At 65.9% G+C, this 54,577-nt stretch carries 59 protein-coding genes (2 of these 59 only partly in view); 29 read left to right on the forward strand and 30 right to left on the reverse strand.

Features of this window, described 5'->3' with window-relative positions:
- Positions 1-337 carry the 3' portion of a glycine zipper family protein gene (locus BKX93_RS13995; RefSeq protein WP_070980281.1) on the forward strand. It extends 125 nt beyond the left edge of the window, so 337 of the gene's 462 nt are visible here — the last part of the coding sequence; the start codon falls outside the window, past its left edge; the stop codon is at positions 335-337.
- 185 nt (positions 338-522) lie between these two features.
- Positions 523-717, forward strand: a complete 195-nt coding sequence (locus tag BKX93_RS14000) for a hypothetical protein (RefSeq protein WP_070980283.1) — start codon at positions 523-525, stop codon at positions 715-717.
- Positions 718-758: 41 nt separating this feature from the next.
- Here the strand turns inward: BKX93_RS14000 and BKX93_RS14005 are convergent, their stop codons facing one another.
- The 6 genes from BKX93_RS14005 to BKX93_RS25385 form a co-directional block, all read right to left on the reverse strand.
- On the reverse strand, positions 759-1,313 hold the full coding sequence (locus tag BKX93_RS14005; RefSeq protein WP_052717661.1) for a DMT family transporter: 555 nt from the start codon (positions 1,311-1,313) through the stop codon (positions 759-761).
- 48 nt (positions 1,314-1,361) lie between these two features.
- The gene (locus tag BKX93_RS14010; RefSeq protein ID WP_046158500.1) at positions 1,362-1,751 is read right to left on the reverse strand and encodes a YkgJ family cysteine cluster protein; all 390 of its coding nucleotides are present in this window, start codon (positions 1,749-1,751) and stop codon (positions 1,362-1,364) included.
- Positions 1,752-1,822: 71 nt separating this feature from the next.
- Positions 1,823-2,356 carry a P-loop NTPase family protein gene (locus tag BKX93_RS14015; protein ID WP_070980285.1) on the reverse strand — a complete coding sequence of 178 codons (534 nt, stop codon included), beginning with the start codon at positions 2,354-2,356 and terminating at the stop codon, positions 1,823-1,825.
- Positions 2,353-2,706, reverse strand: coding sequence for a nuclear transport factor 2 family protein (locus BKX93_RS14020; RefSeq protein ID WP_046168485.1), 354 nt, complete (start codon positions 2,704-2,706; stop codon positions 2,353-2,355). Before BKX93_RS14020 ends, BKX93_RS14015 begins: the two co-directional genes overlap by 4 nt.
- 25 nt (positions 2,707-2,731) lie before the next feature.
- Entirely contained in the window at positions 2,732-3,022 is a 291-nt protein-coding gene (locus BKX93_RS14025; RefSeq protein ID WP_046158497.1) for a putative quinol monooxygenase, read from the reverse strand.
- 97 nt (positions 3,023-3,119) lie between these two features.
- Positions 3,120-3,257, reverse strand: a complete 138-nt coding sequence (locus BKX93_RS25385; RefSeq protein ID WP_160298967.1) for an NUDIX hydrolase — start codon at positions 3,255-3,257, stop codon at positions 3,120-3,122.
- Positions 3,258-3,395: 138 nt separating this feature from the next.
- Between BKX93_RS25385 and BKX93_RS14030 the strand changes: the two genes are divergently transcribed.
- Positions 3,396-3,719, forward strand: coding sequence for a DUF6506 family protein (locus BKX93_RS14030; protein ID WP_070980287.1), 324 nt, complete (start codon positions 3,396-3,398; stop codon positions 3,717-3,719).
- On the opposite strand, the gene BKX93_RS14035 is transcribed toward BKX93_RS14030, so the two are convergent.
- Both BKX93_RS14035 and BKX93_RS14040 read right to left on the reverse strand, forming a co-directional pair.
- Positions 3,656-4,453 (reverse strand): helix-turn-helix domain-containing protein, encoded by a 798-nt coding sequence (locus BKX93_RS14035; RefSeq protein ID WP_070980289.1) that lies wholly within the window; start codon positions 4,451-4,453, stop codon positions 3,656-3,658. The genes BKX93_RS14030 and BKX93_RS14035 overlap by 64 nt on opposite strands.
- A 71-nt stretch (positions 4,454-4,524) precedes the next feature.
- Positions 4,525-5,709, reverse strand: coding sequence for an alkaline phosphatase family protein (locus BKX93_RS14040; RefSeq protein WP_070980290.1), 1,185 nt, complete (start codon positions 5,707-5,709; stop codon positions 4,525-4,527).
- Between the two features lie 187 nt (positions 5,710-5,896).
- Here BKX93_RS14040 and BKX93_RS14045 point away from each other — a divergent pair, with 187 nt between their 5' ends.
- The gene (locus tag BKX93_RS14045; RefSeq protein ID WP_070980292.1) at positions 5,897-6,214 is read left to right on the forward strand and encodes a glycine zipper domain-containing protein; all 318 of its coding nucleotides are present in this window, start codon (positions 5,897-5,899) and stop codon (positions 6,212-6,214) included.
- A 57-nt stretch (positions 6,215-6,271) separates the two neighbouring features.
- Here the strand turns inward: BKX93_RS14045 and BKX93_RS14050 are convergent, their stop codons facing one another.
- On the reverse strand, positions 6,272-6,487 hold the full coding sequence (locus tag BKX93_RS14050; RefSeq protein ID WP_070980294.1) for a DUF3079 domain-containing protein: 216 nt from the start codon (positions 6,485-6,487) through the stop codon (positions 6,272-6,274).
- 50 nt (positions 6,488-6,537) lie between these two features.
- A complete protein-coding gene (locus tag BKX93_RS14055; protein WP_052717393.1) occupies positions 6,538-7,560 on the reverse strand; it encodes an MBL fold metallo-hydrolase in 1,023 nt (340 codons plus the stop codon).
- A gap of 83 nt (positions 7,561-7,643) precedes the next feature.
- Between BKX93_RS14055 and BKX93_RS14060 the strand changes: the two genes are divergently transcribed.
- Positions 7,644-8,561 carry a LysR family transcriptional regulator gene (locus BKX93_RS14060; protein WP_070980296.1) on the forward strand — a complete coding sequence of 306 codons (918 nt, stop codon included), beginning with the start codon at positions 7,644-7,646 and terminating at the stop codon, positions 8,559-8,561.
- A gap of 13 nt (positions 8,562-8,574) precedes the next feature.
- Here the strand turns inward: BKX93_RS14060 and BKX93_RS14065 are convergent, their stop codons facing one another.
- Together BKX93_RS14065 and BKX93_RS14070 are read right to left on the reverse strand one after the other, a co-directional pair.
- Entirely contained in the window at positions 8,575-8,973 is a 399-nt protein-coding gene (locus BKX93_RS14065) for an MAPEG family protein (protein WP_070980297.1), read from the reverse strand.
- Positions 8,974-9,027: 54 nt separating this feature from the next.
- The gene (locus BKX93_RS14070; protein ID WP_070980299.1) at positions 9,028-9,387 is read right to left on the reverse strand and encodes a winged helix-turn-helix transcriptional regulator; all 360 of its coding nucleotides are present in this window, start codon (positions 9,385-9,387) and stop codon (positions 9,028-9,030) included.
- Positions 9,388-9,491: 104 nt separating this feature from the next.
- On the opposite strand from BKX93_RS14070, the gene BKX93_RS14075 reads away from it, so the two are divergent.
- The gene (locus BKX93_RS14075; protein ID WP_070980301.1) at positions 9,492-10,262 is read left to right on the forward strand and encodes an SDR family NAD(P)-dependent oxidoreductase; all 771 of its coding nucleotides are present in this window, start codon (positions 9,492-9,494) and stop codon (positions 10,260-10,262) included.
- A 55-nt stretch (positions 10,263-10,317) separates the two neighbouring features.
- On the opposite strand, the gene BKX93_RS14080 is transcribed toward BKX93_RS14075, so the two are convergent.
- The 3 genes from BKX93_RS14080 to BKX93_RS14090 form a co-directional block, all read right to left on the reverse strand.
- A complete protein-coding gene (locus tag BKX93_RS14080) occupies positions 10,318-10,536 on the reverse strand; it encodes a DUF7661 family protein (protein WP_046155990.1) in 219 nt (72 codons plus the stop codon).
- A 217-nt stretch (positions 10,537-10,753) separates the two neighbouring features.
- Positions 10,754-11,293, reverse strand: coding sequence for a GNAT family N-acetyltransferase (locus BKX93_RS26005; protein WP_083340561.1), 540 nt, complete (start codon positions 11,291-11,293; stop codon positions 10,754-10,756).
- Between the two features lie 137 nt (positions 11,294-11,430).
- The gene (locus BKX93_RS14090) at positions 11,431-13,404 is read right to left on the reverse strand and encodes a peptidase U32 family protein (RefSeq protein ID WP_046155991.1); all 1,974 of its coding nucleotides are present in this window, start codon (positions 13,402-13,404) and stop codon (positions 11,431-11,433) included.
- Positions 13,405-13,614: 210 nt separating this feature from the next.
- Here BKX93_RS14090 and BKX93_RS14095 point away from each other — a divergent pair, with 210 nt between their 5' ends.
- The 11 genes from BKX93_RS14095 (at position 13,615) to BKX93_RS14145 (ending at position 28,929) form a co-directional block, all read left to right on the forward strand.
- A complete protein-coding gene (locus tag BKX93_RS14095; RefSeq protein WP_070980303.1) occupies positions 13,615-15,312 on the forward strand; it encodes a methyl-accepting chemotaxis protein in 1,698 nt (565 codons plus the stop codon).
- A gap of 598 nt (positions 15,313-15,910) precedes the next feature.
- Positions 15,911-17,302, forward strand: a complete 1,392-nt coding sequence (locus BKX93_RS14100) for an OprD family outer membrane porin (RefSeq protein WP_046155993.1) — start codon at positions 15,911-15,913, stop codon at positions 17,300-17,302.
- Positions 17,303-17,383: 81 nt separating this feature from the next.
- Positions 17,384-18,631, forward strand: coding sequence for an ABC transporter substrate-binding protein (locus tag BKX93_RS14105; protein ID WP_046155994.1), 1,248 nt, complete (start codon positions 17,384-17,386; stop codon positions 18,629-18,631).
- A gap of 74 nt (positions 18,632-18,705) precedes the next feature.
- Complete coding sequence (locus BKX93_RS14110; RefSeq protein WP_070980305.1) at positions 18,706-19,575, forward strand: carbohydrate ABC transporter permease; 870 nt, start codon at positions 18,706-18,708, stop codon at positions 19,573-19,575.
- Positions 19,576-19,584: 9 nt separating this feature from the next.
- Positions 19,585-20,445, forward strand: a complete 861-nt coding sequence (locus BKX93_RS14115) for a carbohydrate ABC transporter permease (protein ID WP_070980307.1) — start codon at positions 19,585-19,587, stop codon at positions 20,443-20,445.
- On the forward strand, positions 20,442-21,959 hold the full coding sequence (gene nagZ / locus BKX93_RS14120) for a beta-N-acetylhexosaminidase (RefSeq protein ID WP_070980308.1): 1,518 nt from the start codon (positions 20,442-20,444) through the stop codon (positions 21,957-21,959). The genes BKX93_RS14115 and nagZ overlap by 4 nt, the downstream gene beginning before the upstream one ends.
- 1 nt (position 21,960) lies before the next feature.
- Positions 21,961-23,085 carry an ABC transporter ATP-binding protein gene (locus BKX93_RS14125; protein WP_070980310.1) on the forward strand — a complete coding sequence of 375 codons (1,125 nt, stop codon included), beginning with the start codon at positions 21,961-21,963 and terminating at the stop codon, positions 23,083-23,085.
- A 79-nt stretch (positions 23,086-23,164) separates the two neighbouring features.
- Positions 23,165-24,091 carry a glycosyltransferase gene (locus BKX93_RS14130; protein ID WP_070980312.1) on the forward strand — a complete coding sequence of 309 codons (927 nt, stop codon included), beginning with the start codon at positions 23,165-23,167 and terminating at the stop codon, positions 24,089-24,091.
- Complete coding sequence (locus BKX93_RS14135; RefSeq protein ID WP_070980314.1) at positions 24,085-25,992, forward strand: Gfo/Idh/MocA family protein; 1,908 nt, start codon at positions 24,085-24,087, stop codon at positions 25,990-25,992. The genes BKX93_RS14130 and BKX93_RS14135 overlap by 7 nt, the downstream gene beginning before the upstream one ends.
- Before the next feature lie 13 nt (positions 25,993-26,005).
- Entirely contained in the window at positions 26,006-27,175 is a 1,170-nt protein-coding gene (locus BKX93_RS14140; RefSeq protein ID WP_070980316.1) for a sugar efflux transporter, read from the forward strand.
- A 131-nt stretch (positions 27,176-27,306) separates the two neighbouring features.
- Positions 27,307-28,929 (forward strand): methyl-accepting chemotaxis protein, encoded by a 1,623-nt coding sequence (locus tag BKX93_RS14145; protein WP_070980317.1) that lies wholly within the window; start codon positions 27,307-27,309, stop codon positions 28,927-28,929.
- Positions 28,930-28,970: 41 nt separating this feature from the next.
- Here the strand turns inward: BKX93_RS14145 and BKX93_RS14150 are convergent, their stop codons facing one another.
- The 5 genes from BKX93_RS14150 to glpK all read right to left on the reverse strand — a co-directional run bounded on the left by BKX93_RS14150 (position 28,971) and on the right by glpK (position 35,310).
- A complete protein-coding gene (locus tag BKX93_RS14150; protein WP_144410162.1) occupies positions 28,971-29,627 on the reverse strand; it encodes a B3/B4 domain-containing protein in 657 nt (218 codons plus the stop codon).
- A 144-nt stretch (positions 29,628-29,771) separates the two neighbouring features.
- Positions 29,772-31,283: a glycerol-3-phosphate dehydrogenase gene (gene glpD, locus BKX93_RS14155; protein ID WP_070980319.1), complete on the reverse strand. Its 1,512-nt coding sequence runs from the start codon at positions 31,281-31,283 to the stop codon at positions 29,772-29,774.
- A gap of 170 nt (positions 31,284-31,453) precedes the next feature.
- Positions 31,454-32,797, reverse strand: a complete 1,344-nt coding sequence (gene glpT / locus BKX93_RS14160; RefSeq protein WP_046156002.1) for a glycerol-3-phosphate transporter — start codon at positions 32,795-32,797, stop codon at positions 31,454-31,456.
- Positions 32,798-32,991: 194 nt separating this feature from the next.
- Positions 32,992-33,699 carry an MIP/aquaporin family protein gene (locus tag BKX93_RS14165; RefSeq protein ID WP_021474963.1) on the reverse strand — a complete coding sequence of 236 codons (708 nt, stop codon included), beginning with the start codon at positions 33,697-33,699 and terminating at the stop codon, positions 32,992-32,994.
- Between the two features lie 108 nt (positions 33,700-33,807).
- The gene (gene glpK / locus BKX93_RS14170; RefSeq protein WP_070980321.1) at positions 33,808-35,310 is read right to left on the reverse strand and encodes a glycerol kinase GlpK; all 1,503 of its coding nucleotides are present in this window, start codon (positions 35,308-35,310) and stop codon (positions 33,808-33,810) included.
- A gap of 63 nt (positions 35,311-35,373) precedes the next feature.
- Here glpK and BKX93_RS24760 point away from each other — a divergent pair, with 63 nt between their 5' ends.
- The 3 genes from BKX93_RS24760 (at position 35,374) to BKX93_RS14180 (ending at position 38,340) form a co-directional block, all read left to right on the forward strand.
- The gene (locus BKX93_RS24760) at positions 35,374-35,730 is read left to right on the forward strand and encodes a hypothetical protein (RefSeq protein WP_145929322.1); all 357 of its coding nucleotides are present in this window, start codon (positions 35,374-35,376) and stop codon (positions 35,728-35,730) included.
- Positions 35,731-36,056: 326 nt separating this feature from the next.
- On the forward strand, positions 36,057-37,463 hold the full coding sequence (pyk, locus tag BKX93_RS14175) for a pyruvate kinase (protein WP_021474961.1): 1,407 nt from the start codon (positions 36,057-36,059) through the stop codon (positions 37,461-37,463).
- Between the two features lie 109 nt (positions 37,464-37,572).
- Positions 37,573-38,340: a substrate-binding periplasmic protein gene (locus BKX93_RS14180; protein WP_046156004.1), complete on the forward strand. Its 768-nt coding sequence runs from the start codon at positions 37,573-37,575 to the stop codon at positions 38,338-38,340.
- Positions 38,341-38,346: 6 nt separating this feature from the next.
- On the opposite strand, the gene BKX93_RS14185 is transcribed toward BKX93_RS14180, so the two are convergent.
- Together BKX93_RS14185 and BKX93_RS14190 are read right to left on the reverse strand one after the other, a co-directional pair.
- A complete protein-coding gene (locus BKX93_RS14185; protein ID WP_046156005.1) occupies positions 38,347-38,754 on the reverse strand; it encodes an ester cyclase in 408 nt (135 codons plus the stop codon).
- A gap of 189 nt (positions 38,755-38,943) precedes the next feature.
- A complete protein-coding gene (locus BKX93_RS14190) occupies positions 38,944-39,315 on the reverse strand; it encodes a VOC family protein (RefSeq protein WP_070980323.1) in 372 nt (123 codons plus the stop codon).
- A 130-nt stretch (positions 39,316-39,445) separates the two neighbouring features.
- On the opposite strand from BKX93_RS14190, the gene BKX93_RS14195 reads away from it, so the two are divergent.
- The gene (locus BKX93_RS14195; RefSeq protein ID WP_070980325.1) at positions 39,446-40,654 is read left to right on the forward strand and encodes a winged helix-turn-helix domain-containing protein; all 1,209 of its coding nucleotides are present in this window, start codon (positions 39,446-39,448) and stop codon (positions 40,652-40,654) included.
- Positions 40,655-40,710: 56 nt separating this feature from the next.
- On the opposite strand, the gene BKX93_RS14200 is transcribed toward BKX93_RS14195, so the two are convergent.
- Positions 40,711-41,070 (reverse strand): EthD family reductase, encoded by a 360-nt coding sequence (locus BKX93_RS14200; protein WP_021474956.1) that lies wholly within the window; start codon positions 41,068-41,070, stop codon positions 40,711-40,713.
- A gap of 151 nt (positions 41,071-41,221) precedes the next feature.
- On the opposite strand from BKX93_RS14200, the gene BKX93_RS14205 reads away from it, so the two are divergent.
- The 3 genes from BKX93_RS14205 to BKX93_RS14215 all read left to right on the forward strand — a co-directional run bounded on the left by BKX93_RS14205 (position 41,222) and on the right by BKX93_RS14215 (position 43,375).
- Positions 41,222-41,515 (forward strand): hypothetical protein, encoded by a 294-nt coding sequence (locus BKX93_RS14205; RefSeq protein WP_046166980.1) that lies wholly within the window; start codon positions 41,222-41,224, stop codon positions 41,513-41,515.
- A gap of 98 nt (positions 41,516-41,613) precedes the next feature.
- Positions 41,614-42,183 (forward strand): PTS sugar transporter subunit IIA, encoded by a 570-nt coding sequence (locus tag BKX93_RS14210; RefSeq protein ID WP_052729164.1) that lies wholly within the window; start codon positions 41,614-41,616, stop codon positions 42,181-42,183.
- A 67-nt stretch (positions 42,184-42,250) separates the two neighbouring features.
- Entirely contained in the window at positions 42,251-43,375 is a 1,125-nt protein-coding gene (locus BKX93_RS14215; RefSeq protein WP_052717387.1) for a GGDEF domain-containing protein, read from the forward strand.
- Here BKX93_RS14215 and BKX93_RS14220 read toward each other — a convergent pair.
- The 4 genes from BKX93_RS14220 to thiC all read right to left on the reverse strand — a co-directional run bounded on the left by BKX93_RS14220 (position 43,372) and on the right by thiC (position 48,098).
- Positions 43,372-44,511 carry a GGDEF domain-containing protein gene (locus tag BKX93_RS14220; RefSeq protein ID WP_070980327.1) on the reverse strand — a complete coding sequence of 380 codons (1,140 nt, stop codon included), beginning with the start codon at positions 44,509-44,511 and terminating at the stop codon, positions 43,372-43,374. The two genes, BKX93_RS14215 and BKX93_RS14220, sit on opposite strands and share 4 nt — an antisense overlap.
- 542 nt (positions 44,512-45,053) lie before the next feature.
- Positions 45,054-45,293 carry a DUF2789 domain-containing protein gene (locus BKX93_RS14230; protein WP_070980330.1) on the reverse strand — a complete coding sequence of 80 codons (240 nt, stop codon included), beginning with the start codon at positions 45,291-45,293 and terminating at the stop codon, positions 45,054-45,056.
- A 103-nt stretch (positions 45,294-45,396) separates the two neighbouring features.
- Positions 45,397-46,125 (reverse strand): sporulation protein, encoded by a 729-nt coding sequence (locus tag BKX93_RS14235; protein WP_070980331.1) that lies wholly within the window; start codon positions 46,123-46,125, stop codon positions 45,397-45,399.
- Between the two features lie 98 nt (positions 46,126-46,223).
- Positions 46,224-48,098, reverse strand: a complete 1,875-nt coding sequence (thiC, locus tag BKX93_RS14240) for a phosphomethylpyrimidine synthase ThiC (RefSeq protein WP_412133470.1) — start codon at positions 48,096-48,098, stop codon at positions 46,224-46,226.
- Between the two features lie 570 nt (positions 48,099-48,668).
- Here thiC and BKX93_RS14245 point away from each other — a divergent pair.
- From BKX93_RS14245 to aac(6'), 5 genes are all read left to right on the forward strand, one after another.
- Positions 48,669-49,328 carry a protein-L-isoaspartate O-methyltransferase family protein gene (locus tag BKX93_RS14245; RefSeq protein WP_046156013.1) on the forward strand — a complete coding sequence of 220 codons (660 nt, stop codon included), beginning with the start codon at positions 48,669-48,671 and terminating at the stop codon, positions 49,326-49,328.
- Between the two features lie 2 nt (positions 49,329-49,330).
- Entirely contained in the window at positions 49,331-49,657 is a 327-nt protein-coding gene (locus BKX93_RS14250; RefSeq protein WP_046156014.1) for a rhodanese-like domain-containing protein, read from the forward strand.
- Positions 49,658-49,778: 121 nt separating this feature from the next.
- Positions 49,779-50,504 (forward strand): uracil-DNA glycosylase, encoded by a 726-nt coding sequence (locus BKX93_RS14255; protein ID WP_046156015.1) that lies wholly within the window; start codon positions 49,779-49,781, stop codon positions 50,502-50,504.
- A 77-nt stretch (positions 50,505-50,581) separates the two neighbouring features.
- The gene (locus BKX93_RS14260; RefSeq protein WP_186009425.1) at positions 50,582-51,892 is read left to right on the forward strand and encodes a hemolysin family protein; all 1,311 of its coding nucleotides are present in this window, start codon (positions 50,582-50,584) and stop codon (positions 51,890-51,892) included.
- Complete coding sequence (aac(6'), locus tag BKX93_RS14265) at positions 51,889-52,329, forward strand: aminoglycoside 6'-N-acetyltransferase (protein WP_070980335.1); 441 nt, start codon at positions 51,889-51,891, stop codon at positions 52,327-52,329. Before BKX93_RS14260 ends, aac(6') begins: the two co-directional genes overlap by 4 nt.
- A 6-nt stretch (positions 52,330-52,335) precedes the next feature.
- Here the strand turns inward: aac(6') and BKX93_RS14270 are convergent, their stop codons facing one another.
- The 3 genes from BKX93_RS14270 to BKX93_RS14280 form a co-directional block, all read right to left on the reverse strand.
- On the reverse strand, positions 52,336-53,331 hold the full coding sequence (locus BKX93_RS14270; protein ID WP_070980337.1) for a S66 family peptidase: 996 nt from the start codon (positions 53,329-53,331) through the stop codon (positions 52,336-52,338).
- 37 nt (positions 53,332-53,368) lie between these two features.
- On the reverse strand, positions 53,369-53,815 hold the full coding sequence (locus tag BKX93_RS14275) for a GNAT family N-acetyltransferase (RefSeq protein ID WP_070980339.1): 447 nt from the start codon (positions 53,813-53,815) through the stop codon (positions 53,369-53,371).
- Positions 53,816-53,924: 109 nt separating this feature from the next.
- Positions 53,925-54,577 carry the 3' portion of a glycosyltransferase family 2 protein gene (locus BKX93_RS14280; protein WP_046166973.1) on the reverse strand. The gene runs 106 nt beyond the window's last position, so 653 of the gene's 759 nt are visible here — the last part of the coding sequence; the start codon falls outside the window, past its right edge — the gene reads right to left on this strand; the stop codon is at positions 53,925-53,927.

The raw sequence follows: 54,577 nt of genomic DNA on the forward strand, positions 1-54,577 counted from the left end.
AGAGCAGCAATGCCGGGCCTACGCCGCCGGCAACAGCGGCGCGGCGGCCGCCGACGCGTCCAACGCCACGCTGGCCGGCAATATGGCGCTGGGCACCGTGGTGGGCGCCGCGGCCGGCGCGCTGATAGGCGGCAACCACCAAGGCGCCGGCGTCGGCGCCGGCATGGGGCTGCTGGCCGGCACCGCGGTGGGCGGCTCCAACGGCGCTTATGCCGGCTACGATGCGCAAACCCGCTACAACATCGCCTACCAGCAATGCATGTACGCGAAGGGCAACCAGCTGCCAGGCCAATACCCGGCGCGGCGCGCCTACTTGCCGCCGCCTCCGCCCTATTGAGAGCCATGCCATCCAGGCAAAATCACTCAACCAACAAACCATTTAACATATTGAAACAAAAAGGGAATTGCCAGCAACATCTTCGGTCGAATTGGCATTAATAATGAAAGTACGCCCAATACATTTCCGGGGCCGCAACAGGAAAACCGAGGGCGATCCGTTCAACAACATCAAAGGATTCCGCCATGCTCAGACTGCTCATGACCTCGCTGGCGTTATTGCTGGCCAGCGCCTTCGCCAGCGCCCAGGACGCCAATGTCCGCCCCTTCGACAATCCCGCCGTGCCGCCCAGCGTGCCGCTGTCGCTGCAGGACATGAACCCGGTCCCGCCGGCGCCGGTCCAGGCGCCGGCTCCGCAAGCGCCGTCCACCCAGCAGTAAACACCCCGCGATCCCGCCGGCCCGCCCGGCGGGATCGCATTTCAGCGGCCGAACCAGCGGTCGCCAAAATTCACCAGCAGCACGCCCGCCACCACCAGCGCCGCGCCAGTCAGCTTGGCCGCGCTCAACTCGCGCAAGGGCATCATCAGCCAGCCAAAACGGTCGAAGCACAACGAAGTGAACACCTGTCCCGCGATGATCAGGGAAACCATGGTCGCCACGCCCAGGCGCGGCGCCAGCAAGGTGGTGCCGAACACGAAACCCGCGCCCAACACTCCGCCCAGCAACATCCACCATTCGACGCGAGCCAGCGCCGCCAGATTTTGCCAACGCTGGCCAGTCGCCAGCGACAATAGCGCCAGCGTCAGGCAGCCGGTGCCGAACGACACCAGCGCCGCCAGCAAGGTGCTGTTGCCCAGCAACAGGCGCAACTGGTTGTTGACCGCCGCCTGCAGCGGCACCACCACCCCGACCAGAAAGGCCAGCAAGGGAAAAATCGCCTGCATCGCCGCGCTCCTCGATAACGATAGGCCGCCGCCGCCCGTGGCGGGGCCGATGCCATGCCGCTGTTCCACGTGGAACGCGGTCCAGTCCATGCCCGCTGCGCGACGCCGGCAGCAGGGCGACCGGCTATGATAAATGAATTACTTCTGACGCGGACGGCTGTCGCGGGTATAGGCGCAAAAACCTGGCTTGGGGCCGATCTTGGGGTGATTGCGGCAGGTGTTGGGGCGGCGCTCGTAAATGGTGCAGCGCCGGGTCTGCGCATCCAGATACAGGCAGTCGCCGTTGGCGCGCTGCGCCAGCGTGAACAGGCTGTTCTTGAAATTGAAATGCTGGATCACCCGCTGCTTTTCCAGCCGCTTGGCGATGTTCTTGATCGGCTCTTCCAGCTCGAACTCGTCCACCACGCCGATGCGCACCAGATCCGGCAGCTTCACTTCCACCGGCATCGTGCAACAGGACGCCATGCAGTCGCCGCACAGGCCGTTCTTGTACTTGATCCAGGTTTCCAGGCGGTTGATGTCGGCCACGGCTAGTCCTTAACACATTGAATACGCGAAACTTTCCCTTGCGGGAAAGCGCGCATTCTACGGACGATGGCTCACGCCGGCAAGATGCCCGCCAACAGCCGCCTGGCCTCGGCCGGGCTGCGCGGCGCCAGCCAAGCCGCTCCGGAGTGGGCATCCCGCAAGTCCGACAGCGCCAGGCGGCGTCGGCCGTAGCCGCGCCACATCCACAGCAGCAGCGAGTCTCGCGAAAACAGCGCGCCGCGCAGCGTCTCGCGGTTGCCGTGCGCCAGCGCCTCCCGCCGCCAGGCCCGGCGCAGGCTGCGCCGGACGATGCGCCAGGCCAGTAGCGCGCGGGGATAGTCCAGCCAGATCACCAGCTCGGCGCGCGGCAGCAAGCGTTCCAGCGCCGACGCGTAGCTGCCTTCCACCACCCAGCGCGGCAGAGCCGCCAGCGCCGCCACATCGGAGGAGAACGCGTCGCGCCGCGTCCAGCCCGGCCCCCAGAACAAGGCGTCCAGCTCGGCCAGCGGCGCGCCCGAGGCGGCGGCCAGCCTGGCCGCCAGCGTGCTCTTGCCGGCGCCGCTGCCGCCTACGATCAACACCCGGCCGGGCAATGAAGCGGTCATTGGTAATGCGCCGCCGCGCGCCGGATCCTGCCGGCCTCGTCCAGCCACAGCACTTCGGCCGCCAGGCCGCGCGCGCCGCGGTAATGTATGGTCAGCGAATCGGTTCCGGTCAGCGTGGCCAGATGCTCGAAACGCAGGTCCGGCAGCCGCCGCAGCGCCTCGGCCCAGTAGGCGGCCACCGCCGGCTTGCCCTGCAGCCGGCCGGACGCTTCGCCGGCCATCTCGGCGATGTACGGCGAGCTCATTTCGAAATCGTCGCGGTAATGGGCCAGGATGCGCGCCAGATCATGGCTGTTCCAGGCGTCTATCCATTCCCGCGCCAGTGCCTCGGCGAATGGCTTGTCCAGCATCGGCGTGACCTTTTCAGACGCGGGCCTAAGCGCCCAGCAGCGTGGATGGATGGGCTGCGCGCCTGGTTCGCGGCAGCACCTCGGGCAGATAGATGGTCTGGATCGCGTCCAGCTTGCCGTGCGCCTCCCAGCGCGCGCGGCTTTCCCAATGCTCGACCAGCACGAACACCTTGGGATCGGCCTCGGAATGGTAGGCCTCCCACAACAGGCAGCCAGGCTCCGCCAGGCACCGCGGACGCATCCGCGCCAGCGCGGCGGCGATGGCCGGCACATCGGCCTCCGTTATCGCCTCCAGGGTCACAATCAGGGGAAACATCGTCTTCTCCATTGCGATCAATCAATCTGGCCAAATCTCGGCTGCGAGATCGAACACTCAGGCAAGAGGCTTCGACCAACAGCCCCCTCCGCCCATCTTAATAGAACGCCATCCGCCGCAGACCGACATAGCGCGGCGCCACCCAGAAATCGTAGGCGCCCGGCTTGCAATGCCGGACCATCAGAATCCTGTCCTCATGCTCGACGATTACGCCTGCCGCGATCCCATGTTTCATCGCGCCTCAAAAACCAATCAGCATAACATCGACAAAATCGCATAGGAATATTCAGGTCCGCCGCCGCACGTTTTTCCAAGATCGCCGGGCGAGGCGCCGCTTAAGCTCCGGCTTCCACACCCCGCAAAGGAAACCGCCATGGCCCTGAAAGCCGCCTTCATCTTCATCGCCCCCCACGGCGACCCACAACGCCATCGCGCCATCACCGCTACGCCGGAAGTGGAGGTCATCACCCTCGCCGTCTCCAGCTACCGCCAGGCCGGCGAAGTCGCCCGCGGATTGGCTGAGCAAGGCTGCGCCGCCATCGAGCTGTGCGGCGGCTTCGGCCATCAGGGCGTCGCCATCGTCGCCGCCGCGGTCGGCGAACTGGCCGCGGTCGGCGCGGTGCGCTTCGATCCTCACCCCTTGCTCGGCCACCGCTCCGGCGACAAGCTGGCCCGAGCGCCGGCCAGCGGAGAATAAAACAGGGACAGCGCCGGATCGCGCAGCAAGCGCGCCGGCGGCTGCCCGCCGAAGGCCAGCGCGTCGCGGTGCAGATGGGATTGGTCGCAATAGCCATGCTCCCAGGCCAGCCCGGCCAGGGCCGGCCGCGGCTGGAACGCCGCGTCGCGGAAAAACCTCTCGAACCGGCACAGCCGGTGAAACAGCTTGGCGGTCACGCCCTGGCTGGCATGGAAACGGCGAGACAGGCCGAACCGGTCCACACCCGCCTCCGCCGCGTGCGTACCCAACTGGAAGCCGGCGCTGTCGGCGAATATCCGCCGCGCCAGGCGCCGCATCCGCTCCAGCTCGGGCTCCGCCCGCAGCCGTCCGCGCAGGAAACGGCCGGCCAGCTCGCATTGCGCGTCGAAATCGGCCCGTTCGATTCCCGCCCACAAACCGTCCGCCGCCGGCCACGCGCGCGCCGGCGGCGTGACGCGGTCCACCAGCTGCGACAAGGGAAGCGAACAGAATTGCGGCAGCGCGCCGGCGTGGAAACGGACCACGAATACCGGCAGCGCCGGCCGCGCGATCCGCAGCATGCGCCGGCGGGGACACAGCAAGCCCGCCGAGCCATCCGCGCCCAGCCACAGCTCCGCGCCGGTGCCCGGCAATAGCGTCAGCACCGCGGGATCATCCGGCCCGAAACAATAGCGGCGGTAACTGTGTATCCATGGCTCCAGCCCTGGATCGGGCCTGCGTTGTTTCGACTGCATCGGCGATATCCAGAAAAAAAGCGGCCATTCTGCGGCGGCTACGGCCAGCCCCGCTTGTAAAAATGTGATGCTCAGGCCCGGTAGACGATCAGCGGAATCGCCTGCTCGTCCGGATGGACGCCGGCGTGCACGCCGGCGAGGCGCAGCGTCTCCTCCCCCGGCAGCGTGTCGCGCAGATTCCAGCCGGGCTTGGCGATCAGCGCCACATCGCCGCAACGGCGAGCCAGGTCCGGATGCGCCGAACCCGGGCCAAACACGCCGGATGTCCGCAGCTCGCGGCTTTCCACCACCCAACAGGCATGGCCCAGCCGCTCCCGCGCCAGTTCGATGAAGCGCGCGGCGCAGCCCGGTTTCAGATGGCAGTAAGCCAGCCGAGTCTCGCCGGACAGAGGCCGCGCCAGCAAGCCGTACAGTTCCAGGTCGGCGTCCACGTCCAGCCATTGCGCGTCCGGCGCGGCGACGAAACCGTGATCGGCGATCGCGACGATCGCCGCGCCGCAACGTTCGGCCTCGCCCAGCAGCGCGGCGAAAGCGGCGTCGATTTCCGCCAGCAGCACCCGCGCCGCATCGGAATCCGGCCCCTGCTCATGCATCAGCGTGTCCAGCTGCGGCAGATACAGGTAGTGGAAGGCCGGCTGCGGGTCCGCCAGCCGCCGCGCCAGCCGGGCGAAACCGTCGGCCATTCCCCCGCGGTAGGCGACGCGCTCCGCGCCGCCGGCGTGGTGGCGGCTGCATGGGGAATAGGCGATGAAATCCGGCAGATAAAGGAACGCCCGCCGCGCCAGGCGGTCGAACAGCGGCCGCGCGCGGTACAGGGTGGCCGCGCGCCGCGACTCCTGCCCGCCGGCATCCGCCGGGTGGCGGGCGTACAGGGGCAAGGGCGCGATGATTTCCTCGCCATGCAGCTGATGCCAGCCAATCAGGCCGTGCTCGGCCGGCGAGCGGCCGGTCAGCGCCGTGGCGACGGCCGCCGCGGTGGTCGGCGGAAACACGCTGCTGATCGTCGCCCGTTGCAATGCGCGCAGGCGGCTGTTCGGCCCCAGCCGCCGCAACTGGGCGTCGCCCAGCCCGTCGATCAGGATCAGGCAGACATGGCGGTGGCCGCCGATGCCGGCCAGCGCGCCGGATGCCAGCGGCGCATGGCCCAAGTCGGGTCCGCCCAATTCCAGGCTAAGCGTCTGCATCAGATTGAGCAGCCCGCCGCCCTGGTAGTCCGGCCATGCCGCGCCGGGGCACAAGGAAGCCAGATCGGCCATCGCAGCCCTCCCGGGAAAGGTAAGAAACCCCATTCTCGGCAGCGCGCGGCGTCGCGTCAACGCGTTGCGGCAACAATTCGACAATTGTCATTAACATAGAATTTACATTCCATAACAATCTGATACAGTTGGCCTCCGCCCAAACCAGTATGCTGCAAGCCATCAATTTTTTACCGGAGATAGCCGCATGAAGCGCGCATTTGTCATCATTTCGCTGAGTTTGGCCGGACTGGCCGCGACTGCTCAAGCGGACACATCCACCATCGTCGGCGGCGCGTTGGGCGGCGCCGCCGGCGCGGCGGTGGGCGAGGCCGTGGGCGGCCGCAACGGCGCCATCATCGGCGGCGCGGTGGGTGGCGGCGCCGGCGCGGCCATCGGCCACGACTACGGCCGCAAGCCGGAACCGCGCGAAGAGCGCAGCTACCGCAAGCGCCAGCACCGTCATCATCACCATGGCCGCGGCAATTTCTGCCCTCCGGGCCAGGCGAAGAAAGGCCGCTGCTAAGCGCGCCGCTGCAAAGAAAACGGGACGCCAGGCGTCCCGTTTTTCATTGTTCTCCCGCTATCCTTCCCGGCCAGCTCCGGCATCATCCGCGCCGGGATCCGGCTCGAACCAGTCGTCGCCGAAAATCTCCGCCGGATGCTGGGTGCGGCTGCTGCCGTTGCCGCAAGCCATGTCCGAAGCCGGGCAATACTTGTCGCAACCCCAGCAAATGCGCTCGGGATGGCCGGGATGGAGGGGAAACTTCTTGGCGGTGCCGGGGACGGAGGATCGCATGGTGTCATTGTGCGGCCGCTCCCATCCATCGGCATTGATCTGGAATAAGGCTAGCGCGCCGACACAATCGCCGGCTTCAAGCCCGCCAGACTGTAAGGCGCGGGCTGCCAGGCGTAGCCGGCGCCGTCGCGGCGGACATAGCCCAGGCCAGGGAAGCGGATATGGGCGGCGCCCACCAGCCAGCCTTGGCGGGCGGCCTCGTCCATGCGCGCCAGGCGCTGCTTGGCGGCGGCGGCGGCGTCCACGTCGAAGCGTATGGTCACGCCAGGCTTGGCGAACTGCACGTCCTGCGCGTGGATCAGATCTCCCCACAGCACCATCTTCTTGCCTTCGCTCTGCACCTCGTACAGCGTGTGCCCCGGCGTATGGCCGGCGCCCGAAACCGCGCGGATGCCGGGCAGCAGCTCCGTCTCGCCGTCGAACGGCTTGAGCCGGCCAGCCTCGATGTAGGGCCGCAGCGCCGCCTCGGAATCGGCGAAGGAGTGGCGCTCTTCCTTGGCCACCTTGCCGGCGTTGGCCGGATTCAGCCAGAAATCCACGTCCCGCTGGCTCACCCGGATGTCGGCGGCGGGAAACATCCGCTTGCCTTGCCGCGTCAAGCCGCCGGAATGGTCGGCATGGATGTGGGTCAGCAATACCGTGTCGATGTCTTCCGGCCGGTAGCCGGCCGCCCGGATGCTGTCCAACAGCTGGCCGCCGGCCTGGCCGAACAGGTCGCCGGCCCCGGTGTCCACCAGCGCCAGATGGCTGCCGGTGTGGATCAGGAAGGCGTTGATCGAGGTTTCCGCTTGCGTGCCCAGGTGGGCCTGCGCCAGCCGGCGCGCGGTGTCGGCCGGCGGATTATGCAGCAACTGGTCCAGCGGAACGGCCACCGTGCCGTCGGACAGCGCGGTCACTTCAAAAGAACCCAGCATCATCCGGTAGAATCCCGGCGCCTGGACGCGCGCCTGCGCCGGCGGGGACAGCTCGGCCGCCAGGGTCGGCGCGGCGGCGGCGCCGGCCAGGGCGATGGCCAGCGGCAGCAGGCGGATGGCGCGGGCGGCGGCATGGTATGGTGTGGACATGAAGCGCATGGGGTATTCCTTTCCGGGCGGGGAGTTCAAGTGTCCCGATGATGCGGCGCCCGGCCATGCCATTCAAATCGATTGGAATGATGATGAGTATCAGGGAAAAAGATTTCCGCGGCGTGGACCTGAACCTGCTGGTCACGCTCGCCGTGCTGCTGCGCGAGCGCAGCGTGTCGCGCGCCGCCGCCTGCCTGCATCTGGGCCAGCCGGCGGTCAGCGGCGCGCTGGCCCGGCTGCGGGAGCTGTTCGGCGACGAATTGCTGGTGCGGGTGCCGCAGGGCATGGCGCCCACCGCCCGGGCGCTGGCCTTGCAGGCCGAGCTGACGCCCTTATTGGAACAGCTGCAAACGCTGCTGTTCGCCGCGCCCGCGTTCGAGCCGGCTTCCGCCACCCGCGCGTTTTCGCTGGGCATGAGCGACTGGGTGGAAATCTGGCTGGCGCCCAAGCTGCTGCCGCGGCTGCGCGCGCTGGCGCCGAAGCTGCGCGTCGCGCTGGAAACCACCGACCCGTTCACCGGCAGCGCGATGCTGGAGCAGGGCCGGATGGAGCTGGGCGTATCGGTGTTCGCTCCCGGCCCGGCCTGGCAGCAGACCCGGCCGCTGCGCTCGATGGGCTTCGCCGTCGTTTACGATCCCAAGCAGCTGCCGCTGTCCGCGCCGCTGAGCCTGGACGACTACCTCGCCTACGAACACGCGCTGGTCAGCTACCGCGGCGCGCGCCAGGGCGCCGCCGACCGGGCGCTGGCCGAGCAGGGCCTGTCGCGGGTGGTCAGCCACACCGCCTCCCGCTTCGCCTCGCTGCCGCCGCTGCTGAAAGCCCTGCCCCTGCTGGCCACCGTGCCGGCAGCGCTGGCCGAGGAATGGGCCGCCAGCCACGGCCTGCGCGCCAGCCCGCCGCCGCTGGATCTGCCGCCGTTCACCGTCTCGCTGATCCGCCATGCCGCCAGCGGCGGCGACCCCGGGCTGGACTGGCTGGAGGCGCAGATCCTGGAAATCGCCGGACGCTGAAAACTCCCCCCCGCTACAACGCCACCGCCAGCCAGCCCCACATCGCCAGCAGCAGGATGTTGGACGCCAGGAAGGCCAGGAAACGGTGTATCGGGTGATTGTAGGAAAGATGGATGGCGGAATGCGCGACGCGCGCCGCCACGTAGCACCAAGCCAATCCCAGCGGGACAGCCCCGGCCAGATTCTTGGCGATGACGATGGCGCCGAACACGTAAAACAGCACCGGCGCCTCGAACAGATTGGAGAAATTGCGCGCCAGCTTCAATTCGCCGTCCGGCGGCGCGTCGCCCTGCATCAACCGGTAGTAGCTGCCCTTCACCCGCCCGGAGCGGGCGTTGGCGAAACGAGTGGCGCCGAGGCGGACGCCGACGAAAAAGGTCAGCAATACCAGCGCGAACATCGGGTAAATCATCGTTTTCCCTTTCTGGTGGTCCTGCGTGATCAAAACCGGGCGGGACGGCGCGTCTCAAGATTCCGCCGGCTGCCTCTCCTCCCGATCCAGCTCCTGCTGCAGCTTTTCCAGCTCATCCAGCACCCGCACGAACTTGCCGCCAAACGAGGTGACCCGGTATTCAACCCTGGGCGGGGATTCGTCAAACGCCACCCGCTCCAGGATGCCGAATTCCATATTGCGGCGCAGGCATTCGTTCAGTACCTTGGTGCTCAAACCCTCCACCTGGCGCACCATTTCGCCGGGGCGATTGATGCCGCTCGCCAGCAACTGGTAGACCGTCAGCGACCATTTGCAGCCATAGATGCTTTCCACCATGCGCGCGCTGCGCTCCGGCGGCGATTTTCGGGAGAATTTTTTTTCCTGCGCCTTCATCGAGATGTACCAAAAAGTAAGTGGCTTACCAATTTGTACCTGCTGTTCAAGGATTTGCCGCGCTTTTAAGCTGCGGCCATCTCCTCAACCCACGGAACGCAAGCATGACACATTCCCCCACTCTCGCCATCATCGTCGGCGGCTCCAGCGGCATGGGCAAGGAAAGCGCGCGCCGTCTGCTGCGCCAGGGCCGGACAGTGCTGCTCCTGGCCCAGAGCACCCTGCGCCTGGCCGCCGCCAAGGCGGAACTGGAAGCTGACACCGGCGGCAAGGTGGAAACCTCCGCGGTGGACCTCTACCAACCGGAACAGGTGCGCGCCTTCATCGCCAGACTGGATGCCGAGCCGCGCGCCATCGGAGAATTGGTCAACGCCGCCGGCTACTTCCAGCCGGTGAGCTTCCTGGAGCACAGCGAACAGGACTACGACCGCCAACTGGACATCAACAAGGCCTTCTTCTTCATCAGCCAGGCGGTGGCGCGCAATATGCGCCGCCACGGCGGCGGCGCCATCGTCAACATCGGCTCGATGTGGGCGCGCCAGGCGGTGAAGGCCACGCCGTCGTCGGCGTACTCGATGCAAAAGGCCGGCCTGCACGCGCTGACCCAGCATATGGCGATGGAACTGGCCGAAGACGGCATCCGCGTCAACGCGGTGGCGCCGGCGGTGGTGTTGTCCGGCATCTACAAGTCCTTCATCGCCGAGGACCAGATCGCGGCTACGCTGGCCGGCTTCAACGGCTTCCACCCGCTGGGCCGCATCGGCACTGCGGACGACGTGGCCGACGCGATCGAGTTTCTACTGTCGGACAAGGCCGGCTGGATCACCGGCACGGTGCTGGACGTGGACGGCGGCGTGATGGCGGGCAGGAATTAGACGGGAATAATCGGCGGGCGCGGCCTGTGGCCGACCCGCTCTGCAAGCGAGCGCCTCAATCGAGCTGCCTGACGTCGCCGTTGCGCGGCGTCGCGTTCTCGTGAAGCAGGTCTTCCAGGTACTGCATCAGGCCATCTTCCGTCACCCAATCCGGGATGACGAAATCGGCGGGCCGGCGCTTGCCGTCATTGCCGGGCAGGAAAGTCCGCCAGCCGGAGCCATGCCGCTCCACCGCGATGATCTGGCCGTAGACCGTGAATCGATACGTTTGCATGCACCAGCCTCCGTTTGCGCTCAATGGTTCATGATTACATGACTGACTATCGTCGGCGCAATGTCATGCTTTTCATTTTCCCCGCTTAGCCTACATTGCCTCAAAAATTAGGGAATAAACATTATTCATATCCAAGCACCCCATCCGCGACAGCAGCCGGCAATCTAGCGCCGCGGAACGTCTTCCAATCCAGATAAGGCGTCGCCGGAAATCAAAACTATGCGCAAGAGACAGCCTCTTTCCGGTATGAAACCAAATGCATGCCAGGCTGTACCCGCTTCACCGGCCCCACCCGGATAAAACCCAGCTTCTCGTACAAGCGGCAATTGCCCACTTCTTCCACAATGGAGTCCAGACACCAGCCCTCTTTCAGCCGATGCCATCGCTCAAGCAGACGCAAGGGCTGCTGGGCAACGCCTAGCCTCTGGAAAGCGGAAAGAATAAAAATGGGACTGATCCGGCATTGGCAGCCACTATCCAGGTCCACCACGCGAACGCCTCCGACAGGCTGGCCACCACGTAGAATCAAGTAGAAAGTGGATTCGGCTGTTGTATTTTCTCGATCAGCCTGCCCAATGGCTCCATTGCCGGGTTTAGCGCGTGATCCTGGTATTTCCGCAACAAGGGCATGAATGCCTCGACCTGCATCCGGTGCAATATGTCCGCATCTGCTAGCCCTGCCCTGATCAAATTGACTTCCACACCGCCCTCCGCATGCCGACGAGACTCCACCCAGCCAACAAAATTTAAATATCATATTTCTTGGATGAAATCACACACCCTTACAAGAAAACAAGCCATTCAGTGCACCGGAAAATATAAAGGGGCAAGCCACCATGGCTTGCCCCTGCAATATCGAATCATGCCGCTGCATCTGCCAGCGTAATGCTCCTGCTATGGCCGCTGCTTGAAGAAAGTCATCGGCGCGGAAGCCGGAATCTCGCTCGGCGGCGGCGACTTCAGAATATGCTTCTTCATCTTGCCCATCACGTGCATCTCGCAAGGGCGGCACTCGAATTTCAGCGTATAGGTCTCGTCACCGGACTTCAGGATCATCGGATCGGCGCGCACCTGGCCCATCACGCCCTTCACCCCCTTGGCCTGCTTCGGGCACAGGTTGTAGGAGAAGCGCAGGCAGTGCTTGGTGATCATCAGGCTGACCTCGCCCTCTTCCTGATGCGCCTCGTAGGCCGGCTCGATCACCTCCACGCCGTGCCGCTTGTAGAAATCCCAGGCCAGCGCGTTGTAGACGTTGGCCAGATAGCTGAGCTCCTTCTGCGGGAAGACCGCCGGCGGCTCCACGGCGGCCTTGCGCTCGGGGCGGACCCAGGCGGCGGCGCGGGCGGCTTCCAGTTTTTCCGCCGCGTCGCGGCGCAGGCCGTTGATGACCGAAGCCGGCACGAACCACGGCTGGCTCAGATGCAGCGCGACGTCGTGCGCCTGGAACATGGTGTTGCCGAGCTTGGCGGCGGCGTCGCGCAGGCTCTGCTCGGCGCGGGCGGCGTCCTTGGCCGGCTCCAACGCCAGCTCGGCGCGGGCGCTGGCGCTGCAGCCGTCGGCGTCGGTATACGTCAGTTCCAGTCCATCGGCGGTTTCGGACAGCGAGGCCCAGACGCCGACGCGGCGCTCGGCCGATTTCTTCAGCAGCGCCAGCTCCCAGGCGTGGTCGCGGTTGCGGCTGATGTCCACGCCGGGCTTCAGCCCTTGCAGCGCCGCCGGATCGTTGGGCTCGCAGCGCCACACCAGCAGCCCGCCCTCGGCCTTGCCCACCTGCTTGACGGTATTGAGCTGCATGCCCACCACTTCGCGCTTCTTCATGAAGTTGATGCCGTCGCCATTGGACATCTGCTCGGCGGTGGCGATCTCCAGCCAGGCGTCGCCGACCTTGTGCACGGTGCCCAGGCCGACGCCGACGAACTTGGGCGAATCGAAGGCGCCGATGTCCTGCTTGCGGCCGGTGGCGAAGTAGTCGGTGGCGCCGCGATGGAAGGTCTTGTCCGGATCCGGCGTGAAGTAGATTTCGCTGCTGCCGCTGGCGGCCGGCGCCAGTTCCGGGCGGCGCTCGAAGATCTCGTCCAGCAGCAGGCGGTAATGGGCGGTGATGTTCTTGACGTAGGACACGTCCTTGTAGCGGCCCTCGATCTTCAGGGACCGCACGCCGGCGTCCAGCAGCGCTTCCAGGTTGGCGCTCTGATTGTTGTCCTTCATGGACAGCAAATGCTTGTCGAAGGCCACCACGCCACCCTTTTCGTCGGTCAGCGTGTACGGCAGCCTACAGGCCTGCGAGCAGTCGCCGCGGTTGGCGCTGCGTCCGTTGTCGGCGTGGCTGATGTAGCACTGGCCGGAGAAGGCCACGCACAGCGCGCCGTGGATGAAGTATTCGATGGCGGCGGAATCGGCCACCCGGTCGGCGATCTTCCGGATCTGCGGAATGGTCAGCTCGCGCGCCAGCACGATCTGGCTGAAGCCGGCGTCGGACAGGAAGCGCGCCTTGTCGGCGTCGCGGATGTCGCACTGGGTGGACGCGTGCAGCTGGATCGGCGGCAGGTCCATCTGCAGGATGCCCATATCCTGGATGATCAGCGCGTCGACGCCGGCATCGTACAACTGCCAGATCAGCTTGCGCGCACCTTCCAGCTCGGCGTCGTGCAGGATGGTGTTCAACGTGGCGAAGATGCGCGCGTGGTAGCGGCGGGCGAAGGCGGTCAGCCCGGCGATGTCCTCCACGCTGTTGCAGGCGTTGTGGCGCGCGCCGAACGACGGCCCGCCGATGTACACCGCGTCGGCGCCGTGCAGGATGGCTTCGCGGCCGATTTCGGCGGTTTTGGCGGGCGACAGCAGTTCGACTTGGTGCGGCAGCAGGCTCATGGCGGTTCCGGGCTGATCGATGGGTACGATGCGTGGTTGGGTGGGGGCGGAATTATAACGGAATCATGGGCTTATAGATAGCAGCCGATTGCGCTGTCCCGTTCTAGGTACGACTACTTAAAATACTGTATCCAGATTGCTTGCCCTCGCGGCGGCTGCTACTCCGAAGAGTATCGGGGCCCAGTCCCCGCCCATAGCAGCGAGTCCCTCATGTTCAACTCCCTCACCATCGCCCGGCGCCTGGCTGTCATGGTCTGCGCGCTGCTGGCCATCCCCTTGCTGGTCGGCTGGTACGGCCTGCACACCCAGGAAGGCATACTCGGCGACTTCGCCACCACCTACAACGACCGCGTGGTCTGCCTGAAGCAACTGAAGATCGTCGGCGACGGCTACGCCGTCGGCATCGTCGACAATGCGCAGAAGCTGCGCAACCAGAGCCAGACCACCGCCGGCTTCCTAGCCAATCTGCACAAGGCGCAACTTGATGTCAGGCAGCAATGGGGCGATTACCGCGCCACCTATCTGACCCCGGAGGAAAAGGGACTGGCCGACCAGGCCGAGGCGGCGATGGCCAACGCCAACCGCAGCGTGGACAAGCTGCGGCAGATCGTGCAGAGCGGCGACGCGGCCGCGCTGCAATATTACGTCGATAGGGAAATGTATCCCGCGCTGGACCCGGTGTCGCAGCGCATCGCCGCACTGGTGGACCTGCAACTGCGGGTGGCGGCTGAGGAATTCGCCCAGTCGCAGCAGCGCGCCGCCTTCAGCCACGCCGCCAATATCGCGCTGATCGCCGTCGGCGTGGTGGTGGGTTTCCTGCTGGCCTGGATAATCGTGCGCGGGCTGCTATCCGAACTGGGCGGCGAGCCGCGCGACGTGGTGGCGCTGGCCGAACGCATCGCCGAAGGCGACTTGGGCCAAAAGCTGACGGTGAAGCCGGACGACCATCACAGCGTCGTCGCCTCGATGGCGCGGATGCAGAGCGCGCTGATCCAGCTGGTGCGCAATATGCAGGACATCACGCTCAGGCTGTCCAACAGCGCGACCGAGCTCGCCGCCGCGTCGGAACAGGTGGCGACCAGCGCCGAGGAGCAAACCCGCGCCGCGTCGTCGATGTCGGCGTCGGTGGAACAGCTGTCGGTCAGCATCTGCTCGGTCAACGACACCGCCGCCGACGTGGCCAAGGATTCGGTATCCAGCGGCGAACTGGCCCATCAGGGCGAGACCATCATCGACCAGACGCTGCAAACGATAGGCCGCGTCGCCGAGCAGGCGCGCTCCTCGCAGCAGCAGGCCGACCTGATGGGTAGCCGCTCGCAGGAGATCGCCAACGTGATCCAGGTGATCCGCGACGTGGCCGAACAGACCAATCTGTTGGCGCTGAACGCGGCGATCGAGGCGGCGCGCGCCGGCGAGCAGGGCCGCGGCTTCGCCGTGGTGGCCGACGAGGTGCGCAAGCTGTCGGAACGCACCGCGCAGTCCACCACCGAAATCAGCGGCAGCATCCGCGAGATGCTGGACTGCAGCCAGCACGTGGTCGACAACATCCATCACACGGTGGACCAGATGGAAACCGGGCTGACCCAGGCCAGCAGCGCCCGCGAGGCGATCACCGGCATCGCCGGCAATGTCGACCGGGTGAAGGGCTCCTTGTCCACGATATCGATCTCGCTGAACGAGCAGCAGCAGGCCGGCACCAGCATCGCCGCCAATGTCGAGCAAGTGGCGCAGATGTCGGAGGAAACCAGCGCAGCCGCGACGCAAACCGCCGAGGCCGCCGGCCAGGTGGAACAGATGGCCGGCGCGCTGCAGGCGGCGATCAGCCGCTTCAAGCTGCCGGCCGGCGGCCAGCCGCCGGCCTCGGACCGGACGCCGCAATCGTTGACCGCCACCGCCTGGCAGGCCTGATCGCCTGTCCAAGGCTTCGCGAGACGCCCGTTTCCGCCGCAATGCTTGAGTGCTTGCCCGGAGCGGCTAACAGAATTCAGTTGCGCGCCTGAGGCAAGACGCGCCGCGCGGGCGCTACAACAAATCGGCGCAATGCGGAATCAGGAGCCTGGCCAGTAGCCGTCAAACCTTTCCTCCGGGGAGACCTGCCTCCCCTTTGAACCTTCCTCTCTCGTTTTGGCCCGCTTCGCGCGGGCATCTTTCTTTGCGCGGATGCTGCGTTGCAATATCCGCAATTCGAACATCAAGTTTCTATTCAGAACATCCATTATTGGTATTTCACTGGTTTATTTTCACAGTCAATCATCACTCATTCCAAACTCATCACACAACAGACTTAAATTGCGATTATTTGCTAGTCAACCCTTTATTTGTTGCCAATAATTATCATTGATTGGATTTTTATTAATATTTTCATCTTGCATGGCAACATTGCAACGCCATGACATTCAATTTCAACCAGAATTGTCTCATACCAATTGAAGACCAATATAAGACCAGCTAACGTGCCTCCAGGACGTCCACCCCTGAATTCGGCAATCGGACCTGGAGCAATCTCATGCACAAGAAACGCGTTTTATTCCTGGCAATCATGGCCGTGCTGTCCGGCCACGCCCTCGCGGCGGAAGAATCGTCCGTCCCTCCCGGCAGCGACGGCCCCGCGCTGAAAGGCACCGCGCAAGCCATTCCGGAAAGCGACGTCTATGACCTGCTGACCAAATCGGAAACCACCTTCAGCGCACTGTATTACGGCCGCGACCGGCAGGAAAAACAACCCAACAACAGCAATGGCGGCGACATCCGCGTCAACGCGCTGAACCTAGGACTGAACTTCAAATCCGGCTACGCCTGGAATGTGCTGGGCTTCGACGCAGCCGCCCATACCTCGCTGCGACTGACCAAGGGCATCGGCTTTTCCGAAGTGCTGTACCACGACTACAACGACATGAGCGATCCGGCGGAGGGCGGCGGCGGCCGGGACAAGAGCGACGCGGTGCTGAGCCAGGCCGCGATGAAGTTCCGCCAGAGTCCGGATGGCCAGGGCTTTTCCGCCCGCGCCGGCTACACCCCGATCAGCATCGGAACCATGGGCACCTCCGGCGGCCTGCAGTCCCACTCCTACCGCGGCCTGGAAGCCAAGTACAAGATCGGCGACTTCGAGCTGGGCTACGGCTGGGCCGACCAGTTCCGCAACGAGTGGGACTACCGCTTCCGCGATATGACCAATTCCTGGGAGCAGGGCCGCAGCAACGGCAGCCAAGCCAAAAAAATAGATTACGTCAACAGCATAGGCTTCCGCTACGCGCCGGAAAACGCCTTCATCGACCTCGGCTTCGGCGAAGGCAAGGACTACCGCCGCACCGCGCAGATCGCCGGCTCCTACACCTGGAAACTCGCCGGCGGCGACACGCTGACCGGCGTCGGCTACTACTTCCAAGGCAAGGACGAAGCCCAGCTGGGCATGAAGAACTCGCAAACCGCCAGCCACGCCAGCGCCAGCGTCAGCTACACCACCGGCGGCCTGACACTGATGGGCGGCCTCGGCAAAAGCCGCAATCCGGACGGCGGCGAAGTCAATTTCCGCCTGACGCCATACGGCAACAGCGACAACCGCAACTTCATCCAGACCTGGGGCCAGGACGACGACTTCGTCTGGGACGGCACGCGAGTCGTGAAGATCGGCGTCAGCTACGACCTTTCCAAGCAAGGCCTGCCCGGCGTCAGCGTCGGCGCCAGCGGCAACTACGCCACCGGTCTGAAGAATCCGAATGGCGCGCCCGACAGCAAGGCGCATGAGATCGACCTGAGCGCCAGCTACTCGGTACAAAGCGGATGGCTCAAGGGCGCCAGCATCGGCGTCTACCCGGCCTGGTTCCGCTCCGGCGACTTCTACGGCAAGAAAGACCGCAACGACGTGAAAGTGATCGCTTCCTACAGCAAGACCTTCTGATCCACCAGTGGCCGGCATGCCAGTGCCGGCCGCTTCGCCTATCGGTTCCGATAAGCGAAGCCGAAAAGGAGAAAAAACACGATGAAACTGAAAACCCTGAGCCTGTCGCTGCTGATCGCCGCCGCCCCCCTGTTCGCCCACGCCGCCGACAAACCGGTGCTGGAGGTGTGGACCATGAGCCTGTCACCCAAGTTCGACGGCTACTTCAAGGAACTGGTCAGCAAGTACAACGCCCAGCATCCGAATGTGGAAGTGAAGTGGACCGATTATCCCTGGGACGTGATCCAGGCCAAGTTCACCGCCGCCGTCGGCGCCGGCAAGCCGCCGGCGCTGGTCAACCTGAACGTGCCCTGGGCCTACGACTACCAGCAGGAGGGCCTGATCCAGCCGCTGGATGGTCTGATCGACAAGAATCAGTACGTGGCCGGCGCGCTGAAGGACGTCACCTTCAACGGCAAGGCCTATGCCTTCCCGCACTATAACGGCGCGGATGTCATCGCCTACAACGCCGCCTTGTTCAAGAAAGCCGGCCTGGACCCGAACAAGCCGCCCAAGTCCTTCGATGAGGAGCTGCAGTACGCGAAGGTGATCAAGGCCAAGACCGGCGCCGCCGGCTTCGCGCCCAAGATGGGGCCGACCAAGATCGAGGGCCTGTTCCTGCAAAACGGCCTCGATGTGATCAAGGACGGCAAGCCGGCGTTCAACAGCCCGGCCCACATCGCCTTCGTCAAGAAGCTGGCCGAAGCCTACAAGGCCGGCGCGCTGATGAAAGACAATCTGTTCGTCCAGGACAACTTCCAGGTGGCGATGGCCGCCTACAACAGCGGCCGCATGGCGATGCTGGAATCCAGCCCCACCGCGCTGACCCGCGTCCGCGACGAAGCGCCCAAGGTCTACCGCGACACTCGCGTCGCCGCAGCGCCGCTGGGCCCCACCGGCATCGCCGCCGGCGGCTGGATGTTCAACTTCGCGGTGGCCCGCAACGTGGACAAGGCGCTGCTGCCGGAGATCGGCAAGTTCGGCAACTACCTGACCAACGCCGACAACCAACTGGCCTTCGCCAAGCTGGCCGGCACGCTGCCCACCGCGCGCAAGGCGGCGCAAGACCCGCACTTCCAGAAAGTGGCCGCCAACGCCGGGCCGGCCGAGCGCGCGGTCGGCATCGCCGCCGCCAATCTGGACAAGACCCGCACTCTGTTCCTGTCGGTGAAAAACGCCGACACGCTGTCGGCCAGGCTGTCGGCCGCGGTGGAAAAGGCGGTGACCGGCCGCCAGGATGCCAAGGCCGCGCTGGACGAGGCCGCCGCCTACTGGAACGGCAAGCTGTAAGACCGGCCTTTGTCCGCGCCCGCAGCCCTCGCCGGCGGCGGGCCGCCTCTCTTTCAGACTCGGTGGCACTTCATATGCGCAAACCCCGCAAGACCACGCTGCAGGCCTATCTGTTCCTGGCGCCGGCATTGCTGCTGCTGGCCGCGTTCTCGTTCTGGCCGGTGGGCTTCGGCTCCTTCCTCGCCTTCACCCGCTACAACCTGATCGACGCGCCGCAATGGGTGGGCCTGGACAATTTCCGCGAGCTGTTCGGCGACGAGCTGTTCCTGTCGGCGCTGAAGAACTCGGCGCTGTACCTGCTGGTGGTGCCGATGATCCAGCTGTTGGCGATGCTGCTGGCGGTGCTGGTCAACAACAACCTGCCCGGCATCAAGCTGTTCCGCGCCGCCTATTATCTGCCGGTGGTCACCTCGGTATCGGTGATCGGCATCATCTGGAACTTCATGTACACCGAGGACGGCGTGCTCAACGCCGCGCTGCGCTGGCTGCACCTGATCAACGATCCGGTAGGCTGGCTCTCCGACGATCACATCGCGCTGTTCGCGGTGATGTTCATCACCGTCTGGCGCGGCATCGGCTGGTACATGGTGCTGTACTTGGCCGGCCTGCAAGCGATCCCGGCCGACGTCTACGAAGCGGCGCAGCTGGACGGCGCCGGCCGCTGGCAGCGCTTCTGGCGCATCACCGTGCCGCTGTTGGCCCCCACCATCCTGCTGTGCTCGGTGATGTCGGTGCTGGCGGCGGTGAAGGCCTTCGAGGAAGTGCAGATCCTGACCAAGGGCGGGCCGATGCAGTCCACCTACACCGCGCTGTTTTACGCCTACGAGTTCGGCATCAAGTCGCTGAATTTCGGCCGCGCGCTGGCCGCCAGCCTGGTGATGTCGGCGTTCTGCATCGCGCTGGCCTGGCTGAACTTCCGCTACCTGCAACCGCGAGACCGTTGAGGAGACGCGATGAACCACTCCACCACCCTGGCCGCTCCCGCCGTCCGCGCGCGGGCGGACCGGCTGGCCGCGCGGGCCGTCCATTACCTGGCGCTGTCGGCGATCGCGCTGATCACCGTCTACCCGTTCTGGTGGACGCTGGTGACGGCGCTGTCCGGCGACGGCGAGGTATTCGCCTTCCCGCCGCCGCTGCTGCCCACCGCGCCGACGCTGGACCATTTTCGAGAGGCGGTGTCCAGCATCGACATCCTGGCCTTCTACCGCAACTCCTTCGCCATCGCCGCGCTGACGGTGGCCGGCACGCTGCTGGTCAGCGCGCTGGCCGCCTACCCGCTGGCGCGCATGAAGTTTCCCGGCCGCCGTCTGGTGTTCGGCGCCACCCTCGCCACCATGATCCTGCCCAGCGAGGTCAACTTCCTGGTCAACTTCATCACCGTGTCCAAGCTGCAGCTGACCGACAGCTACAGCGGCGTGGTGCTGCCGACGCTGGCCGGCGCGGTGGGCATCTTCCTGCTGAAGCAGGCGTTCGAGGCGGTGCCGCAGGACCTGATCGACGCCGCCCGCGTCGACGGCGCGTCCGAGTGGCAGATCTTCTGGCGCATCATGCTGCCGCTGGCGCGCCCGGCGCTGGCGGCGCTGACCATCCTGACCACGGTGTCGGCGTGGAACCAGTACATCTGGCCGTCCATCGTGATGTCCAGCCCGGACAAGTTTCCGCTGTCGGTCGGCGTGCTCTACCTGGCCGGCGCCTTCAGCTTCAAGACGCGGGTGGTGGCGGCCGGCGCGGTGCTGACCGTGCTGCCCATACTGATCGTATTCCTGTTCACCCAGCGCTATTTCCTGCGCGGATTCGATGGAGCGGTGAAATGACCCTGAGCAAGGAAGCACTGGACCAGTTGGCCGGCCGCTGCCTGATGGTGGACGTGGCGGGCCCGGCATTGAGCGATGAAGAAGCGGCGCGGCTGCGGAAAATGCGCGTGCGCGCCGTCTGCCTGTTCCGCCGCAACGTGCCGGACGCGGCCTCCACCCGCCGCCTGGCGGCGGACCTGAAACGCGCGCTCGGCGACGAGCTGCTGATCGCCCTCGACCAGGAAGGCGGCGCGGTGATGCGCACCCGCTTCCTGCCGCAGGCGCCGGCGGCGATGGCGCTGGCCGCCGTCGGCGACGAGGACCTGGCGCGCAAGGTGGGCGGCGCGGTGGCGCGCGGCATCAAGAGCCTGGGCGTCAACTGGAACTTCGCGCCGGTGCTGGACCTGAACAACAACCCGGCCAATCCGGTGATAGGCGAACGCTCCTTCGGCGCCGATCCGGCGCGCGCCGCCGCCTTGGCCCGCGCCTGGATGGAGGGCCATCTGGCCGAGGGCGTCGCCTGCTGCGTCAAGCATTTCCCCGGCCACGGCGACACCCATACCGACTCCCACCTCGACCTGCCGGTGGTGGACAAGCCGCAGGCCGAGCTGCGCGACTACGAGCTGGCGCCGTTCAAGGCGCTGTCCGCCCACGCGCCGGCGCTGATGAGCGCCCACATCCGCTTCCCCAGCCTGGACGCCGAATGGCCGGCCACGCTGTCGCCGGCCATCCTCACCGGCCTGCTCAGGCAGGAACTGGGCTTCCAGGGCGTGGCCATCACCGACGCGCTGAACATGAAAGCGATACGCGAGCGCTGGGGCCAGCCGGCCGGCGCGGTGCAGACGCTGAAAGCCGGGGCGGATTTGGCGCTGGTGCTGCAGTTCGCCGACGAGATGGAAGCCAGCTTCGACGCGCTGCGCGCCGCCTTGCGAAGCGGCGAACTGGCCGAACAACGCCTCGCCCAAGCCGCCGCGCGGGTGGATGCGCTGATCCGCCGCTATCCCAGCCTGGACGATTACGACTACGCCGCCGAACAGCGCGCGGCCGACGAGGCGCTGTTCGCCGACGCCTGGCGCCGCGCGCTGACCGCCCATGGCGAAGTCCCCATCCTGCCCGCCGGCCAGCGGCTGCGGCTGGTGGTGCAGGACCAGGCGCCGTCCGACGGCGTGTCCGAGGAAGGCCTGGCGGCCGAGGCGCTGATCGCCACGCTGTCCCGGCGCCACGCGCTGGAAATCGTCCGCTTCAAGGAGCGCGCCGCGCTGGCCTGGCCGACGCTGCCGCAGGATGGCCTGTTCACGGTGCTGGCCTCGACCACGCGCGAGCGCTACGGCCGGCGCGAGCAACAGGAATGGAGGCCGGACTTGCATCTGGCATTATGGAATCCCTACGCCGCCGCCGACATCGCCGCGCCGGCCTTGATCAGCTACGGCTTCGCCGACGCCGCGCTCTTCGCGGCCAGCCGCTGCCTGGCCGGCGAGATCGCCGCCGCCGGCCGGCTGCCGGTGGACCTGGGCCAACCCCATCAGGAGCAATGAGATGTCCCGACTCTCGCTGAAACACATCCGCAAGGTGTACGACGACGGCAACGCCGTGATCCACGACGTCAGCCTGGACATCCGCGACGGCGAATTCATGGTCTTCGTCGGTCCGTCCGGCTGCGGCAAATCGACGATGATGCGGATGATTGCCGGGCTGGAGGACATCAGCGCCGGCGAATTGTGGATAGACGACAAGCTCTCCAACGACGTCGAGCCCGCCCGCCGCGGCCTGGCCATGGTGTTCCAGAGCTACGCGCTGTACCCGCACATGACGGTGCGCGACAACATGGCCTTCAGCCTGAAGCTGGCCGGCCACAGCAAGGCGGAGATAGACGCCGCGGTGCGCCGCGCCGCCCTGACGCTGCAGATCGAGCACCTGCTGGAGCGCAAGCCCAAGGCCCTGTCCGGCGGCCAGCGCCAGCGCGTCGCCATCGGCCGCGCCATCGTCAGGAAGCCCGGCGTGTTCCTGTTCGACGAGCCGCTGTCCAACCTGGACGCCGCGCTCAGGGTGCAGATGCGGATCGAGCTGGCGCGGCTGCACCAGGAGCTGGGCAGCACCATGATCTACGTCACCCACGACCAGGTGGAGGCGATGACCATGGGCCACCGCATCGCGGTGTTCAACGCCGGCCGCATCGAGCAGGTGGGCACTCCGCTGGAGCTGTACAACCGCCCGGCCAACCGCTTCGTCGCCGGCTTCCTCGGCTCGCCCAAGATGAACTTCATCCCGGCGCGGGCGCTGGATCAACATTCAGGCGGCGTGGAGCTGGAGCTGCCGGGCGCATTCCGGCTGGCGCTGCCGCTGGCCGACGCCGGCGGCGGCCCGCTGGCGCTGGGCGTGCGCGCCGAGCACCTGTACTTCGCCGAATCCGGCCTGCCGGCGACGGTGCAGCTGGTGGAGCATCTGGGCGACCAGCAGATCGTCTACCTGCGCCACGAAGGCGAGGGCGAGACCATCGCGCTGAAACTGCCCGGCCACGAGGCCGAGCCGCGCCCGGGCGAGCGCCGCTTCCTGGCGCCGGACCCGCGCCATTGCCACCTGTTCGGCGGCGACGGGCTGGCGCTGGCGCGGCGTGACCCGCTGCCCATCCAGGAAAGGCCGCAAGAAACGGCCACAAGCTGACTCGCTTCGCGTCACGCGCCGCCGGTTTCCGAATCGTCACCGCGAAACCGGCCTTATCGAAATATACCTTCCGGCCATCATGAAAATTTCGATCGTCATTCCCACCTACAATTGCTCGGCGCTGCTGGCCGCCTCGCTTCGCGCCCTGGAACGACAAACCCTGCCGCGCCGCCAGTTCGAAGTGATCGTCTGCGACGACGGCTCATCCGACGACACCGAACAAGTCGCCTCCCGGTTCGCCTCCGCGCTGTCCCTGCAATACCTATGGCAACCCGACCAGGGCTTCCGCGCCGCCACCGCGCGCAATCAGGGCGTCGCGGCGGCAAGCGGCGACATCATTCTATTTCTGGACTCCGGCGTGCTATTGGCGGAAACGGGACTGGCCGCGCATTGCCGCCGCCATGCCGCGCGACCCCGTCAAATCGTGATTGGCTACGTCTACGGCTATATGGCGCAGACCCTGCACACCGAGTGGGGCGGCCCCAGCCCCGATCCCGACTGGCCCAGCCGCGTCGATCCAGAGCGGGTCGAAGCATCCATCGCCGCATTGCGCGCCATGCGGGTGGCCGATGTGCGGGAGGGGCGCTATCTGCGCCATGGCGACGATCTTTCCGTCTGGCCGGTGCCGTTCGACGTGTTCTGGACCTGCCATGTCTCGCTGGAGCGCGCGCATTTTCATGAAGCGGGCGGCTTCGACGATGATTTCCGCCAATGGGGAGGCGAGGATTTCGACCTCGCCATTCGCCTGTTCAACAGCCCGGATGCGCACTGGACGCTGGATCGCGAATGCCGATCCATTCACCTCCCGCACCAGGAGGAGGTGGCCTCCAATGCGCAACGCGAACAGCGCGTCGCCGACACGCTGCGCCGCCTGGCCGCGCGTTATCCGCAACCGCAGCTGCTCGCATACCTGGACTGCCTGGCGGCCAACAGCAAGCCGCTGGACGTCAACGCCTACCTGTCGCGCCCAGCCCGCGCGGCGCCGGTGGAAAGCGCGCTATGCTGAACGTCGCCATTCTCGGCTGCGGCTACATGGCCTATTACTACGCGATGGCGGCATTCAACCACCGCGCCCTGTTCTCGATATGCGGCGGCTACGATACCGATGATCGGCGCGCCTCGCGCTGGGCGGCGCATTTCCATGTCCGCGCCTATCCGTCTTTTGAGGATCTGCTGGCGGATCCCGACATCGATATCGTCGTCAACCTGACCCCTCCGCAACAGCATTTCGACGCCAATCTGCGCATTCTGCGATCCGGCAAGCACCTATACAGCGAAAAACCGCTGGCGATGACCGGCGAACAGGCCAGGATCTTGCAGCGGGTCGCCCAGCTTCACGGTGTGCTGCTCGGCGCCGCGCCGTCCTGCCTGCTCAGCCCTGCCGTGACGCTGGCGGCGCAGCTGCTGGAACAAGGCGCGATCGGCCGCCCCCGTTTCCTGCATCTGTCCATGCATGATTTCCGCGTCGACCTGGCCAGACCGGAGCGCTGGATCAACCCGCTGGGCGTGGGCTGGCCCTACGCCAACGAATTCGAAACCGGTTGCACCGCCGAGCACAGCGCCTATTCGCTGTCCATCGCGCTGGCCTGGTTCGGCCCGGTCAAATCGGTGAACAGCCTCACCCGGACGGCGATCCCCGACAAGCGGGTTGCGGGGGCGCCGCTTCCCCCCGGCCCCTCGCCCGACTTCACCACCAGCGTGCTGGATTTCGCCAATGGCGTCACCGGCCATCTCACCTGCGGCATCGTATGCGACATCGCGGACAGAAGCATCGCCATTCATGGCGATGAGGGCAGCTTGGCGCTGGAAGACTGCTGGGACTATTTTTCCCCGCTGCGCCTTGCCCGCCGCCGGCCCCTGGGCGACGGCCAACACGTGGAGAGCCGGACCATCGCGCCTGAGCGCGGCGCGGGCTTTATCCACGATTACGGCATGGAAATGGATCAATGCATGGGTATCGCCAACCTTTGCCTGGCGATCCGCAATCATTCCCCGTTGCTATGCGGCGGCGAACTGGCGATCCATGCCACCGAGCTGTGCGAGCGCATATCCAACGGCGGATCCGCGCAGTTGGACGCGTCGTTCCAGCCCTTGTCCGCCCAGCCCTGGATGGCAGCGGCCCGCGCCGCTCTCGGCGCGCCTCCGCTCATCGCGTGGCGGCAAGAGCAAGGCACGCCGGCGGCCGCGCTGCCGGCGTCCAAACCGATGGCGGGAATCCATCTGGACACGCTCCCGGCAATGCCGGCCGCACCCGCCTGCCTATACGCCGCCGGCAACGACTCCGAGCTGCCCCGGCAACTGGAGGAGACGCTGGCGGCCGGCCTGCCCGCTTATCTGCCCCCTTCCCGCCTCGCCCAGCTGCTGCTGCGGAACGGCCCGCGGCCCGATCTTTCCAGCCCCTGGCTGAAAAGCGGCCTTCCCGCCGGCTATCGCGCCGATATTCGCGACGCGCTCCGGCAGTCGCTGCCTCCCAAACAGTTGGAAACACTGCGATGGGAATGGACTACCGCGGCGCCCGCGGATCGGCTGGCTGACGCCTTGGCCCTGTGCGGCCTGCTCGCCGACTGGCCCGACGCGCCGGTCGAACTGCGGTTCGGCCCAAACCAGCGGGACGATATCCGCCTCGACCTGCAGTGGTCGAATGGCCCCCGCATCGAGATGCGCATCCGGCGCGGCGAAGCCGACGCGATCCAGGCCCATGCTTCGCTGCGCGGCATGGCCGAGTTCATCGTGCCGGAGGCGTGGCTGGCCGCCGCGCTGCGACCGGACCCGGAAGCTGCCCTCAGGCAGTTGAGCTGGCTGGCCCGGCTGCCGGCGCATCATGTCGACTGGCAGCCGGCGCACTCATTCCGCTTCGCCGCGCTGCTCTACGCGTTGCCCGCCCCGGCTCAGGCCTTATTCCACTGATGGGACGCCGTCCATGACCTTCCGCGACTCCTCCTTGCTCGCCAGCATCTTCCTCACAGGCATGAGTACCGCGCTGTTCAATCCCCTGCAGAGCTCTTTCTTTGTGCGCGAGCTGGGGGCCAGCCCCGGCTTCGTCGGCGTGTATATGGCGCTGTCCATCGGCTGCGCCATGCTGACGTCGCACTGGATAGGCTCCCGCTCCGACGACGGCCGGCCGCGGCAACGGTTGATCCGCGTATCCGCGCTGGCGGGCATGCTGGCCTTCCTCGCTTTCGCCACGCTGCGCGACAAGGTCTGGCTGGCATTGGCCAGCCTGACCCTGGTCAGCCTGACCTCGATTGCCGCGCCGCAACTGTTTGCGCTGGCGGCGTCGCGGTCGTCGGGCAACGGCGCGGGCATGCTGGGCTCCATGCGCGCCATGGTGTCCCTGGCCTGGGTGATCGGCCCCCCTCTTTCATTCGGCATCGCCGCCGCCCTTGGCTACCAGGCCGCTTTCGCGCTATTGATCGCCATCTATGGCCTGATCTGGCTGGCCAGTCATCGGCTTCCCGCCAGCGATAAACCGCAAACCGCGCCCGCTGCGGCCGCGATCGACGACAAACCCGGCAAAGCGATGTGGCTGGTGGCCGCCGGCATCGGGGTGCTCTATGTCGCAATCAATAATTACATCATCCAGATGCCGCTCCACCTGGCTCTGCAGCCGCATGCGCCCTCATGGCTGCCAGGGGTGCTGTTCGGGTTAACCGCCGCGATAGAGATTCCTTTGATGATGCTGTCCGGCAAGATCAGCCGCCGCTGGCCGCCGGAAGAACAGCTGCTGGCGGCCGCCATGCTGGGCGCGGGCTATTACATCGTATTTGTCATGGTGGATGCCTGGCAGCTCATTCTGCTGCTTCAATGGCTGCCTGCCGCCTGCATCGCCTTGAGCGCCACCGCGGGACTCCAGCTATGCCAGCGATTGGCCCGGGAACGCCTGGGCTACGCGTCCACCTTGTACTCCAACGCGATATCCGCCGGCATGGCGTTAGGCGCGTTGATAGGCGGCGGCATCGCCGCGGTCTGGGGCTACCGCGCGTCGCTCGCCCTATGTTCCGCCGCCTGCCTGCTGGCTAGCCTGCTGTTTCTCTGGCTGCGCGGGGAAAGGACGCGCGCAGCCGGCGCGCTGGCCCCGCAAATGAAGTGACCTGCCACTTACCCACAGTCATCGCCAAAAAGACAAGTTATCCACAACCAGGACCCCGCTAAGTATTCTTTCCTAGTTAGGGACAATCTACCCTACAACTAGAACAGAATCATTCTTGTCGGGAGCTTCACATGGAGCGCCAAACCTCTCTGGCCGGGCAGCTGGCCGCCATCGTCGGCCTGGTGGTCGCTATTCTGTTGTGCGCGTCGCTGTTTTCCCTATACCAGCTATGGGGCGGCATCCGCACCTTCCGCGACCAGGTGGCGGCCGACCAGCAGAGCGTGCGGCAGGTGCTGACCATGCAAGTGGACTTCAAGAAGCAGGTGCAGGAGTGGAAGGACACGCTGTTGCGCGGCCAGGACCCGGCCAAGCTGGCCAAATACTGGGGCAATTTCGAGAAGAAGGAAGGCCAGGTCCACGACGAGGGCAGCACGCTGGCTGCGTCGGTATCGGATCCCCAGGCTCAGCAATTGCTGCAGCAATTCGTCGCCGCCCACCAGAAAATGGGCGAAGACTACCGCCGCGGCCTGGAGGCATTCAAACAGTCGGGCAGCGACGCCAAGGTCGGAGACAAACAGGTGGCCGGCATGGACCGCCCGCCGACCGAGCTGCTGACCCAGGCCAGCGAGCTGCTGGCCAAGCGGGCCCAGGCCGACGCGGCCGATGCCGAAGCCAGCGCCAACGCCGCGCTGTGGCGGGTGGGCGTCGCCATGGCCATCGGCACCGCGCTGGGGCTGGGCTTCTTCCTGTATTACGTCAACGCCACCATCATCCGCCGCGCCCGCCAGGTGGTCGCCGATCTGACGCGGCTGGCCGACGGCGACTTCACCCGGCCGTTCCAGCCTGGGCGAATGGATGAGATCGGCCGCATCGCTGCCTGCAGCGAAACGGTGCGCATCCATCTTGGCGCGCTGATAGGCGAGCTGATCCAGGCCGCCAGGCAGGTGGGCGACACCAGCCAGGAGCTGGGCCGCTCCGCCCGCGCGCTGGCCAGCGGCGCCGAAACGCAGAACGACGCCATCGCCAGCAATGCCGCCTCGCTGGAGCAGATGGCCACCAGCATAGACACCATCGCCGATCAGACCTCCCGCATCAGCGAGGATTCGCACAACAGCGCGCAGAAGACACGCGAGGGGCTGGAAGAAGTGGCGCGGCTGCGCCGCCAGGCGGAAACCATAGACACGGTGATGGGCCAGGTCGACACCGCCTCGCAGGCCTTCCGCGACAGCACCCAGGCCATCGGCCATTTGACCAGCCAGATCCGCGACATCGCCGAGCAGACCAATCTGCTGGCGCTGAATGCGGCGATCGAGGCCGCGCGCGCCGGCGAAATGGGCCGCGGCTTCGCGGTAGTGGCCGACGAAGTGCGCAAGCTGGCGGAAAACTCGGCCAAGGCCGCCAGCGAGATCAAGCTGGTGACGGAACGGCTGAGCCAGAACGCGCAATCGGTGGGATCGACGGTGCAAAGCGGCCTGGATGCCACCCGGCAAAGCCGCGGCACCATGGAAACAGTGATGTCCAACCTGCAGGCAGCCAACGACAGCGTGCAGGAGGCCAGCGGCGGGGTGGTGCAGATCCGCGACGCCATCGCGGAACAAAAAACCGTGTGCAACAGCATCGCCGGCAGCTTCGAGACGGTGTCGCAGATGGTGGCCGACAATACCCTGGCCGCCGGCGAGCTGCACGGCGCGGTGGTGAGCCTGAACGGGCTGTCCACGCACATGCAGGACATGGTGGGCAAGTTCCGCCTGTGAAGCGGCGCCGCGCGTCCGAAACCGGCGCGCGGAACGCGCTGTCAGGCCGAGAAAACCGGATTGGCGGCGTTCAGCCGGAACCGCAGCAGCCGGCCGGCATGCGGCGCCAGCCGCCGCTCCAGCCAATCCATGCCGGCCTCGCCGGACGGAAAGCCGCCATCCGGCCGCTCGCTGACGAACACCGCGTTGCGGCTGGATTCGGTCAATTTGAAACGGTCCGACTCCAGCCAGTTCAGGCAGCGGCACACTACCTCGCGCCCGCCGTTCAGCCACGCGGCTTCGCCCGGCAGCGCGCGCTCCGCCTCGGCGCGGCCCAGGGGCAGGAAAGCTTCGTCGCCGCGCGCCAGATCCAGCAGCAGCGTCCCGTCCAGCTTGTCGATGTCTTCGCCGCCGAACGGCGCCAGGCTGAGCAGGGAGGCCTGGTTATACAGGTCCACCAGCGGCAGGATGCGGCGCAGCTTGTCCTTTTGCGCCGCTTTGGCCAGATACTCCAGCGAACAGCGCGCCTTCTTGTCGCCCGGCAGCGCCCGGTAGATTTCCTTCCAGCGCAGCAATAGCGCGTCCAGATCCGCCTCATGCGCCGGCAACACCAGCTCCGCGTCCGGCAGCCCGGCCGCGTCCAGGTCCAGCGCCAACAACCCGCTGACTTCCATTTCCGGCATCCGGCCCAGCAGGGCCTCACTCAAGGCAATGCGCATCTTCGCTCCCATCATCGGTATTGGAACCATGCTAGCCAATACGGGGAGGGCCGTGAAACGAAAGCTTTTAATGAGGCATTAGCGCGCCGGCGCCGGAAACGAAACAGCCCGGCGGACCGGGCTGCGTTTAATCGGGAAAACCGCTCAGGCGCTCAGCGCCTCGCGCGGCGGCTGCGCGCGCGCGGCCAGCCAGGCGTCCACCACCTCGGCGGCGTTGGCCGGCAAATGCAGCTTCAGCTTGGAGCGCCGCCACAGAATGTCCTCGCTGCGGGTCGCCCATTCGGCGTCCGCCAGGTAGGCCAGCTCGGCCTCGTACAGGCCCGGCAGCACTTCCTGGCCCAGCCCGGCCAGGCTGTCTGCCTTGCCGATCAGCTTGGAAACGCGGGTGCCGTAGGCGCGCGCCCAGCGCTCGGCCAGCGCCTCCGGCAGCCACGGATGGCGCTGGCGCAGGCCCTGCAGGAAGCGGCCGAAGTCGGCGCCCGGCATGTCGCCGCCCGGCAGCGGCGCGCCGGCGGTCCAGGTGGCCTGGCCGCAGCCGAGCAGCGGCGCGATCTTGTCCACCGCCTCTTCCGCCAGCTTGCGGAAAGTGGTGATCTTGCCGCCGAACACCGACAGCAGCGGCGCGCCCTGCAGGTCCATCTCCAGCGCGTAGTCGCGGGTGACGCTGGACGCGTTGTCGGACGCGTCGTCCAGCAGCGGGCGCACGCCGGAATAGGTGGACAGCACGTCGGCGGGCGTGATCTGGCTGTGGAAGTAGCGGTTGCTCATCTGGCACAGGTAGTTGATCTCGTCGCCGTCTATCGCCACCTGGGCCGGGTCGCCATGGTATTCGACGTCGGTGGTGCCGATCAGCGTGAAATCCTTCTCGTACGGGATGGCGAAGATGATGCGCTTGTCCGGGTTCTGGAAGATGTAGGCGAACGGATGGTCGAACAGCTTCTTCACCACGATGTGGCTGCCCTTGACCAGGCGGATGGACTTGCTGGACGGCATCGCCAGCTTGTCCTCGATCAGGCTCTGCACCCAGGGGCCGGCGGCGTTGACCAGCGCGCGGGCGCGGACCTCGAAGCGGCCGCCGTCCTCGCGCTGCAGCGTGGCCAGCCAGTGCTCGCCGTCGCGGCGCGCGGCGACGCAGGCGGTGCGGACATGGATTTTCGCGCCGTGCTCGGCGGCGTCCATCGCGTTCAGCACCACCAGCCGCGCGTCCTGCACCCAGCCGTCGGAATAGACGAAGCCGCGCTTGAACGCGTCCTTCAGCGGCGCGCCGGACGGGTGCCTGGCGAAGCTGACGGTTTCCGAGCCCGGCAGCACTTCGCGCTTCGCCAGATGGTCGTACAGGAACAGGCCGGCGCGGATCATCCACTCCGGCCGCTGGTCGCGCGCGTGCGGCATCACGAAGCGCAGCGGCCAGATGATGTGCGGAGCCGCCTTCAGCAGCACCTCGCGCTCCTGCAGCGCCTTGCGCACCAGGCCGAACTCGTAATATTCCAGGTAGCGCAGGCCGCCGTGGATCAGCTTGGTGCTGGCCGACGACGTGTGCGAGGCCAGGTCGTCCTTCTCGCACAGCAGCACCGACAGGCCGCGCCCGGCCGCGTCGCGCGCGATGCCCGCGCCGTTGATGCCGCCGCCTATGATTACCAGATCGTAAGTTTCCACCGCATACCTCGCTAAAGTCCGGGCTGGCCCTGCCAGCTTTACTACCCAGAATAATTAATAACGAACCTTAATACAACACAAGATTTTCGTTTTACGTTTTATTTTGCGCGTTTTATGTACGCGAATGGTTTTTTGCGCGGCCGACGGATCGCCAGCCGCGCCCCTCACGCTCAAGCCGAGGCCAGCTTGCCCTGTTGATGGCCATGCCAGGTGGTCAGCGCCAGCAGCACGATGGCGGCGACGCAGGAGCCGATCAGCAGCGCGAAGCCGCCGTCCCAGCCGAAATGGTCGACGGTGTAGCCGACCGCGGCGTTGGCGGCCACCGAGCCGCCCAGGTAGCCGAACAGGCCGGTGAAGCCGGCGGCGGTGCCAGCCGCTTTTTTAGGCGCCAGTTCCAGCGCGTGCAAGCCCACCAGCATCACCGGGCCGTAGATCAGGAAGCCGATGGCGATCAGCGCCAGCATGTCCACGGTGGGGTTGCCGGCCGGGTTCAGCCAGTAGACCACGGTGGCCAGGGTCACCAGCGCCATGAAGAACACGCCGGTGGCGCCGCGATTGCCGCGGAACAGCTTGTCCGACATCCAGCCGCACAGCAGCGTGCCGGGGATGCCGGCCCATTCGTACAAGAAGTAGGCCCACGACGACTTGTCGACCGAGAAGTGCTTGACCTCCTTCAGATAGGTCGGCGCCCAGTCCAGCACGCCGTAGCGCAGCAGGTAGATGAAGACGTTGGCCAGCGCGATGTACCACAGCAGCTTGTTGGGCAGGATGTATTTGCGGAAGATCTCGCGCGCGGTCAGCTCTTGCTCGTGGGTGTCGCTGTAGTCTTCCGGGTAGTCGTTCCGGTAGGCCTCTACCGGCGGCAGGCCGCACGATTGCGGCGTGTCGCGCATGGTCAGCCAGGCGAAGACGGCGACGCCGATCGCGGCGGCGGCCGGCACGTAGAAGGCGGCGCGCCAGTCGTTGAACCAGCCCATGCCCAGGATGAACAGCGGGCCGATCAGGCCGCCGCCGACGTTGTGCGCGCAGTTCCAGATCGACACCACGCCGCCGCGCTCCTTCTGCGACCACCAGTGCACCATGGTGCGGCCGCAGGCCGGCCAGCCCATGCCCTGGAACCAGCCGTTGAGAAACAGCAGCACGAACATGACGCCGACACTGGACGTGGCCCAGGGGGCGAAGCCCATCAGCAGGAACACGGCGGCGGACAGCACCAGGCCGGCGGACAAGAACACGCGCGGATTGGAGCGGTCGGACACCGCGCCCATCAGGAACTTGGACAGGCCGTAGGCGATGGCGACGCCGGACATCGCGAAGCCCAGGTCGCCGCGCGAAAAGCCCTGCTCCACCAGGTAAGGCATGGCCAGCGAGAAATTCTTGCGGACCAGGTAGTAGCCGGCGTAGCCGAGGAAGATGCCGAGGAAGATCTGCCAGCGCAGCCGGCGGTAGAGGCCGTGCTGCTGCGCGTCGGGCAGCGGAGGAAGGTGTGGCGCGGGTTTGAACAGACTGATCATGGGACTTCTTTCCGAGTTGAGGTGCGGACAACAGCCATCCACCGTCCCGGGCGAAACCATAAGGCGTCGCCCGAGGGGCGGATCGCTCCGGCGGGCCGCGCGCTCTGTCGGCGGCGGTCCCGCGCCAGGCTGGCTGGCGCCAGCCTGTGAAAACGCCGCCGTGCGGACACGGCGGCGCAAAAACGGCTACAACATCAAAGCGGCAGCGTGAAGGCCAGCGCCGCCAGCGCGCCGCCGATCAGCGAGCCGACCACCGGCACCCAGGCATAGCCCCAGTCGCTGTCGCGCTTGCCGGGAATCGGCAGGATGGCGTGCATGATGCGCGGCGCCAGGTCGCGCGCCGGGCTCATCGCATAGCCGGTGGTGCCGCCCAGCGACACGCCGATGCCCAGCACCAGCAGCGCCACCGGCAGCGCGTCGATCGCGCCCAGCGACATCTTGGGCGCCACCATCGACAGGATGGCGAACACCAGCACGAAGGTGGCGACGATCTCGGACACCAGGTTGCCCGGCAGGCTGCGGATGGCAGGGCCGGTGCAGAAGGTGGCCAGCTTGGTGTCGGCGCAATCGGTGGTTTCGTAGTGCTTGCGGTAAATCAGCCACATCAGGCCGGCGCCGGCCATGCCGCCCAGCATCTGCGCGGCGACATAGCCCGGCACCTTGTCCCACGGGAACTTGCCGGCCACCGCCAGCGCCACCGAAACCGCCGGATTCAGGTGCGCGCCGCTGATCGCCGCCACGCTGAACACGCCGACGAACACCGCCATCGCCCAGCCGAAGGCCACCACGATCAGGCCGCTGTTGTGGCCCTTGGTGTTCTTCAGCAGCACGTTGGCCACCACGCCGTTGCCCAGCAGCACCAGCAAGGCGGTGCCGATGAATTCGCCCATCAAAGGATTCATGATTGTCTCTTTCCAACTTTATCTTGAGTTGCCCGCCGCTTGGCGCGGCGGGTCATGCCGTCATCGCTCGGGCACGGCCGGCAGCGGGTTGCGCCGGCCCGCGCGCCATCAGTCCTGATCGTCGGCCCACACCTTGGCGGCGTTGACCGCGCGTTGCCAGCCCTTGACGTTGGCGGCCACTTCGCCGGCCGGCATCGCCGGCTGGAAGCGGCGGTCCAGCTGCCACTGGCCCTGGATGTCGTCCACGCTCTTCCAGTAGCCGACGGCTAGGCCGGCCAGGTAGGCGGCGCCCAGCGCGGTGGTTTCGGTGATCTTGGGGCGCACCACGTTCACCGCCAGGATGTCGGACTGGAACTGCATCAGCAGCTCATTGACGGTGGCGCCGCCATCGACGCGCAGTTCGGCGATGCTCATGCCGGCGTCGGCTTCCATCGCCTTCAGCACGTCGCGGGTCTGGTAAGCGATGCTGTCCAGCGCGGCGCGGGCGATGTGGGCGGCCTTGGTGCCCAGGGTGGCGCCGACGATGGTGCCGCGGGCGCTGGCGTTCCAGTGTGGCGCGCCCAGGCCAGCGAAGGCCGGCACCAGGTAGACGCCGTCGCTGTCCTTCACTTCCTGCGCCAGCGGGCCGACGTCGGCCGAGTGGCGGATGATGCCCAGACCGTCGCGCAGCCATTTCACCACCGCGCCGCCGATGAAGATCGAGCCTTCCAGCGCGTACTGCACCTTGCCGTCCACTTTCCAGGCGATGGTGGTCAGCAGATTGTTCTTGGATTCGATCGGCTTGTCGCCGGTGTTCAGCATCATGAAGCAGCCGGTGCCGTAAGTGTTCTTCACCATGCCCGGCGTGGTGCACTGCTGGCCGAACAGCGCCGCCTGCTGGTCGCCGGCCACGCCGGCGATCGGAATTTCGCGGCCCAGATGGGCGGCGTGGGTATGGCCGTACACTTCGCTGGAGCTCTTCACTTCCGGCAGCATGCTGGCCGGAATGCCCATGATGTCCAGCAGCTCGGCGTCCCATTGCAGGGTGTGGATGTTGTACAGCATGGTGCGCGAGGCGTTGGACACGTCGGTCACATGCACTTTGCCGTGGGTGAAGTTCCAGATCAGCCAGCTGTCCACGGTGCCGAAGGCCAGCTTGCCGTCGCGGGCGCGGTCGCGCGCGCCGGGCACATTGTCCAGAATCCACTTGATCTTGCTGCCGGAGAAATAGGCGTCAACCAGCAAGCCGGTCTTGGAGCGGATCAGTTCGGAGAGGCCGCGCGATTTCAGCTCGTCGCAGAACTCGGCGGTGCGGCGGTCCTGCCAGACGATGGCGTTGTACACCGGCTGGCCGGTTTCGCGGTCCCAGACGATGGTGGTTTCGCGCTGGTTGGTGATGCCGATGGCGGCGATGCTGCGGCCGTCGATGCCGGCCTTGGCCACCGCTTCCGCGGCCACACCCACCTGGCCGCCCCAGATTTCCTGCGGATCATGCTCGACCCAGCCCGGCTGCGGATAAATTTGGCGGAATTCCTTCTGCGCCAGCGACACGATGTCGCCGCCGCGGTTGAATAGGATGGCGCGGGAACTGGTGGTGCCCTGGTCCAGGGCCAGCACGTACTGATCGGTCATGACTTTCTCCTGTTTGCCGGTAAGGCGGCATGGTGGACATGCCTGGGTGTCGACGTTGCGCGAATGTTTGTTTTTTTGCTTATGACGTTCGTTTTATTTGCGGACAATTCTAGGCCCGAACAGAACCTTGTCAATCTTCCGGTAAAAAAAAATACATTTTCCGCGCTGCAACCAGAGATCGCCATCCGCGCGATACGGAATAAATCCTTTAATATCAACACACTGAAAGATGTAGCTCCGCGCTACATTTTCACACGCGCCTATTTCCACGCCCCCGTTCCGGAAAAACGGCGCGCCATGCCGGCCCGCGCGGCGAGAACAGGCGAGGCCTCAGGACAAATGGATGGAAAATCCGTCTATTTCGCACTGCAACAAGCATTTGCATGCGCTACAGCTGCTTGCTTGAAAACGAAAAAATAAGAAAATAACCGAAACTAAAAAGTGGATTCTTCGATCAGACCATCGTCGCAAAACGTTGTTTCGCCAACAAACGGCCGCAAACACGTAATCCTGCCGCTACAACGCAGATATGGCAGCATGAATGGCAAGGCAGGCTCCGGTTCCGCAACGGACCGCGCGGCGCGAAACGCCGGGCATTCGACCCAGCGCAAGAAAGCGAAAACGGCGATATGGCATCATCGCCGCAATCCGGATACGCGACGCGGCGCCCCGTCCGGCAACCACCCGCCGCAAGAATTACGCAATGGTTCCAAGCTACTCGGCCGCATGGGCCGCAAAGGACTGTCATGCTTCGCAACACCAAAATACTCGCCACGCTCGGCCCCTCGTCCAGCACCCCGGAAAAAATCCTGGAACTGGCCCGCTCCGGGGTCAACATCTTCCGGCTCAATATGAGCCACGGCAGCCATGACGACCATCGCGCCCGCCTGGCCGCCATCCGCGCCGCGGAGAAAGCGCTGGACCGCCCGATCGGCGTGCTGGTGGACCTGCAGGGCCCCAAGCTGCGCATCGGCAAGTTTCCGCAGCCGGCCACGGTGAAAACCGGCGACCGCTACGAATTCACGCTGGACGAAACCGACGGCGGCGCCGAGCGAGCCACCCTGCCGCACCCGGAGGCGTTCGAGGCGCTGGAGCCCGGCCACCGCATCCTGGTCAACGACGGCAAGCTGGCGTTCGAGGTGACGGAAATGCATCCGCGCCGCATCGTCACCCGCGTCGCCGTCGGCGGCGAGCTGTCCAGCAACAAGGGCTTCAACCTGCCCAACACCGTGCTGCCGCTGTCGGCCATCACCGACAAGGACCGCAAGGACGCCGAGTTCGCGCTGGAGGAAGGCGCCGACTGGGTGGCGATGTCCTTCGTCCAGACCGCGGCCGACGTCAAGGAACTGCGCGGCATCATCGGCAAACGCGCCGGCATCGTCGCCAAAATCGAGAAGCCGTCGGCGGTGGACGACCTGGAGGCCATCGCCACGCTGGCCGACGGCGTGATGGTGGCCCGCGGCGACCTGGGCGTGGAGCTGCCGCCGGAAGACGTGCCGGTGGCGCAGCGCCGCATCGTCCACCACTGCCGCCACCTGGGCCGTCCGGTGATCGTCGCCACCCAGATGCTGGAATCGATGATCACCGCGCCGACGCCGACCCGCGCCGAAGCCAACGACGTGGCCACCGCCGTCTACGAAGGCGCGGACGCGGTGATGCTGTCGGCCGAGACCGCCGCCGGCCAGTATCCGCTGGAAGCGGTGCAGATCATGGACCGCATCATCCGCCGCGTGGAAAGCGCGCCCGACTACCGTAAGGTGATGGCGCTGGACTACAGCGCCGCCGACGAGCCGGACCGCACCGACGCCATCGCCGCCTGCGTGCGCAAGGTCAGCACCCTGCTGCCGGTCACCGTGGCCGTCGCCTTCACCACCAGCGGCGCCAGCTGTCTGTCGCTGGCGCGCGAACGCCCGTCCACCCCCATCCTGGGCATCTCGCCCAAGCTGGAAACCGCGCGCCGGCTGACGCTGGTGTGGGGCGTGGTCGCCTACCACGGACCGGACGCCGAAAACCTGGAAGACATGGTGGTGAAAACCACCTTCTGCGCGACCAAGCTCAGCCTGGCCGAGCAGGGCAAGCCGATGGTGATCATCGCCGGCGTGCCCTTCGGAACCCCCGGCTCCACCAATCTCTTGCGCATCGTCTATCCGTAAGGCGCCACCGGCATGGCAGCGACAACGGAACCCTCGGGTTCCGTTTTTTCTTGCCCGCCCGCCGCAGGTACTATGCTGCAACAGTGACCACCTCCAAGAGCCCGTCCCGATGCGGCCGATGTTTTTCCGCAAGGCGCTGGCGTCGCTGCTGTTGCTGACCGCCTGCCTAGCCAGCCGCGCCGGCGAGCCGCCCGGCCTGATCGTCGACTTCGACGCCAGCAACCCCCCGCTGATGTACGCCGGCAAGCCGGGCGCGGCCGGGCTCTATCCCTTGCTGGTCGCCAAGGCCTGCGAACGCGCCGGCATCGCCGTCACCCTGCGCGCCGTATCCTGGCGCATGGCGCTGCAGGAATTGCGCGGCGGCAGCGCCGCCGCCGGCGGCATCATCAAGACAGCCAGCCGGGAAAAGCTGTTCGACTTCAGCCAGCCGCTGTTCACCGAACGGGTGGTCATGGCCTACCCGCGCGCGAACGGCCAGTCCTACCGCCGGCTGGAGGACCTGAACGGCAAAAGGGTGGGGGTGATGGCCGGCTGGAGCTATGGCGACGCCTTCGACCAGGCCCGCAAAGACCGCAAGTTCACCGCCTTCGACGGCGACAGCGACCAGCAAAATCTGCAGCAGTTGAAGCTGGGCCGGCTGGACGTGGTGCTGGGCATACGCGAACCGCTGCAGCTGGCGCTGCGGGAGGGCGGCTACCATGGCTTCGCGCTGTCGGCGGAAGCGCTGGCGGCCAACCACTCCTATCTCGCCATCAACAAACATTCGCAGCAGCAGGCGCTGCTGACCCGCTTCGACCTGGCGCTGGAAGGCATGCGCAAGGATGGCAGCTACGACAGGCTGGTGCGGGACGTCCTCAACGCCGGCCGCGACGATTGAGCGCGCTCAGGCGCCGCGGATCTGGGCCAGCGCGCCGTACAGGTCGGCGCAGCTCCAGTGCTCGGCGTACTTGCCGTCGCGCACCACCACGATGTCCATCGCGTTGATGGCGATGCGTTTGCCGCTGGCGGCCTGGCCGAAGAAGGCGCCGGTGTGGGTGGCTTCTATGGTCTTGCGCGTCACCACCTTACCGTTTTCCTCGATCTGCTCATGGATGTGCACGCGGATGTCGGACAAGGCCGGATGCAGCATGCCGGTGAAGAAGCCAGCGAAGCCGTCCGGCCCCGAGGGGACGCCGGGCGGGGCCGAGTGATTGACGAAATCGGCCGCCACCAATTCGGCGAATGCCCCCATGTCGCGGTTTTCTATCACCTCGCGGTTGAAGCGTTGAATCACTGCCTTGCTGCTGTCCATGAAATCGCCCTGAGAATGGGCGCCGGCACATGTCCGGCGTCCGGGTTGAATCGCCGGCCATCCGGCAATGACGTTGAATTAAACGACAAGCGCCATTTCATTTCAATAACATAAAAAAGACAGTATCCAAACCATTCGGCATCATTCCTGTCCCGCCTCCGCCATCTGCGCGGGCTTCCGTCCAGAGGGTCAAAAGCTGTAGCTGCTGACTTCCACCAGATTGCCGTCAGGATCGTTGAAATACACCGAGGTGATGGGGCCCATCGCGCCGCTGCGGGTGATCGGCCCCTCGACGATGGCCACCCCCTCGCGCTTCAGGTTCTCGATCACTTCGGGCAAAGGAATGGCGGCGATCAGGCACAGGTCGCCGGAGCCGATCGCCGCATGATTGCGGGTCTCCTGGCCCAATGACTGCAGATTGATCTTCTGGTTGCCGAAACGCAGCGCGCGGCGGCCGTTGCCGAAGGTCACCGCTTCCAGCTTCAGCGCGCGCTGATAAAACGCCGCCACCGCCTCGATGTCGCGCACGGTCAGGACGATGTGGTCGATATGGCTGATCATGGCCATTGCTCCGGGTGGAAAACGGACTGTCCACCCTGCCACAAGCGCGCCGGCTTGTCATGCCTTTGGCATTACACAGAGACGGTCGCCGCTGGTATAGTCGTTTTTCCCGTCGCTTCCCGGTTCGGCCATGACTCTCCACCTGTCGCTGCAACACGCCCGCCACCTGCAACTGGCCGCCCAGGGCCTGCTCGCCGCCCCGCGCCGCAAGGCGGCCAAGGCCGACGCGCTGGCCGCCATCCGCCGCATGGCGCTGCTGCAGATCGATACCATCAGCGTGGTCGCGCGCAGCCCCTACCTGGTGCTGTACAGCCGGATCGGCGCCTACGACCCGGCCTGGCTGGACCAGTTGCTGGCCGAGGGCGCGCTGTTCGAATACTGGGCGCACGAAGCCTGTTTCGTGCCGACGGAAGACTACCGGCTGCTGCGCCACCGGATGCTGAACGCCGAAAGCATGGGCTGGAAATACTCGCAGCGCTGGCTGGACCAGCACCGCGCCGACATCGACGCCATCATCGAGCACATCCGCGCCCACGGCCCGGCGCGCTCGGCCGATTTCGAGCGCAAGGGCGGCAAGGGCAACGGCTGGTGGGACTGGAAGCCGGAGAAGCGCCACCTGGAAGTGATGTTCACGCTGGGACGGCTGATGGTGAAGGAGCGGCGCGGGTTCCAACGCGTCTACGACCTGGCAGAGCGGGTGCTGCCCGGCTGGGACGACGCGCGCGACCTGCCGTCGCCGGAAGACGCGCAGCTGGACATGGTGCGCAACAGCTGCCGCGCGCTGGGCGTGGTCAAGCCCGGCTGGGCGGCAGACTACTACCGGCTCAAGCGCGCGCCGTACGGCGAGCTGCTGCACGGCCTGGCCGACAAGGGCGAGCTGATCCCGGCGAGGGTGGAAGGCTGGAGCCACGACGCCTTCGTCCACGCCAGCCTGGCCGCCGAACTGGAACTGGCCGCGGCGGACAGGCTGAGCAGCGGCAACACCGCCATCCTGTCGCCGTTCGACCCGCTGGTGTGGGACCGCAAGCGCGCGCTGGAGCTGTTCGATTTCGATTACAAGATCGAGTGCTACACGCCGGCGCCCAAGCGCCGCTACGGTTACTTCACCCTGCCGATCCTCAACCGCGGCAAGCTGGTGGGCCGGCTGGACGCCAAGGCCCACCGCAAGGAAGGCGTGTTCGAGGTCAAGTCGCTGCATCTGGAGCCGGGTATCCGCGTCAGCCAGCGGCTGGCCGACGACCTGTCCGCCGCGCTCTGCCGGATGGCCGCCTGGCACGGCGCGCCGCGGCTGGCCATCGGCCAGGCCCCGGGAGACTTGGCCCAGCGCATCCTGGCCTGAGAACCTGTTGAATGCCGGCTGCGCGTCTGCGAGACTTCAGAACAGGCTGCTAGCGCCTATTGCGCGTTGGCGTACCAGCCGCTGACGCCGGGCTGGCGCTCGTCCCACAGCGCCACTTCGTTGTACTGGATCACGGGCTGGATGTCGGTGTAGTTGGGAATGTCGCCCATGATGCGCGCGGCCACCGGGCCGAAGGCCTGCTGGAAAGCCTCCGTCGATTCGCACAGCAGCGTCGCCTGCGCGACGTAATCGGGCGCGCTGCCGGGCTCGGCGCCGGACAGGCCGCGGTCCACCCTGGCGCCCTTCAGGGCATTGCCCAGCAGCTGCTGCACCATCGGCATGTGCTGCCGCAGATAGTAGTCGAAATCGAAACGCGCGCCGGCGCGCTGGGGATAAGTGACGCTGACGGTGATCATCCGGGACTCCGTGGCGGTAAAGGGGAGACATCAACTTAAACCCAAATGCCCGCATTGCCAATGTCATTCCGGCCTGGCTGTCCGACAAAATGGAACTTGCGTCCCCTTATTCCGCTCTTTAACAGCATCTTTCAACGCTTAGGACAAAACCATGCGTATCGTGATGCTCGCCGCCGGCAGCGCGCTGCTGCTCGCCGGCTGCAACCAGCAACAGACCACCCAGCTGCAACAGGCCGCGTCGGCCGCCATCGGCAGCGTGCACCAGGGCGTGGACAGCGCCAGCGCGCCGCTCGGCCAACTGAAGGATCAGGCCAGCGCCGCGATCGGCGCGGCCAAGCTCGCTGCCTCCGCCGCCGCCCAGAATCCCGAGGTGCAACAGCAGATGGACAAGCTGAAGGAACAGGCGTCGGCGCTCAAGGGTGCCATCCTGCCGAAGAAGGAATAGCGTTAACGAGATTTTGATGTCCAGCCGCCGTTTATTTAGATTCAATTTAGACACGCCGACCTAGCATGAGCCTGCATCCACCATACAGGAGAAGGTCCATGCAAACCCTGGCCGACATCTGCCGCGGCAGCGATATCCTGCTGGACGTCGACATATCGGATAAACGCCAGCTGTTCGAATACGCCGCCCGCCAGTTGGGCCAGCGACACGCGCTGAACGCGCCGGCGCTGCAGGCCGCGCTGCAGCAGCGGGAGGAAACCGGCAGCACGGCGCTGGGCCACGGCCTGGCGCTGCCGCACGCCCGCATCGCCGGCCTGGCCGACGTGCGCGCGCTGTTTATCAGCCTGAAGCGGGGACTGGATTTCGACGCCCTGGACGGAGAGCCGGTGCGCAGCCTGCTGGTCTTGCTGTTGCCGCGCGACACCCGCGCCCCGCACCTGCAACTGTTGGCGGAGATCGCCCGCGTCTTCGGCGAGCGCCCGTTCCGCTCCGAGCTGGCGGCCTGCCGTCTCCCCGGCCAGGTGGATAGCCTGTTCCAGCGCTGGTCCGACCCCGAGCCCAGCAACGATCCGCATTTCATGCTGGACAGCAACCGCTATTTCCTGGACGCCGAAGCCAGCCTGCGGCCCGATTACAGCGTGCGCCGCAAGGTGACCGCCCGCTTCTGACCGTGACAGCGCGAAAACCCCTTTGCTAGGATGAGACGATGGTTTCATCCTTCCGCAACAGGCGCGCATGTCCAATTCCCTGCTGATCATGGTTTCGCTGGCAGTCGCCAGCATCGGTCTCATCACCTGGCAGCACAGCGTGCGCTCCGACCTCATCCGGGCGCGGCGCCGCTGGCTGCAGGCCTCGCTGCTGCTGGCCGCCGGCATGCTGGTGGAGGGCTATGTCGAACCCGGCAAGGGAGAGATGCTGCGGCTGGCGCTGGGCAGCGGCATGAGCAACGCCGGCATCGCGCTGCAGCTGACCATCATCGCCCGCGTCACCGGACTGAAGCCGCCCAACTGGCTGTGGCTGGCCGTCGGCCTGGTTTCCACGCTGGACAAGCTGTTGCCCTACCGCCCGCTGATGCTGGCGCTGGAAAGCGCCGAGATTCCGCTGCTCTACCTGGCCGCGGCCTGGCTGTACCAGCGCGCCGAGCGGCTGGTCAGCCGCAACCGCTTCAGCCCCACCGCGCTGCTGTTCCTGCTGGGCGCGCTGCTGTTCGTCTGGCGAGACGCCAGCGATTTCTACCTCCGGCTGCAAACCTCCGCCGCGCCTGACAGCCTGGACCAGCTGCACCAGCTGGCGCTGGCTTTCGCCGCCGCCGCCCAGGTGTGCGGCGCAGTGGGTTTTCTCAACATCGTGCTGCAGCGCCAGCACAACCGGCTGGAAGACGCGGCCAACTTTGACCCGCTGACCGGCGCCGGCAACCGCCGCGCGCTGCAATACTGGCTGCGCACGCTGGAAGCGTCGGTGGAGCGCGTCTGCGTGGTGATGCTGGACATCGACCATTTCAAGTCGGTCAACGACCGCTACGGCCATCCGGCCGGCGACGCGGTGCTGCAGGTGCTGGCCGCCGTGCTGCGGGGCGGCATCCGCGACAACGACATGCTGATCCGCTATGGCGGCGAGGAGTTCTGCCTGCTGATGCCGGACGCGGACATCAAGGACGGGATGCTGGCGACGGAGCGGCTGCTGCAGGCCTTTCGCCAACTGGCGCCGCTGCCCAAGCAGCCGGAACTGCGCTGCGCCTTTTCCGCCGGCGTGCATGAATGGCATTGCCGGCAGCAGGACTTCGCCGATGCCCAGCAGAAGGCCGACCAGGCCCTGTATCTGGCCAAGCAGTCGGGGCGCGACCAGGTGCGCCGGCTCTAGCGGCCGACTACGGGCTGCTCCTCGCTGGCTTTTTCGTCGGTCTTGTCCGCCAGCTTGCTCGGCCCGGCGGCCAGATCCATCCGGTGGCGCTGCTTCATCTCATACATGCACTGGTCGGCCTTGCCCAGCAGCTCTTCCGGCGGCATGAAATCATCCGGACCGGTTTCCGAACAACCCACGCTCAGGGTCACGCCCGGCAGCGCCGTAGCCAGTTCCTCGCTCAGGCGGATGAGAAAAACGCCCTCCGCCTGTTTGCGGTCGCAATTGGGCAATACGATGCAGAATTCGTCACCGCCGTAGCGAAAACTTCCATCTTCGACTCGCGTAATGCGATTGATCACCTCACCTAGCCGGCGCAGCACCTCATCCCCCTGCTGGTGGCCTTGGCTGTCGTTGATTTGCTTGAAATCGTCGATGTCCAGATACACCAGCGTCACCTTCTCGTGACGGCGCTGCGCGCTGCGCAGCACCCGCGTCAGCGTCTCGTCCAGGTAGCGCCGGTTAAGCAGGCCGGTCAGCGGGTCGGTGCGCGACAACTCCTCCAACTGGCGGGTGCGGATCACCACTTTTTCCTCTAGCGAACGCGCGTACTGCTCGGACTTGTTGCGCGAGGTTTCGATCTCGGCCACCAAGCTGCGGATATAGGTTTCGAAAACCAGCGCCACGTCGAACATCACCAGCTTGTCCAACGCCAGCAAGGTATGTCCTCTCACTTCAATGTCGGGAATCAGTTCGCAGACCTGGGCAGACAGCAACGTCTTCAACGATTGCACCGCCGCCAGGTACAGCTTGGGCTCGACGCCGATGCGCTTGTGCACCAGGCCGATGCGCAGCCGGTTGTTCACATATTCCAGGTCGTAGACGCCGCTGAACAGGTCGATCACATAGCGGCGCTGGGCGTTTCGCAGCCGCTGCAGGGTGTCGGCGTCGCCGATCAACAGCGCGATCTCCGGCGTGCTGGTCTGCAACTCGTAGAAACGCGTCACCAGTTCTTCCAGATGCGACTCCACCAAATGGCCGGCGGCGCGCAGCAGCATTTCGTCGCGCGGTTCCAACTCAAACAATTGCTTGCGCTGCTCAATCTCGAACTCGGTAATGCGCAATTGTTCCAGCAGGGTCTGATCGGTTTGTTTCATCCCGTTCCCCAGAACGACGATATCTTCTTAAAGCTATATGTCAGGTTTTCGCTATTCAATCCAGATAACTACCTTCCCGCGTCGAAACTGGCCATCTGTCCACACAGGGCTCGGGCCCCCCAGGTCGGCGTAACCCACTCTCAACCCCGGCGCCAGCACCTTGGACAGCGAACCGACGTACGCCACGCGCCGGCCGGCCCAGCGGCTGCATCGGCCGATGGTCGAAGTGTAACTCGTGGTCATAGTCGTCCTCGATGATGTGAAAATCGTAACGCTCGGCCGACGCCATCAGCGCGGCGGGAAACTGGTGGAGGGGCGTCAGATACACCGCCTTCACCGGATGGCGGCGGCACAAGGCTTCCTGCGCATCCGGCAGCATGAGGCGACTTAAAGCCTCTGACAAAACCTCGCAGAGAACCTGAGCCAAGGCGCGCCGACACAGGTAGCACTCATTACGACAAGCAGGCGCAACGCAGGATCAGGGGTTTTGTTAGCAGCCTTATCCACAAGCCGCCGCGCGCCTCCCTGTTTATCCACAACCATCAGCCCTCGCCCTGCTGCAACAGCACCGCCAACTCGTCCGCCGCCTCGCACCACTCGGCGTCGCATTCCAGCGCCTGGCTCAAGAAGGCGGCCTGGGCCGGCGTCCAGAACGGCGCCTCGACCAGGGCGACGCGCGGCGGCAGCGGGTGGCTGGAGATGAAGGCCCGGATGGCGGCGGGCTCGTCCGGCAAACCCAGCTGGCGAAACAGGCCGGGCAACAAATGATTGCTGGTGTCCATCCTCGACTCCCTAAGCAGGTTTCATCCCCTCATGCTAGACCGCCGCCGCCGCCTCTGTGCCGCAACGAACGCCAAACCAGCCCCATCGGCCGGTTATACGCGCTCACAAGCCCAGCCTAGCGCGAATCTCCGCCGTCCAGTCGACCTCTTCCCAACCCGGCTCCATCCTCAGGCTCAGGCAATAATCGCGGCCATCGCCGGCGATCTCCACCCATACATAGACAACCCCATGGCTGTCGGGAACCAGGGTCAGCCGGATCTGGCTCCAGTTCCAGCCGGCGTCGCGCGGCCTCAGCACCCATTCCTGATAGCAGCCCAGCAAGCCGGCGACGCCGCCGACATAGGCGATGCCGGCTTCCATCCCCGCGCCCGCCAACTCCCAGCCCAGGCGGGAAAAAGCCTGCAACAGGGCATCCATGCGCGGCGGCGGCAACACCTGCAGCCGGTCGCTGTCGCCGGCGTCCCGCGCCTGGCCCAAGGCCAGATCGGTATGGACCCACACCAGCGGCTCGCCGCCCAGGGCCGGGTGGCAATTGACCGGCGTCGCTTCCGGCAACGGCAGCAGAAACGGCAAGCGCCATTCGCAGCCGGCCGGAATCCGGCACGGGCCGCTGACCGGCAGGCTGGCCAGCAACAGGGTTTCCCCGCCGCGCTCGCCTGCGGCCTCGGCCAGCAGCAGCAGTTCTATTTTGGCGATGCGCTGGTCGACTGCTCCGCCGCTGACCCTCACCTCTCCGCGCAGCGTTTCGCCGGACTGCAGGCGTGGATTCGACAGACGGGTGGCCACGGCGGCGCCGCCCGTCTCCACGGCGGCAAAAAACGATTTCAGCATGTATTGGCGATCCAAATGGAAAACGGGCCGGCTCACAAGCCGACCCGATAACATTTTATGCCAAAAAAATCATTAAAATACTAAAATTAGCCTATTGATCAGACTTTGTCATACAGCTTGCTGCCGCCTTTGACGAACTCGATCGATTTTTCCCGCATCCCCTCACGCAGCGCGTCCTGCTCGCCTATGCCCTGGCTGGCCGCGTATTCGCGCACGTCCTGGGTGATTTTCATGCTGCAGAAGTGCGGGCCGCACATCGAGCAGAAGTGCGCGACCTTGGCGCTATCTTTCGGCAGCGTCTCGTCGTGGAAGTCGCGCGCCTTGTCCGGGTCCAGGCCCAGGTTGAACTGATCTTCCCAGCGGAATTCGAAGCGCGCCTTGGACAGCGCGTTGTCGCGGATCTGCGCGCCGGGATGGCCCTTGGCCAGGTCCGCCGCGTGCGCCGCCAGCTTGTAGGTGATGATGCCTTCCTTGACGTCATTCTTGTTGGGCAGGCCCAGGTGCTCCTTCTGCGTCACGTAGCACAGCATCGCGGTGCCGTACCAGCCGATCTGCGCGGCGCCGATGGCCGAGGTGATGTGGTCGTAGCCTGGCGCGATGTCGGTGGTCAGCGGACCCAGGGTGTAGAACGGTGCCTCGCGGCACCACTCCAGCTCCTTATCCATATTCTCCTTGATCAGCTGCATGGGCACGTGGCCCGGGCCTTCAATCATCACCTGCACATCGTGCCTCCAGGCGATCTCGGTCAGCTCGCCCAGCGTTTTCAGCTCGGACAGCTGCGCCTCGTCATTGGCGTCCCAGGCGCTGCCCGGGCGCAGGCCGTCGCCCAGGCTGAAGGCCACGTCGTAGGCCTTCATGATTTCGCAGATATCTTCAAAATGGGTGTAGAGGAAATTCTCGCGGTGATGCGCCAGACACCACTTGGCCATGATGGAGCCGCCGCGCGACACGATGCCGGTCATGCGGCCGGCGGTCATCGGCACGTAGGCCAGGCGCACGCCGGCGTGGATGGTGAAGTAGTCGACCCCCTGCTCGGCCTGCTCGATCAGCGTGTCGCGGAAGATTTCCCAGCTCAGGTCCTCGGCCTTGCCGTTGACCTTTTCCAGCGCCTGGTAGATGGGCACGGTGCCGATCGGCACCGGACTGTTGCGCAGAATCCACTCCCGCGTTTCGTGGATGTTCTTGCCGGTGGACAGGTCCATGATGGTGTCCGCGCCCCAGCGCGTGCCCCAGGTCATCTTGTCCACTTCCTCGGAAATGGACGACGTTACCGCGCTATTGCCGATGTTGCCGTTAATCTTCACCAGGAAGTTGCGGCCAATGATCATCGGCTCGGATTCCGGATGGTTGATGTTGGCCGGGATGATGGCGCGGCCGGCGGCCACTTCCTGGCGCACGAATTCCGGGGTGATCTCCTCCGGCAGGTTGGCGCCGAAGCTGTGGCCCTTGTGCTGGCGCGTCATAAGGTCCAGCAGCCGCTGGTTGCCGGCGGCCTGCAGCGATTCCACATAGGCGCGGCGGTTCAGGTTTTCGCGGATGGCGACGAACTCCATCTCCGGCGTGACGATGCCCCGGCGCGCGTAGTGCATCTGGCTGACGTTGCGGCCGGCCTTGGCGCGGCGCGGCTTGCGCTGCAGATTGAAGCGCAGCTCGGCGAGTTTGGGATCGGCCTCGCGGGCGCGGCCGTATTCGCTGGACAGGCCGTCCAGCCGCTCGCAATCGCCGCGCTCGGCGATCCAGCCGGCGCGCAAAGGCGCCAAGCCGCTCTGAATGTCGATGCGGACGGCCGGATCGCTGTAGGGGCCGCTGGTGTCGTAGACGAAGATGGGCGGGTTCTTTTCGCCGCCGAACTGGGTCGGCGTGTCGGCCTGGCGGATCTCGCGCATCGGCACTTGAATGTCCGGGCGGCTGCCTGCTGCATAAATCTTGCGGGAGTTGGGCAAAGGCTGGACGGCGGCGGCGTCCACCACCATCTGCTTGTTCACGGGCGCGTTCATCGGGCGGGTCTCCAAAAGCGATGAAGCGGCGCAAGGAGCGGTCCGGCATGGCCGGCTGCGGGCCCGAATGGGCCGGTATGGCAGGTGACGCTTCCCTACGCCGGTATTATCCGGGTCAGGTTCCAAGGGTATTTCTCACCCGCGCTCCGTCATCCGGCTCCATGGCCTACACTTTGGTGGCCATCTGCGCCGAACGCCAGGCGCAGGACCCCTAGCGATGCCGTGTGAAGGTAAGGCAAATATGGGATAATCGCAAGCAATCTAGATTGTTGACAAAGCATCTCGCCTTCGAGAAGGCGAGGCTCCCTTGCAGGTTTAAGAGGGCGGCATGCGTGCGAATTTTCAATTCGCTCAGCGGAGCGATTGGGATTCAATGGTCAGGCTGCGGACTCAAGCACTTATGTGGCGGGGCCCGGCTCTGCCGGGTTCTGTAAAATCGCACCAATTCACTTTGTCAGCAGACTGTATCGTCATCACACGAGTCCTTGCCGCCGACGCTGTCCTCCATGGGCGGAGCGGACTCCCAGCCCTCCGGAGTTTAAGTTGATGGATTTCGAAAAAACCCGTTTCAACATGGTCGAACAGCAGATTCGTCCGTGGGATGTTCTGGATACCAACGTGCTGGATCTGCTGTTTCACGTGAAACGCGAGGACTTCGTCGCCGACAATCAGCGCCAGCTGGCCTTCGTCGACACCGAACTGCCGCTGCCCAACGGCAGCAAGATGCTGCAGCCGAAGATGGAAGCGCGCCTGGTGCAGGACGCCGCCATCCAGCCGAGCGACAAGATCCTGGAAATCGGCACCGGCAGCGGTTACCTGACCGCGCTGCTGGCCAAGATGGGCAAGCAGGTGGTGAGCGTGGAAATCGATCCGGCGCAGAAGGAGCGCGCGGCCGCCAACCTGAAGAAGGCCGGCGTCGCCAACGTCACCCTGGTCGAGGGCGACGGCGTGCTGGGCCTGGCCGAGCAAGCGCCTTACGACGTGATCGTGGTCGGCGGCTCGCTGCCGGTAGTCCCGCAAGAACTGAAGGACCAGCTGGCCGTCGGCGGCCGCCTGATCCTGGTGGCCGGCGATCTGCCGGTGATGGCGTGCAAGCTGATCGAGCGCGAAACCGACACCAGCTTCCGCGAAACCGCGCTGTTCGAGACCTGTGTCGAGCGGCTGAAGAAATTCGAGGCGGTTGAACCCGCCCGTTTCAGCTTCTGATCATGCTGCGCGAAATCACCGCCCCGGCGCTGGCCGCGCAACTGGCCGATCCGCAGGCCGCGCGCCCGGTGCTGCTGGACGTGCGCGAAGGCTGGGAATACCAGCTGGCGCACATCGAAGGCAGCGTGCACATCCCGATGAATCTGATCCCGATCCGGATGAGCGAGCTGCCGGACGACGCGCCCATCGTCGCCATCTGCCACCACGGCATGCGCAGCGCCCAGGTGGCGCTGTTCCTGCTGAACGCCGGCTTCGACAACGTGATTAATCTGCAGGGCGGCATCGACGCCTGGTCGACCCAGGTGGACCCGGCCGTCGCCCGGTATTGATGCTGGACGGCGCGTCGCCTACAAACACCGCCCTCGGGCGGTGTTTTGTTTTGGAACGAATCGCGCAGCCATCTTTCCAAGCCACGTTAACCGCCTGGCGATCCATAGCAAAGAACCCGATATGTCTTCTCTGACCTACCTCGCTCCCGCCCTCGCCCGCGTCCACCCCGCCTGGGAAACGGTGCTGGGCCAGCCCGCCATCGCCGCCCGCCTGGCCGAAATCGACCGCCAGCTGGCCTTGCAGCAAGGCGACGGCAAGACGCTGTTTCCGCCCCCGCCCCAGGTGTTCAACGCGCTGACCTTCGCCGCGCCGGCCGACGTCAAGGTGGTGATCCTGGGCCAGGACCCCTACCACGGCGACGGCGAGGCGATGGGCCTGTCGTTCTCGGTGCCGGACGGCGCGCGCGTGCCGCCGTCCCTGCGCAACATCTACAAGGAGCTGGCGGCCGACCTCGGCCACGGCATTCCCGCCTGCGGCGACCTCAGCCACTGGGCGCAGCAGGGCGTGCTGCTGCTCAACAGCGTGCTCACCGTCGAGCGGGACAAGGCCGGCAGCCACGGCAAGCTCGGCTGGCAGTCTGTCAGCGACGCGCTGATCGACGCCGTCAACCGCGACAACCCCGGCTGCGTGTTCCTGCTGTGGGGCAATTGGGCGCAGAGCAAGGCCGAGCGCATCGACGCCGGCCGCCACCTGGTGCTAACAGCCGCCCACCCGTCGCCCTTGTCCGCCAGCCGCGGCTTCCACGGCTGCCGCCACTTCTCCCAGGTCAACGCCTGGCTGATCGCCCGCGGCCGCCAGCCGGTGCGCTGGGAAGCGGCGCCGGCCGCGCGGAACGCCCTGTTCTGAAACGGCTCCGCCGCGCCGCTTTGCGCGGCGGGCCGCTTGCCCTAAGCTAGTAGCTCCTCCACTCCCCCGCTCTCATCGTGGAAATCCTGCTGCTGCTGGGCCTGATCCTGTTGAACGCCGTGTTCGCGATGGCCGAGATCGCCATCGTCTCCTCGCGCAAGGTCAGGCTGCTGCAAAAGGCCGAAGACGGCCACAAGGGCGCCCGCGCCGCGCTGGCGCTGGCTTCCGAGCCCACCCGCTTCCTGTCCACTGTCCAGATCGGCATCACCTCGATCAGCATCCTGTCCGGCGTCTACGGCGAGGCGGCGCTGTCCGAGCATCTCCGCGGCGCGCTGCTGGACGCGCCGCTGCTGGCGCCGTACAGCAAGCCGCTGTCGGTGGCGCTGATGGTGTTGTTCATCACCACGCTGTCGCTGATCCTGGGCGAACTGGTGCCCAAGCGGCTGGCGCTGCTTAACCCGGAACGGGTGGCGATGGCGCTGGCGCGGCCGATGCTGCTGCTGTCGCGCGCCAGCGGCCCGCTGGTGCAGGTGTTCAGCCGCGTCACCGACGGCCTGCTGCGCCTCTTGGGCGCCAAGAAGAGCGACGAGCCGTCCATCACCGAAGACGAAATCCGCACGCTGATGGAACAGGGTGCCGACGAAGGCGTGTTCGACCGCGCCGAACAGGAACTGGTGGAAAACATCTTCCGCCTGGACAACCGCAAGGCGTCGGCGGTGATGACGCCGCGCAAGGACGTGGTGATCCTGGACCTGGAAGACGGACCGGAACGCAATCGCGAGCTGTTGCTGGCCTATCCATTCAGCCATTTTCCGGTCTGCCGCGGCGACACCGACCAGGTGATAGGCGTGCTCAACGCCAAGACCCTGCTGGACCGCCTGCTGCGCGGCGAGCCGCTGGACTTCGCCGCCGAGCTGTCGCCGCCGTTGTACGTGCCGTCCACCTGCTCGCTGATGCAATTGCTGGAGCAGTTCAAGCAGGCGCGCAGCCACAGCGCGCTGGTGGTGGACGAGTACGGCGAGCTGGAAGGCCTGGTGTCGATCAACAATGTGATGGAAGCCATCGTCGGCGATCTTCCAGACATCGATGGCGAAATCGACGAAATCGTGCAGAGAGAAGACGGCAGCTGGCTGGTGGACGGCATGGTGTCGCTGGAGCATTTCCGCGAGTTCTTCGAGCTGGAAGCCCAGCTGCCCGGCGAGGCCGGCGGCAACATCCACACCCTGGCCGGCGTGATCCTGTACCAGCTGGGCCGCGTGCCCAGCGTCACCGACCGTTTCGAATGGAACGGCTTCAGCTTCGAGGTAGTGGACATGGACCGCACCCGGGTGGATAAGATCCTGGTGCAGCGCCATCACCTGCCGCAGCCGGAGTTCGAGTCGATATGAGCGTCGTCACCGCCGCCTCCCATCCGGACGCCTGGCTGGCCCTGCGCGCCGCGCTGTGGCCGCACTGCCCGCGGGGTAGGCACCAGGAGGAAATCGACGCCCAGAGCGCCGATGTCCGCCGCTGCGCCGCCTTCCTCGTTCAGGACGGCCAAGAAGAGGCCGTCGGCTTGATCGAGCTCGCGCTGCGCGGCGATTACGTCAACGGCACCCGCTCATCGCCGGTGGCTTTCGTCGAAGGCCTGTACGTGGCCCCGGAACACCGGCGCGCCGGCATGGCGGCCCTGCTGCTGGCCGCGGCCAAGGACTGGGCCATCCGCCGCGGCTGCGCCGAGCTCGCGTCCGACACCGGCCTGGACAACCAGGTCTCGCAGCACGCGCACCTGGCGCTGGGCTTCGAGGAAACCGAGCGCGTGGTGTTCTACCGGATGGCGCTGTAAACGCCCTCAGCGCGCCGCGCGCTGCGCCAGCCTGGCCTCCCCCTCCCCGAACACCTCCAGCGTCGCCCAGGCGCCGTTGAGCAGGCTCCATTGCGGCGGCACGTGGCCGATGTCGGCATCCACCGCCACCGGATACGGCAAACCGTCCAAAGCGGCGCGCAACGCCCCCTCATAGCTCAAAGCATCGCTGTCGGCCGCGTCAGGGCCGCTGCTGCGGCCCAATACCAGCCCGGCGAGGCCATCCAGCGCGCCGGACAGCCGCAGGCCCGCCAGGGCCCTTAAAACGCCGCAGGGCGCGAGTTCGCAGTTTTCCAGGTACAGGATGGCCGGCTCCGCCTTGAACGCGTCCAGATCGAAATACGGCGTGCCCTGCAGCGGCGCCAGCACGTCCAGGCAGCCGCCGATCAATCTGCCCTCCATTTTCCCCGCTCCGCCCTCCAGCAGCCGCACCCGGTTGGCGAACTGCCGGCCCGGCTCGTCCCAGCGCCAATAGCGGCCATGCTGCGCCTGAGCCGGCGGCATGCCGGTTTCCAGCGCCGCCAGCAGCGCTTCGTTGCCGAATGCCCGATCCTTCAAGGGCAGATCCATCAGGTTGGGGCCGTGCAGCGTCGCCCAGCCGGCGCGCAGCGTCAGCGGCGCCATCAGCGTGGACACGTCGGAGAAGCCGGCCACCCACTTCGGCGGCAGCTCGGCCAGCGCGGCGAAATCCAGCCCCGGCAGCAGCTCGATCGCCCGCTCGCCGCCCCAGGGCGGCAGGATGGCGCGGATGCCGGGGTCGAACAGCAAGCGCCGCAATTCGGCCAGCCGCGCCGCGGCGGGAGCGCTGGCGTCGTGTTTCTCGCCGCGCAGGCACTCCCCCTCCACCACGCGGTAGCCGCGCGCGCGCAGCTCGTTCAGCGCGTCGTCCAGCCGGCCGTGCAGCTGCGGATGGACCCCGGAGGAAAAAGCGGTGACGGCGATGGCGTCGCCGGGCTGGAGCGGCGCGGGAAAGCGAATGGGCATGGTATGGCCTCGAAGCGTGTGGACAAGTCTGCCGCGCTCAATCCCGCCGCGGCAGATCGAGCGCGAAGGTGATGCCGGTGCTTTTCTGCTGGTAGCCGATGCGGTGGTAGAAAGCGTGGGCCCAGGTGCGGTGGATGCCGGAGCGCAGCCGGATGCGCGGGTAGCCGCGTTCATGCGCCCACCGTTCGCAGGCTTCCAGCAGCAGCCGGCCTATGCCCAGGCCGCGGCAGGCGGGATCGACGACGATGCCGCCGATTTCGACATAGCTGTCCGCTTGCAGCAGATGGCCGCCGTGGCCGTGGATCCAGCCGACCACCTCGCCCTCCCGTTCCGCCACCCAGATCTCGTTGTCGACGGCGTCCCGCGCCGTCGCATAGCGGGACGCCAGCTGCTCGGAGGTGGTCGGATAGTCGAGGTCGCCGCACAAGCGCGCCACCGCGTCGATGTCGGCTTCCGTCATGGCGCGGATGAGAATGGGGTTCATGTGGCCGATTCCGAAGCAAAACCCCATGCTAAGGGAATCCGGCAGACAAACCAAACGTCATTTCTCGCGGCGAGCCAGCCCGCATCCGTCCCCGTCGCTCAGAAGCTTGTCAGCCGTTCTTGTTCAGCCGGTGGAGTTCGATCAGCTTCGCGTACTTGATATGGCTGTTGAAGCAGCCGATCAAGATGTGCACCAGGCCCGGCAAGCCGTCCAGGAAGCCGCGGCGGACGAAATAGAACTTGAAAAAGCGCAGCAGCGGACTGAACAGCAGTTTGCCGGCGCCCACCTTCTTGCCGCGCTTGTACAGCTGTTCCGCCTGCAGCGAGGTATAGCGGTTCTGCTTGGATAAATAGAGCGCGATGTCCTCGCCGGACTCGTGCATCAGGTCTCCCGCCAGTTTTTCCACAGGCCCGTCGCAGATCACGTACTCGTGCACCGCGTCGTCGGACCAGCGGGCGCGGCGGCGATCGAACAAGCGCAGCGACCAGTCCGGATAGCCCTCGCCGTGTTTCAGGAAACGTCCCATGAAACGGTTGCAGCGCGGGAAGCGATAGGCTGCGGCCTGTGGATTCTCCAGCATCCTATTGATAGACAAGGACAATTCTTCGGACAGGTATTCGTCCGCATCCAGGCACAGCACCCAGTCATGGCTGGCCTGGCTGACCGCGAATTGTTTCTGGGGACCGAATCCCAGCCATTCCTGGTGGATAACTTTGGCCTGATAGGCGGAGGCTATTGCCAATGTGCTATCGCTGCTGCCGG

Source organism: Chromobacterium vaccinii (genome assembly GCF_001855275.1).
Lineage (GTDB): Bacteria > Pseudomonadota > Gammaproteobacteria > Burkholderiales > Chromobacteriaceae > Chromobacterium > Chromobacterium vaccinii.

Coding starts and splice junctions, on each gene's coding strand:
- BKX93_RS14270 (WP_070980337.1), bottom strand. CDS start 53,331: ATGCCCATTCGCTTTCCCGCGCCGCTCCAGCCCGGCGACGCCATCGCC.
- BKX93_RS14045 (WP_070980292.1), top strand. CDS start 5,897: ATGAAGCGCGCATTTGTCATCATTTCGCTGAGTTTGGCCGGACTGGCC.
- BKX93_RS14035 (WP_070980289.1), bottom strand. CDS start 4,453: ATGCAGTCGAAACAACGCAGGCCCGATCCAGGGCTGGAGCCATGGATA.
- BKX93_RS14095 (WP_070980303.1), top strand. CDS start 13,615: ATGTTCAACTCCCTCACCATCGCCCGGCGCCTGGCTGTCATGGTCTGC.
- BKX93_RS14205 (WP_046166980.1), top strand. CDS start 41,222: ATGCGTATCGTGATGCTCGCCGCCGGCAGCGCGCTGCTGCTCGCCGGC.
- BKX93_RS14195 (WP_070980325.1), top strand. CDS start 39,446: ATGACTCTCCACCTGTCGCTGCAACACGCCCGCCACCTGCAACTGGCC.
- BKX93_RS14220 (WP_070980327.1), bottom strand. CDS start 44,511: ATGAAACAAACCGATCAGACCCTGCTGGAACAATTGCGCATTACCGAG.
- BKX93_RS14145 (WP_070980317.1), top strand. CDS start 27,307: ATGGAGCGCCAAACCTCTCTGGCCGGGCAGCTGGCCGCCATCGTCGGC.
- BKX93_RS14150 (WP_144410162.1), bottom strand. CDS start 29,627: ATGCGCATTGCCTTGAGTGAGGCCCTGCTGGGCCGGATGCCGGAAATG.
- BKX93_RS14125 (WP_070980310.1), top strand. CDS start 21,961: ATGTCCCGACTCTCGCTGAAACACATCCGCAAGGTGTACGACGACGGC.
- BKX93_RS14230 (WP_070980330.1), bottom strand. CDS start 45,293: ATGGACACCAGCAATCATTTGTTGCCCGGCCTGTTTCGCCAGCTGGGT.
- BKX93_RS14070 (WP_070980299.1), bottom strand. CDS start 9,387: ATGAAGGCGCAGGAAAAAAAATTCTCCCGAAAATCGCCGCCGGAGCGC.
- BKX93_RS14025 (WP_046158497.1), bottom strand. CDS start 3,022: ATGTTTCCCCTGATTGTGACCCTGGAGGCGATAACGGAGGCCGATGTG.
- BKX93_RS14015 (WP_070980285.1), bottom strand. CDS start 2,356: ATGACCGCTTCATTGCCCGGCCGGGTGTTGATCGTAGGCGGCAGCGGC.
- BKX93_RS14075 (WP_070980301.1), top strand. CDS start 9,492: ATGACACATTCCCCCACTCTCGCCATCATCGTCGGCGGCTCCAGCGGC.
- BKX93_RS14250 (WP_046156014.1), top strand. CDS start 49,331: ATGCTGCGCGAAATCACCGCCCCGGCGCTGGCCGCGCAACTGGCCGAT.
- BKX93_RS14185 (WP_046156005.1), bottom strand. CDS start 38,754: ATGGACAGCAGCAAGGCAGTGATTCAACGCTTCAACCGCGAGGTGATA.
- BKX93_RS14135 (WP_070980314.1), top strand. CDS start 24,085: ATGCTGAACGTCGCCATTCTCGGCTGCGGCTACATGGCCTATTACTAC.
- BKX93_RS14000 (WP_070980283.1), top strand. CDS start 523: ATGCTCAGACTGCTCATGACCTCGCTGGCGTTATTGCTGGCCAGCGCC.
- glpT (WP_046156002.1), bottom strand. CDS start 32,797: ATGATCAGTCTGTTCAAACCCGCGCCACACCTTCCTCCGCTGCCCGAC.
- BKX93_RS24760 (WP_145929322.1), top strand. CDS start 35,374: ATGTTTGTTTTTTTGCTTATGACGTTCGTTTTATTTGCGGACAATTCT.
- BKX93_RS14020 (WP_046168485.1), bottom strand. CDS start 2,706: ATGCTGGACAAGCCATTCGCCGAGGCACTGGCGCGGGAATGGATAGAC.
- BKX93_RS14005 (WP_052717661.1), bottom strand. CDS start 1,313: ATGGACTGGACCGCGTTCCACGTGGAACAGCGGCATGGCATCGGCCCC.
- glpK (WP_070980321.1), bottom strand. CDS start 35,310: ATGACCGATCAGTACGTGCTGGCCCTGGACCAGGGCACCACCAGTTCC.
- BKX93_RS14190 (WP_070980323.1), bottom strand. CDS start 39,315: ATGATCAGCCATATCGACCACATCGTCCTGACCGTGCGCGACATCGAG.
- BKX93_RS14115 (WP_070980307.1), top strand. CDS start 19,585: ATGAACCACTCCACCACCCTGGCCGCTCCCGCCGTCCGCGCGCGGGCG.
- BKX93_RS14180 (WP_046156004.1), top strand. CDS start 37,573: ATGCGGCCGATGTTTTTCCGCAAGGCGCTGGCGTCGCTGCTGTTGCTG.
- BKX93_RS14165 (WP_021474963.1), bottom strand. CDS start 33,699: ATGAATCCTTTGATGGGCGAATTCATCGGCACCGCCTTGCTGGTGCTG.
- BKX93_RS14235 (WP_070980331.1), bottom strand. CDS start 46,125: ATGCTGAAATCGTTTTTTGCCGCCGTGGAGACGGGCGGCGCCGCCGTG.
- BKX93_RS14065 (WP_070980297.1), bottom strand. CDS start 8,973: ATGATTTACCCGATGTTCGCGCTGGTATTGCTGACCTTTTTCGTCGGC.
- BKX93_RS14040 (WP_070980290.1), bottom strand. CDS start 5,709: ATGGCCGATCTGGCTTCCTTGTGCCCCGGCGCGGCATGGCCGGACTAC.
- BKX93_RS14200 (WP_021474956.1), bottom strand. CDS start 41,070: ATGATCACCGTCAGCGTCACTTATCCCCAGCGCGCCGGCGCGCGTTTC.
- BKX93_RS26005 (WP_083340561.1), bottom strand. CDS start 11,293: ATGATATTTAAATTTTGTTGGCTGGGTGGAGTCTCGTCGGCATGCGGA.
- thiC (WP_412133470.1), bottom strand. CDS start 48,098: ATGGTGGTGGACGCCGCCGCCGTCCAGCCTTTGCCCAACTCCCGCAAG.
- BKX93_RS14140 (WP_070980316.1), top strand. CDS start 26,006: ATGACCTTCCGCGACTCCTCCTTGCTCGCCAGCATCTTCCTCACAGGC.
- BKX93_RS14060 (WP_070980296.1), top strand. CDS start 7,644: ATGAGTATCAGGGAAAAAGATTTCCGCGGCGTGGACCTGAACCTGCTG.
- BKX93_RS14130 (WP_070980312.1), top strand. CDS start 23,165: ATGAAAATTTCGATCGTCATTCCCACCTACAATTGCTCGGCGCTGCTG.
- BKX93_RS14245 (WP_046156013.1), top strand. CDS start 48,669: ATGGATTTCGAAAAAACCCGTTTCAACATGGTCGAACAGCAGATTCGT.
- BKX93_RS14100 (WP_046155993.1), top strand. CDS start 15,911: ATGCACAAGAAACGCGTTTTATTCCTGGCAATCATGGCCGTGCTGTCC.
- BKX93_RS14080 (WP_046155990.1), bottom strand. CDS start 10,536: ATGCAAACGTATCGATTCACGGTCTACGGCCAGATCATCGCGGTGGAG.
- BKX93_RS14255 (WP_046156015.1), top strand. CDS start 49,779: ATGTCTTCTCTGACCTACCTCGCTCCCGCCCTCGCCCGCGTCCACCCC.
- BKX93_RS14210 (WP_052729164.1), top strand. CDS start 41,614: ATGCAAACCCTGGCCGACATCTGCCGCGGCAGCGATATCCTGCTGGAC.
- BKX93_RS14090 (WP_046155991.1), bottom strand. CDS start 13,404: ATGAGCCTGCTGCCGCACCAAGTCGAACTGCTGTCGCCCGCCAAAACC.
- nagZ (WP_070980308.1), top strand. CDS start 20,442: ATGACCCTGAGCAAGGAAGCACTGGACCAGTTGGCCGGCCGCTGCCTG.
- BKX93_RS14105 (WP_046155994.1), top strand. CDS start 17,384: ATGAAACTGAAAACCCTGAGCCTGTCGCTGCTGATCGCCGCCGCCCCC.
- pyk (WP_021474961.1), top strand. CDS start 36,057: ATGCTTCGCAACACCAAAATACTCGCCACGCTCGGCCCCTCGTCCAGC.
- BKX93_RS14110 (WP_070980305.1), top strand. CDS start 18,706: ATGCGCAAACCCCGCAAGACCACGCTGCAGGCCTATCTGTTCCTGGCG.
- BKX93_RS14055 (WP_052717393.1), bottom strand. CDS start 7,560: ATGCGCTTCATGTCCACACCATACCATGCCGCCGCCCGCGCCATCCGC.
- BKX93_RS14275 (WP_070980339.1), bottom strand. CDS start 53,815: ATGAACCCCATTCTCATCCGCGCCATGACGGAAGCCGACATCGACGCG.
- BKX93_RS14215 (WP_052717387.1), top strand. CDS start 42,251: ATGTCCAATTCCCTGCTGATCATGGTTTCGCTGGCAGTCGCCAGCATC.
- BKX93_RS14030 (WP_070980287.1), top strand. CDS start 3,396: ATGGCCCTGAAAGCCGCCTTCATCTTCATCGCCCCCCACGGCGACCCA.
- BKX93_RS14050 (WP_070980294.1), bottom strand. CDS start 6,487: ATGCGATCCTCCGTCCCCGGCACCGCCAAGAAGTTTCCCCTCCATCCC.
- BKX93_RS25385 (WP_160298967.1), bottom strand. CDS start 3,257: ATGAAACATGGGATCGCGGCAGGCGTAATCGTCGAGCATGAGGACAGG.